This window comes from uncultured Marinococcus sp. (assembly GCF_947493875.1).
Classification (GTDB): Bacteria; Bacillota; Bacilli; order Bacillales; family Marinococcaceae; genus Marinococcus.
Window position 1 is genome coordinate 57,672 of the sequence record NZ_CANLSU010000008.1, and the last position, 44,958, is coordinate 102,629.

The window sequence follows — 44,958 nt, forward strand, 5'->3', positions numbered from 1 at the left end:
ACAGCGTAAACAAAGACCTTCTCCAGCTAATATGTTTTTTGACGACCAAGAAACATCGGATAAAGATGAAGCAAGCGGGGAGCAAAATGACACCTCTGGTGAGAAAGAAAATTCAGAGGAAACTTTCTGGTCTAACTTTGGTCAAAAAAAGGAAAAGGTTGAAGACACCCATAAACGGGGAACATTTTTAATTCGGAAAGATTTGCTTGAAGAATTTAATCGTCTTGCAGAAGGCCAAGGCAAAGGCTTTAAAACGCAAGCTATCAATTACGCTTTAGAAAACTTGATTAAAGAAATAAAACAAAACAGATAACATGTAAACAATAACGTAAACTGAAATGTTTCAGTTTACGTTATTGTTTTTTCAAGGATCCGTATTTAAGTATGAGAAAGGCGTTCAGCATATTAATATACCGAACGCCTTTCTTTATTATCTATTTTGTTAAATAAGGTAGCCAATGATTTTTTACAGTCTCGAGCTCCTCATTAGAATATCCTTCTTCATTTAACCGTCGTTCTAATTCATCTTCAACCATCCATTTTGGAATCGGGCCGGAATTATTTCCTGAGTACTTTTTAATAAGATCTTTTACAATTAGTTCCGCCATTTTAGGTTCTGGAAGACTCTTCTTTTCGTATTCAATATCAGCAATTGATGATTCGAAGGGAAGTGTTTGGCTGGCTGCATAATCTTTCCGTATGGCATCTATTAACGCTCCGGCTAAATTATGAAACTGGTTTTCATTTTGAGAAGCAATGTGTTCGATGTTTCGAATAACTTTGTCTTTTTCATGCTCGGTCAAAAGTTTTTTTGCTTGTTTTTCGTCAATTCCATACGTAATGAGCAACTGAATGATTTCATTGTTATCGTTCTCTTCGATTGCATTTTCGACGTATTTGTCATTAGGTTGGATGGCAAACGTTAAAGCTGCTACCTTTCTACCTTCTTTGATTTCAACATATGAAAACGTTAAATCTGTGTAATTTTCTAATTCCTCTTGAGCTTTTTTTAGAATACGATTTTTGAAATTGGCATAAGGTTCATATTTTCCTTCTTCGATATTTAATAGCTGTCGAAGTTCTGGAATGGAGTAACTCACCTGGTGGCGAAATTCGTCTTTTTTTAACAACTCGTACATACGCATAGAATATTCACTTCGCAATCGAAGGACGTTCCTTAATTTGAATGGCGTAAAGCGTTGTTTTAATTCTAACAAGTAAGGTTTCATTTTTTGAGAAAATTCGAGCTCCACGCATCCCTGACCATGAAAATATTCGCTTGACGCTACCCAATTTACGTATAATTCCGATTTTTCTTTCTGGATATATGCGCCTTTCTGTTGCAAACCGAGCACGATGTTCTGCACTTTTCGGTAATAGTTTTTGGTCTGAATACCCAGAATATCAGCAATATCTTTTACTTTTACTCTGTGTATTTTAAAATCGTTATCTTCTTTATGTATTAACGAAGCAAAGGCATAAATGATCCGACGTTCTTGAATAGTGAGATCCTGGCGGGACATGATGAGATCGTTGGACTGTGTGACTGTATGCTCAGGCGATATTTCAGAGACTCCAGGTAAATTCATCTGTTCGCTCACCATGCCGCTTCACTCCTCCCAGTTATTAGTAAGTTAATTATAATTACTGCTTCTCTCTTCTGTCTACTCCTCTTTTTGTAATAGTTATTCGATGAAACAACATTATTCAAATTTTCACCTTGTTGTTTACATCGTTTATTTATTTAACAACTAAATTACAATGATTAATAATTAGAGAGCTCTGCACGCCTCTCGTATTAAGGGTTTCAATTTTGAACTATTACACATTGAGGAGTAAACTATTACACATTGGGGAGTGAACTATTACAATTAAGGGAGTCTAACTATTACACATTGAGGAGTGAACTATTACAATTAGGGGAGTGAACTATTACACATCGAGGAGTAACTATTACACATTAGGGAGTCCAACTATTACAAAAAGAGGAGTGCAATTTTGTGAATTATATGTCTCTAACTATTACACATTGAGGAGTTTAAAAGTTATAAATGTTTAAATTTGTTATTACATTTATGTAAATGTTTCAGTTTTAATGAATTTTGCATAAGTATAATAATATTTTATTTTTTTTTCGAAGAACAAACTGAATTTAAACTTAAAGACCAATCGTAAAATGTATGTGATGCTAATAACTATTACACATTGAGGAGTCAATTTTAAGAAATAGTTTTCCAAAGAATTGATACACTTTAACTTTTGATATTAGATAACAATAATTAAAATATAAAAGTAAACTTAACAAATTAATAAAACTGTTATGTTTATGTTTACTTAAACATTTAATTATTGTGCCTTTTATTGTAGTCCTTTGAGCAGATCTAACGGGGGATTAGAAATTTAATGAGTTGTATTGGAGGTGACTTAAAATTATTGATTACTTAAATAGTAAGAACTTTTATTTAAACTATTACATAAACTAAAACGTTTTTGTAATAGTTTAAAGTATGAATAGTATGAGTAATTTATATGTTACTAGTAGTTGAAAAAAATATTACATGTGATATATTACATTATACATACACTTAAGTTATATCGATCAGGAGCGAATAACATGAAAAAAACGACCGAAGCGTATTCGTACGTAACAAATAAAAATGTTTCTTCCACTACACATGAAGACTCGGCTTATTTTTCTGCAGAGAAAATCGGCAAAGTCTGGCGATTCCAACAAACTCATAAAAAATATACAAACACTCCGCTTTATTCGTTACGCCATCTGGCAAACTATCTTGGTGTAAAAGATATCAAAGTGAAAGATGAATCGACACGTTTTGGCTTAAATGCTTTTAAAGTCATGGGAGGCATTTATGCCGTCGCTAAATATTTAGCTGAGCTTTTAGATAAAGATGTTGATAACCTTTCCTTTGAAGAGCTGCAATCAGCAGAAACAAGAAATGCCCTTGGAGACATTACATTTATTACGGCGACAGACGGGAATCACGGACGCGGATTAGCGTGGGCAGCTAGAGAATTAGGCCAGGAAGCTGCCATATATATGCCCAAAGGATCGCAGCCATCTCGATTGGAGGCTATTCAAAATGAAGGAGCATTTGCTGAAATAACAGAGTTAAATTACGATGCAACTGTACGAATGGCTGCAAGACTGGCGAAAGAAAACGATTGGGTAATGGTTCAAGATACGGCATGGGAAGGTTACGAGAAAATCCCTCTCTGGATCATGCAGGGCTACGCGTCGATAGCACATGAAATCGTCCAAGAAATGGATAAAACAGATGATCCAGCACCCACCCATGTTTTCCTTCAAGCAGGTGTGGGTTCATTTGCTGCAGGGATTGCAAGCTATTTGAAGCAACATTATCAAGGTCAAGCGCCTAAAATTATTGTGGTGGAACCGGACAAAGCAGAATGCTATTATCGTTCTTTTTTAAATACTCATAATGAAATGGAAATAGTAGAAGGAGAAATGGATACCATCATGGCTGGTTTGGCTTGCGGAGAGCCGAGCAGTATTGCGTTCCGGCTCTTGAGCCACTATGCTGCTGCTTCGTATTCATGTGGTGACAGCATCGCAGCTTTAGGGATGAGGATTTTAGGTAATCCCCTTCAGGGTGACCCACGAATTATTTCAGGAGAATCAGGGGCGGTACCACTTGGATTACTGTATCGCTTGCGCACGAAGGAACGAGATAAAACATGCGAAGCGATTAACCTGGATCAGAATGCCAGAGTGTTAATTATCAGCACCGAAGGTGATACAGATCAACAGCATTACAGGAACATCGTCTGGAATGGTTGTTTTCCAAATGAGTGCATCTAATAATTTTAAGACTACTTCTGCCATTATTAAAAATATTGATCGGTTTTGAGAAACAGCCAATAACTTTTTTTAAATATCGTCCTTTTATCCGGAAACATGGCCATTGTCTTTATACCTGAAAGGGCGTTTCTTTTTCATAATCACTTTGCGCCGTCAAATTGTTGAATGTCCTTATGATTTAAAGGAGGAGCCAGATGACCAGCGAGAAAATATTACGTTTATTGCAAGAATTAATACAAATTCCGTCTGTTAACCCCGGTTTATGCCCGCAGGAAGGTTATAATGAAGAAAAGATTGCAATATATATTGTAGATTGGTTGACCGCCAATGACATAAAAGCTCGCTTGGAATATATAGAAGGTTCACGTCCTAATGTTGTTGCAGAAGTGGGTGAAGATGATGGGCCTACATTGTGTTTGTGTGCCCACTTAGACACAGTTAGCGCTATGGGAATGGAAATCGATCCCTTTGTTCCAAGATTAGAGGCAGGACGTGTTTACGGGAGAGGGAGCTGTGATATGAAAGCTGGTATAGCGGCGATTATGGGCGCAGCTGTTGACATAGCCGAAGAAGGAAATATAAATGGTAAATTAATCGTGGCCTTAGTTTGTGATGAAGAGTACAAAAGCATCGGAGCAGAGCATTTTGTATCGAAATATAATGCTGATGCATGCATTATCACAGAACCTACGGATATGAAGCTGGTAGCTGCACACAAAGGCTTTTTGTGGGGGAAAGTTACTACACATGGAAAGAGTGCTCACGGAAGCAGGTGGGATTTAGGGCAAAGTGCTATCACGAAAATGGGGCCTATTATTACAGCCCTGGATCAATTTGATAAGAGTATATTACGCAATAAAACGCATGATTTATTAGGGCCGGCCTCTATGCATGTAAGCCTTATTGATGGAGGAACTGAAATATCCACCTATGCTGCCACTAGTGAGATGCATTTTGAACGAAGAACACTGCTATCGGAAGAATATCAACACACAACCAATGAAATAGAAAGCGTAATAAAAGACGTGGAGGAATGGGCTCATATCAATTGGGTATTTGAACGAAAACCATCTGTATGCTCTTTAGATGACTTCATTGTTCAAACAGCTTCTTCGTCTTTTCAAGAATTAATAGGAGAGAAACCAGAGGTAGTAGGATGGGATTTCTGGACAGACGCAGCTGTTTTTCAACAACGGGATATTCCTTCTATCAATTTGGGCCCTATTGGTTATGGTTTGCACGAACCCGTTGAATGGGTCGAATTTGATTCTATGCTTCAAATTCAACGAGTCTTGGTGGATACAGCTAAACGTTTTTTGAAATAAATCTAGTTGCTGAAGTTTTTAGTGAAGACTGGCTCATTCGTTGCGTAATCGCTCATACTACGTCATGTCTAATAATAGGAGTGCATTAAAAAATGGTGAAGAATGAAGGAATGAAGATAAAACGCACATTTATGCGAGATGAAGCATACAGTATTCTTCGTGAATGGATTATGATTGGAAAGCTTGAGCCTGGTTTTAAGCTTAGAGACCAGGAGCTTTCTGACATGTTAGGAATTAGTCGTACACCGGTCAGAGAGGCTTTACTGCGGTTAGAAGATGAGGGGTTGGTTGTTACTTATGCTAACCGTTGGACTTTAGTGGCCTCTATTAACCTTGAAGAAGCTGAGCACATTTATCCTATTGTCCAATCATTAGAAAACTTAGCCATTGAACAAGGGTTCAATTATTTCTCTGCCGAAACCATTGAAAAACTTAAAATGCAAAATGAAGATTTTAAAATAAAGATTAAAAGTGGAGATAAGTTTGCTGCCCTGCAAGCAGATAATGATTTCCACCATACCATTGTAGAGTTAGCAGCAAACCCGGAGCTGACTAAATTACTAACAAATTTAAAAACAAAAGTGCAACGCATGGAAATCCATTATTTTAGTGAGGTGGATAATAGTCTTGAATCTTATGACGAACATGAAAGAATAATTGAGGCCTTGAAAAGTCATGATAAAACTTCAATTAAAAAAACGGTGAGCGCTAATTGGGAAAATAGCTTACAAAGGATTCGCCAAACTCAAGGTTCTGAATAATCGAGTGATTGTTAAGGAAGGGAAGCATGGACTATATGGAGGAACTAAACTTTACAGAAACCGACATTCGTCAACGAGTACTCAATTGTCAAAAAAGGTTGAAACAAGAAGAATACACCGGTCTTATCCTTTCCGCAGAACCTAATATTAATTACTACTCTGACTTCCGAACTCATGCGCCCTGGAGTACTATGGCTAGGCCGATATTTCTATTTATAGGTCACACGGGTCTTCCAATTCTCTATGTTCATGTATTTCAATACCCAGAGGCGAAAATGATCGCCAAAGGATGCGAGGTCCGCTATTATGAAAATTTATTTAGTGCCATAGAATCGGAATTGGCAGGAATCATGCAGGAATTAGATATGGCAAAGGGGAAAGTTGGCGTTGAAAAAGGGAAGGAACAATTGATTGGTTTTAATGTAAATGTGTATGAAGCGTTAAAAAAGAATTTACCTCAAGCGACATTTTTTGATGCTTCTAAACTGATATGGAGTCAAAGAATGATAAAGTCAGAAAAAGAAATTAATTGCATAAAACGAGCCTGTGATGCCACAAGTTACGCCCATGAGCAAACCTTCGCTGCTATTCAACCAGGAATGACAGAATGGGAAATAGCTCGTTTGGCCCAACAATATATGTTAGATGGAGGAGCAGACTATCCAGGGTTTGTTCTGATCACTTCAGGTGCAGGTAATTACGATCGTTTAAGCAAAACAGCAACCGAACGTGCGCTTTCCAAGGGAGACTTTATTTTTTTAGATCTTGGAGCCAAATACAATGGGTACTGGTCAGATTTCAGCCGTACAGGTTTTTTGGGCAAGAAAGATGAGCAGCGCAATTTTTATCAAGACAAAATACATGAAGTAACCATGAATACCATAGAACATATAAGCCCGGGGGTGCCTGTGACGGAGGTAGTAGATATATGTACTGCTGAAATAAAAAAAGCAGGTATTTTCACCAATTTTGAGTGTGGCCGGCTGGGACATGGCATGGGTCTCATGAGTACTGAGCCTCCGTCTATGATGAAAGAGGACAACGCCATTTTAGAGGAAGGAATGATTATTAATTTAGAGCCAGGAATAGTCAATGAGCTTGGGGCTTTCATTCTGGAAGAAGACCTTGTGATTACGAAAAATGGTTGTGAAATTTTATCCGGGGCGAATAGAAATGTTCATTTTATTGTATAGTATAAAAATTATTATGACTTATCTGAGCAAATGTATAAGTTAATAATGACTATTCCTCAGTTTTTGAGTACTCATGGTAGGGGGAGGCAAGTCTCTACTAAATTTAAAGTGATCCCAACAAAGGAAAAAACGCCTATGCGGGCACGATACGAACTCTCGCTAGACTGTTGCCATGTCCTTTGGTAAATGGTCTTATGTTATTATAATGATATATGTACGAATCAACTTTTTCGACTTTAATAGAATAGGTAAGGGGCGTACATCAACGGATGCTAAATGCCTTTAAATTTAGCTAAGGATAGAAGGGTCCGATCTTGGCATTTTTTATGATGTTATGAAAAGCACCTAAAGTTGATCCTAAAAAATTTCAATAATCAAACTGGAAAGGCTCAAAACAATGAAAAAATATCTTTTTTTATTGGGCATTAGTCTCATGTGGGGTTCCCAATTTTATTTCGCCGAACAAGTATTAGACACGGTGGAGCCGATGGCCTTGGCGGCAATTCGTTCGACGATAGGAGCATGCACGTTAACGTTACTTGCGATACTTCTCCCTCATTCTTCAGCTCCAGTGAAAACAGGCTTTCGCTGGCGTCGTTATACTTTATATGTTGTTATCGCCTTGCTAGAAGCGGTATTACCTTTCTTTTTAGTTGCCTGGGGTCAAAACCAGGTGAATAGTAGCCTAGCCTCTATTCTTATTGGGACCACCCCTTTATGGACGGTGTTGATTGTATGGCTATTATTTCGAGAACGGTTACATCGAAATCAAGCGTTCGGCGTCATGCTTGGTTTTATTGGAGTCATGATTATTTTCATTCCCCGTATTAGTTATGCTGACGCCACAATCTTCTCTGGAGAAACCGCTGGACTGGTAGCTCTTTTGATGGCTGCTGTTAGTTATGCTAGCGCCCTTATTTTGATGCAATATCTTCCGACGGCCTCGGTTGTTCTGTCCATGCGAAATATTTTATGGTGCGCTGTCATTCTCTTATGGCCAGCGGTGTTGGTTATGGATAATTCTTGGCCAAGGCTCTATCCAGCGGATCTTCTCCCCTTATTCATTATAGGTATTTTTCAAACAGGGCTCGTGTATTGGTTGTATACGCTTCTAGTTCACAGAGAAGGACCGGTGTTTGCTTCTTTTTCGAACTATTTGGTGCCCTTAGTGGGGATAGTTCTCGGTTCGTTTTTTTTGAATGAAAGCATAACAATATCGATGATCATTGGTGTTATCGTTGTTATTGGTTCAATAATGTTAAGCCGCACACAACCTTACTATTCTTCATACAACGACAAGATTTAAAGTTCATTTTTCATGATGCTGACGGCAAAATTAAGCTAAAGAATAGGAAACTTATGCGCAAAATGAAATCTTAGTTTTCCGGGTAGTCCATAGTCAGTCTCGGAAACAGCCGCCCACGACTAAGGAAAAGCCTAAGAAGGCGCTGACGATACTCGTGCAAAACATTCGAGCTTGGAGTGGGGGTATAACTACTGGCGGAGGGGTCAACATCCAAGCCGTAAACTTGGCCGGTCGATCAACTAAAACGCCTGTACCGGCTTATGAAAATTTATGATTTTAGGCTGTTGTGGAAAGCTACGGCGTAAACAGCGGTTTATTCTTGTTCGGGGTATCCCGAGGTTTAAATAACGGTCCCCATGAAATTTTTTTAATTACTGAAATCCGAGGAATAATACCTGCCGGATTCGTTTTATATCATTTAGAACAACCTAGCGGAAGCGACTCATCGCTATATTGAATTTTGCGACTACTAGCAATACCAGGAATATTTAAACGGCTTATCCCTGTTGGATTACTGGAATAAGCCGCTTAAAAGTTTTACTTGCTCTCATTTCTATTTAAAAGGAGTCAGTTTAATAATAAGAAGGTCGTTGTTTTTATAATTTTAGAAGCCTAATGATGTGATCCGTTTACTGTTAATCGTTCCTTTAATCAATCAACTGTTGTTATAATTTCGATTTATTTAATAGCATTCATTAAATAGCATAAATTATAAAAGCAACCGATGGCTCGCAAGGATCCGCCGGTTGCTTTTAGTGCTTGCCACGTACTGACAAAAGAAAACATATGTTAACTCTAATATATTTAATGTAATTGGAACAGAATAAAGGGAATTATTGGGATGTGAAGCCGCCATCAATGACCAGTTCAGCCCCGGTAATAAAGCTAGCTTCCTCCGAAGCTAAGAACAAGACCGCTTGGCCGACTTCTCTTGGTTTGCCTAAACGTCCAAGGGGAGTTGCTCCCACCAGTCGTTGAAGCGTTTCTTGAGATTCCTGCAATCCTTTCGTCATCGGCGTTTCAATTACCCCGGGGAATACGGCATTGACACGAATACCACTGGGGCCATACTGCACACTGGCAGCCCGAGAGATGGCTCGTACCGCTCCTTTAGAAGCAGTGTAAACATTCAGTCCCATGCCGACCTGAGCGGTGTAACTAGAAATGTTCACGACGGCGCCTTCTTGATGTTTTTTCATATAAGGGACCACGTGTTTCATTCCGGCAAAAGCGCCGAAGCCATTGATGTTCATCATTGTTTCCCAATCAGCTGCTTCTATTTCTTCGATGGTTTTCTCACTAGAAATACCAGCGTTATTAACCAGGACATCAATGCGCTGATACTTTTGATAAACGTCATCAGCTAATTGCCGCCAGTGTTCTTCGTTGGAAACATCTACATATCTAGCGTCAATTCCTTCTTTGGATAAGTCGTTCAGCCTCTGCTCACTCACGTCTGCCGCGATGACTGTAGCTCCTTCGGCCTGAAACATGAAAGCCATTTCTTTTCCCATGCCCGAAGCTCCGCCTGTAATCATAACTACTTTATTAGCAAAACGTTCCATCGTACCTTCTCCTTCATGTATCATCGTTTTATGATAGTTTAAAAGCACCGTTAACCATTCTTTGGCTCGTCATTAGTTTTTCGGTTGATCCTTTCCCAATAGAATTCAGTATAACAAGATATGAACAAACGAAAAGGAGAGCAACATCAATGGCAATAAAAATTCTTATTTTGGGACTTTTAGAGAATAACCCCTCTCATCCCTATGAAATGAAACAACGGTTGCAACAACATGGATGGGACCAAATTTTCTCCCTCACAGATGGCAATCTTTATCATGCTACCCGGCAGCTACAAAAACACGAATACATTCAAGCCGTGAAAAACGAGAAAAACAACAAGCGGCCGAGCCGAACCATTTATCAAATAACTGCGGCTGGATTCGAACATCTGCAAAAGAGTATTCTCGAGGTGTTTCAGCAACGACGAGATGAGGCAAAGGCGTTATATCCAGCCTTATTGTATATTCATCTTGTTCCTATAGATCCGGTGAAACAAGCGATTCAAACGTGGATCGAAGAACTGGAAATGGTTGAGCGACAACACAACAAGTTAAAAGGTTCTATACCTGAACTAATAGCGGATCATTATATTTCTCACCACCAATTTCAAAAAAATTGGTTAGGAAGAGTACAGCAAGTACTTGAGGAGGGTAAGCTCTAATAGGCAGACCAGCCTCCATCCGCTGGAATAACTGCTCCATTAAGAAATGAAGCATGTTCCGATCCTAAAAATAAAGCAATATGAGCGATCTCCTCCGACGTGCCTGCTCGTGGCATTAGATTCAATCCTTTGGTAGCTGCTTTCATTCCGTAAGTATCTGGCGTTTTTCCGCTTTGGGTAATAGCTGTGGGCACTTGACTGGGAGCAATGGCATTTGCTCGTATATGTTGATCAGCATAATGGGCTGCTATATTTTTAGTCATGCCGACCACCGCATGCTTGGAAGCCGTGTAGGCTAAGCCGCCTCGACCTCCAGTAAGTCCTGTAATCGAAGCCATATTTACGATTACGCCTTGTTGCTGCTGTTGGAACAGCTCCAGCATTTTTCTGGTCACACGCATCGTGCCTGTTACGTTAACATTGAAGACGTGCTCCCATGTATCGTCGGGAACACGGTCTGCGGCCTCCATGTTATCCATAACGCCGGCATTATTAATCAGAATATCGATACCGCCAAAATGCTTATAAGCGTTAGTGACAGCGTGCTGCACATCGTTCTCGACGGTCGAATTCATTGGGAGAGTCTGAATCATCGATGGGCCGTATGTTTGGGCAAATGCTTCTTGTGTTTCTCGTAAGGCCTGCTCATTGATGTCGGCCAACACGATGTTAGCTTTTGCGTGTCCATAGGCTTCACCAATGGCTTTGCCAATGCCATTAGCTCCGCCGGTAATAAATACAACTTTTCCTTCAAGGTCGGGGTACATAGGACTTCTCCTTTCGTCTTGTTTCCATTAAAATTAACATATATTATATACTTTGCGCAAAGTATATAATATATTAGACTGAATATGAGCAATAGTTTGAGGTGTATGATGAAACAACAGAAATGGACCGTATGGACGGTTGTTAGTATTAATTTTCTTTTCTTGCTTAACCAATTTTTGCTGATCACAGCTTTCCCTACCATCATGCAGGAATTTCAGGTTAATGCTACCGAAGTTCAATGGTTAACCACTGCTTTTTTACTGACGGCGGCCATCATGATTCCTATTAATGGCTATTTCGTGGATCGCTTTACGCTCCGATTCTTGGTATTAGTGTCTCTTGCTTGTTTTTTGGTGGGAACGGTGGCTGGTATTTTGGCGCCGTCCTTTCTACTATTAGTCGTGGCACGGATTATTCAAGCAATTGGCGCTGGCATTATGCTCCCGCTGGCCCAAACGGTTCTTCTATTGGTTTATTCATCGGAGAAACGCGGCCAGGCCATGGGTATTTTAGGATTGGTCATGAACGTAGCGCCGGCGATAGGGCCGGCAATGTCCGGTTTGATCATTGATCTCTGGGACTGGCGCCTATTGTTTTGGATGATTTTGCTCCCGCTTGTAGGGTTAATAGTTATTACTTATTTGTTTATCCAAAATATAACAGAAACAAAAGCAGCTCAATTCGACGTGTTTTCGTTTATCCTATCAAGTATCGGTTTTATCGCCTTCTTGTTAGGTGTAAGTATGATTAATATGTATTCCTTCGAGGACTTGCGGGTCATAGGTACGATCGGTTTAGGTGCCGGGGCGTTTGTATGGTTCGGGTATCGCCAACTCCGTCTTTCCATTCCTTTGCTTAATATAAAGGTCTTTGCTTATGGTCCGTTTTTATTCGCTACTCTGTCGATATTTTTGATCTCGTTGTTATTACTCTCCGCAGAAACGTTAATCCCATTATTTGCCCAAAGTGTTCAGGGACTATCTGCTTTTACCTCGGGCATGATTCTGATGCCGGGGACGTTCCTGTTGGCTTTATTTTCTTGGATTAGTGGCCTGTTATATGATCGTTACGGCAGAAAGGTGATTGGCGTGGGTTTCGTTCCTCTTTTGATTTCGGTCGTGATGTTTAGTTTGTTTCAGCCAACGACCTCCTTTCTCACCGTCACTGTTGCATTCATGTTTTTCATGTTAGGTATCAGCATCACTATGATGCCTCAGGTGGCATTTGCGATGAACCATTTACCAGCTTCTATCATGCCTCATGGGACAGCGGTGATTAATGCTCTTCGTCAATTTGCCATGGCGATTGGGGTAACAGCGTTGACGACGATTGTAACGGTTTCCAGTCAGGGGCAGGATCATTTATACGAAGGCACGAGAAATGCGTTTTTGACCATGGCTGTATTAGGTGTAATATCATTGGCCTTTTTTGTAGTTAGTAATAAAGGGAATAACAAGAGGGGGACTAGCAAGAATCGTCAGAGCCATGATGTTTAAGATATTGTTAGCTTCCCTGATAGAAAACAATGCCTCTTAAAAGAGTCATTACAAGCATATTGCTAACGGGGGGGGGAGATGGCTTGCACGACGACGATACAGTACTCTTTATAAAGCGAAAAACGGTGTTTCTATAATATTTTGCTGCGAAGGAAGAAACGTATAATCACGTCCGGGTTTTAAAGGGCCCCCTAGATTACCAGCCGAAGGATCCTTATGAGGAGGGATAATGATGGAAGAGTACCTGGGGCAGTGCAGCGTTTGTGGTAAAGAGATCTACTGCAGGGATGGTTTCTTTGAAGGTGTACATGAAGGTGGGCGTCTGTATTGCTTTGAATGTTTTAAGCAATTACGACAGCACTCGGTTTAGAAAGTAACCAAGGGTCTACCAATCTTAAAATGTGCTTCTAAGCGGCTTCCTCTGCAATCAAAAAGTTAACTTCTCGGAGAAGTATTTGCGATTGTTTTCTATCAGAGGCGTAAATGAGAAGTCGACAGGGTATAAGAACTTGAGCTTTGAAAGGTTTTCATTTGATAAACAAAGGTGAGGAGCACCATGGATCCTATTCATCGAACAATCCAAGTAGCCGAACAAAATGTCGAACGCGGAGGCCGTCCTTTTGCTTGTGTCATTATGAAGGGTGACAAGCTTGTGGCTGAAAGTACTAATCAAGCGGCTCAAACGGATGATCCGACCGCCCATGCCGAAATATTGGCGATTCGGGAGGCCTGTCAAAAAGAACAGACCGAGCATTTAACAGATTGCACGATTTACATTTTGGCTAGCCCTTGTCCCATGTGTTTAGGGGCCATTTATTACTGTAGTCCCGAAAACGTTGTATACGTGGTCTCAAGAGAAGAATACGAACCTTTCTACCGGGACGATCGCAAATATTTTGAGTTAGACAATTTTTATGAAGAATACTGTAAATCCATGAATGAACGACGCCTTCCAGTCCAAAAACACTTTCTTCAAGCAGGTGTAGACGTCTACAAGCAATGGAATCAAAAACATGGCACCAAATACGCTACGTAATATCATCCTATGAATAACCAGGTCTTAAGAAATAACGATTAATGACGAAACCGAATGAGTATTAAATTAAGACGTTGATTAAGGATTACCCTTAGGGAGGTTTGACGCGTATGCGTTCCCGGACCAGCGAGGATATTATCTTTGAGGAGGCTATTTGACGATGAAACCCTATGTACGCGAATACACGAACGACGAACAAATTCAGCACGATGTGCAAACACTGGCGAATAAAGGCATTGATCGCAATGATATGTACGTTATGAGCCATGACGACGACCGGACGAATCGAATTGCGGGTAGTGTGCATGCTAACGAACCCACCGATGATGAGCTTAATGTTGATTCGGCAAATCGTTTCTCCAAAAAAGGAGACGAGTTGCGTTATAAACTGCAAGAACTTGGCTTCAGCAGTCAGGAAGCAGAAGATCTGGAAGACGAGCTCGATGAGGGCAAAGTATTGTTAATGGTTCAGGGTGATCGAAACCCAGACGAGCTCTTAAAATAGAACAATGCAATCCAGGCTGGCTTTTTGAAAGGAAGCTAGCCTATTTGTATGTACATTTGCATAAAGCTACTTGCCTATTAGAACGTTAGTTAAATATCTTCAACTGCCAGACTCTAATAGTGATTATTGCGGAAAATATTCTGTTGGAAACTCCGGATCGGGTCGCTTGTTTTTATAAGGAAATCTTTTCGGGTTTAAATAAACCCTCTCATACCTATTTGGAAACAAGCTTTACTGACGATCACGAAGAACTAGTGCTCGTGAAAGACATCTCTTTTTTTTCCGTATGTGAACACCATCTTGTTTCATTCTTTGGCCAAGCGCATGTGGCTTACATTCCGAAAGAGGGAGAGTTTACGGGGCTTAGCAAACTCGCAAGAACTGTTGAAGCGGTCGCTCAGAAGCCCCAGCTCCAAGAACGAATGACCTACACCATCGCTAACAATATCATGTCGGTACTCCAACCACACGGGGTCATGGTGATTTTAGAAGCGGAACACCTGTGTATGGCTATGAGAGGCGTTAAAAAACCGGGCGCTGTAACCGTCACTTCTGCCGTTCGAGGCCATTTTGCTCAGGAGCTGGCAGCACGACAAGAAGTTCTTGAGTTAATTAGACATCATAAATAGGGGGTGGTGCTACCTGGATGGAGAGCGCAGCGATGTAGGTTGCGCATATATGAAGATTACAATGAAACGAAGAATAGGAAGAATATCAACGTTAAGCTTGGAAGGCACGTTCAAGACAAAGCGGGTGATATCATTGCTATGGAACTTAGCATCGCCCGTCGTGAAAATTAGATCCTGTCTACTTTTTGGCCTTTTAACTGTGAAACTAAATCTGGCGGGGGGATTGTTAGAAGTAATGGATATGATGAAAAAACGCCAAGTCGGCACAGACTTGACGTTCTTTTTCCCCTTAATTTTACAAGGGTACATATGAGAACACGTTGATGATATTGTCGTTTGCTATAGAAAGCTATAGAAGACCAACAGTGTTATTTTCCTGCATTTACTATGAGAAGTTCGAAACGGGGGCTCGATTACTATCTTTCGTTTTTCTTACGAAAAGAATTAAGAGCTCCGGAAATCTTCAAGCATTCGTTCGATTTGTTCTTTATGGCCGGTTTCATCATCAATCAGATCATCCAATTGATTTTGGAGTTCGATCATTCCTAATTCTTTCGCCTGTTGTCGACGTTTCATATACCGATCAATGGTCGCTGCTTCGGCGTTTCGAGCGGTTTCCAACATCTCTTGAACGTTAAAAGTTTGTTGAACGGCTGCGGGTTCTGTTACCGGTGTTCCGCCGAGCGTTCGAATCTTGGCGGCTAGATATTGAGCGTGCCCTTGTTCATCCCCAATCTCGGCTTCGAAAAAACTCCGCAGCATTGGGGTATGAATCCCCGAAACTACCGCCGCGTAATTCGTGTACATGATGGCGGAGGCGTATTCGTTCGCCAAATCAACATTGAGCCCGTCAATCAGTTTTTGTACCTTTGGATCAAACTGTCGTACTTGTACCATTCGCTTTTCCTCCTTAATGTATTAATCATTCTTTTCTTTTATACCCGGAGAGTGGGCAAGGCTACACATAATTAATCCATAAAAGCTTTGCCCGAACAATTTTTCAAGAACCAAATATTTTTCGCGTGGGTGAAAATTTAAAGATCGCTGAGGCTCATGGTAAGAACTGCTTGGTCCTCAGCGACGTTGCTTCTCGTTGGGCCTGACGATAAAGCAATGGCTAATAGCTTCGTGGAGAAGGAAAACCATAACGACTGCCATCCGTATGCTGCACGTCGTTTTCCCATGGCAACCGATACGTACCGTTTTTTAAATCGTTCATGTACGTATAAGGGGCATCGGTTACTCCTTGCTCCACGGCCACGTACCCACGATGGCCTAATTGATAGATATTGTTTTCCACGCCCCAGTGGACACGAGCTTCTTGGGCTAAATCAGGACGAATCTCTCCGGTGATAATCTCATCTGCCCGATTTCCCCCCTGCGTGGTGACGGTGCCTTCGAAATCGACGATCATTGCGTCTCCCATTGAATCATTTACACCGTCCGTCCCGCACATAGCCACCGAGGCAGTAAAAGCCAAGTTAGTAAAGGCGTTAGCTCGATTCGTAATTTCCCAGGATTGTTGAATTGGAGGAGTGTAACCGGCTGTTCGTAAAATAACATTAGCGCCTTTATAGGCCAATTCTCGACTTACCTCTGGAAACATTCCATCATGGCAAATAGCGAGACCTAACACACTGCCATTGGGCCCCTGGCAAACAGGCAGACCGGTGTCTCCTGGTTCCCAAGGCTCTGCAGGTACCCAGGGGTGCAGCTTGCGATAGTGTAATTGAATGACACCATGATTATCAATAATAAGACCGGTGTTGTATGGATTTCCATCTGGATTCACTTCCATAATGGAAAAACAGGCCCATTGATTAGTTCGACGACAACTTTCCTGTAGTTGCTGAACTTCAGGGCCGTCAACGCTACACATTAATTCTTTGCTCGTATCCATAGAGAGTCCGTGAAGCATATATTCTGGAAAAACAACAAGATCAATGGGGGCAATAAATTGTTTTGCTTTTTCCATCATGTCACAAACTTTTTGTGTTTGTTGTTGAAGATCTTCTTTCGAATGGATCGTGGGGAGATCAAGTTGAACTAAGCCCACAACAACGCCATTTGGGGTTTTATTTAAGCCACCTAAACCATTCATGAAACTCCTCCTTATATTAGAATAATAAAAATATATGCTCTTGGCCAAAACTTCTTTGATTTTTGGACATGATCTTACACCCTGTATTTTTCCTTCCTATGGTTGATTCAAACCAATACTGTTCAAAGCAAAAGTGCATTGAGCAACAACAACTTTGTATTTATTTTTATCTTTAGCATTTATTCATTCTGTTTCTATAGAAAAGCGTACAAAATCAATGTTTTCGTTTGCATCTGCTTCATAAAGCAAACCTACAGTTCCATCAGCCAATTCTGTTAAGCTTGAATACCCATAATGTCCTTCTTTCACAAGTTGTTCATCGACCCAATTAATATCATAATCTTTTTTTCCATTATTATCGAAACCACGATCTTCAATCAACCCAACTTTGACTTTGCCGTTAACACGTTGAGTATGATCACTAGCGCTTGAATAAATGATCGCAGGTTTCCCTTGAACCGGTTGGGAGTAGTTGATTACAGACATTTGACTATAAGGCGCTGGTAGGTCCATGTCTGTTTGAATATGATTATCCCAAGAAACTCCTCCGTCGTAACTGGTAGCAATTTGGGCGTAACCAGAACGATTCCGGCTGAACATTTTTAGTTGGCCATTGGGCATCTCAACGACTTGCGATTCGGTCAATTCGTATTCACGATTTGAAAATGTGCGTTCATCCAGTTGCTTTCCATCTGGTGTGATTCGCCCCTCATTCGGAGACTCACCCCGGTGCCAGGTATCTCCTCCATCATCGCTATAAATAACGGCACTTGCCTGACGATTATTTTGATTAAAGAAGTACACGGGATAAACTAAACGTCCTTCATGGGGACCCTGCTGAATTTGAATGCCATTTCCAGGTCCCGTACCTAAAAACAACATCCATTCTTCTTTTACTTGAGCATTAAGGTCTTGAACAGAAGACCAAGTTTTCCCTTCATCTTGACTCGTATAAAGTTCTAAATAGGAAATTTGCTTTGCTTGAAGAGGAGACGCTGAACTGAAAACATGATCTACTTTCTTGTCATTTTTATATAGTATCCGGTGATCTTTAACTGTATATGGCGTTGGTTGATTATTTTTATCATAAACTATGCCATCATCCCGAACCGTATATGATTGATCCTCATTGTCGTAAAGAGTGAAATACAGTTGATTGGCTATCGTAGAAAAACCTGTGCCTCTGTCAATATTATTTCCGATGCCCCCCATGAGACCCGTGTCATGCGGAAAACCATCGACAAGGGCAAAAAGCTTTTGAGATGATTCTTCTTCGACAAAAGATAAATCAATATTTGAAGCATTTCCGGGATAATTGTTAATGAAAATGCTATCTGATTCCCATGTCTGGCCGTTTGTGAAACTTCGTCGTAGAATAGAATCAATATTATTCGGTGAGTCTGCTCCGCTGTTGACGCGTCGATCAACACCAGCGATCGTGGTCCCTTGGCTGGTTTGATATAAAGCCGGGATGCGAAAATTCGTAGCATCAGCATACTCTGAACAATAGACATTTTCAAGAATTGCCAATTCCGTAACCATATCCGTGTTTTGAGTGTTAGATGCCTAAAACTCATAGATTGAAGCTAAAAAACCAGCAATAACATCCAAGCAAATAATGCAGTACTTTATGAGATTATTTCCTTATGTTTATCCTCATAGATCTTTAGCCACTGCTATTCATTAAATGATTAATTTTTGTTTTTTCAACTACGCCTTGCTCACACGTTGATACTTCGTCTTGAGGGAATAAACCGTCAAGCCTTCAATATTCTTTCCATGGGAAGGAAAACATAGACTAAACAGATACCCCATTAACATCGATCCGAAGAATGAAAAAGTACTTACCATAAATGGGCTGAAAGCGGTTTGTTGAATCAGATACGAAAGAATAGCGCTTCCAAAAAGACCTAGAATAACGCCTGGCGTATTTGCGCGCTTGGTGAAGATTCCGAGAGCAAAAATACCAGCGGTGGGCACGCCAAATAATCCTGTTAAGCTTAAGAAAAGATTCCATGTTTCCGCCCGGTTGGTCGAAACAAGATAAAGAGCGGCTAACATGCCAAGTACTCCAGCAATAATAATTACGACCCGCGCAAACCACACCCCATTTTCTTTTGGTGAAGCATCGAAAAAGCGCTGTTTGACATCGACGGTGATACACGCAGAAATACTATTTAAACTAGAAGAGATTGTTGACTGCGCTGCTGCAAAAATGGCTGCGATGAGTAAACCGGCTATTCCGGCTGGAAGGCTGGTTACAATGAAAAATGGCACAATCGCTGAAGTGTTCACATTGTCCGGTAGAGTGCCCGCATGATTAAAATAACTATATAGCACCGTACCCATACCATAAAATAAAGGAATCGTCAGCAATGCAAGAAAGCCATTCGTAATGAGCGATTTTCTGGTCTCTTTCACAGAAGAGGTCGTTTGATACCGTTGCACGACGTCTTGACTAGCCGTGTATTGATGCAAGTTGTTGAAGATTGACCCAAGAAAAATAATGGGAATCGCTGCTGCTGCGGTACCTAATTGAAAGTTTTGACTGGTAATAAATTTGTCATCACTTGCCGCATCAGCAACGACCGTGCCAATCCCACCATCGATGGAAAAGATGCCCAACGTGATAATTAGAGCTGCTCCCCCAATTAAGATAATGCCTTGAAGCACATCACTCCAAATAACTCCTTCGATACCACCCAAAAACGTGTAAATAATACACAAAATTCCAACAATACTCGCAATAAGTATGGGATTAATATTTGAGACGGAGCCAATCGCTAATGTAGGTAAGTAGATGACAATGGCAATACGGCCAATATGAAACAATACGAAAAGTAAGCTACCAATTAATCGAATCGATGGTCCAAACCGTTCTTCCAAATATTCGTAAGCGGTAACAACATTTAATTTTCTGAAAAATGGAATATAGAAATAGACGAGCAGTGGAACAATAGCAAAAATAGCTATGTTCCCTGCCGAATACGACCAATCAGTCAAAAAAGCCTGTTCAGGGGTCGACATAAAGGTGATTGCACTAAGCGTTGTCGCATAGATGCTAAACCCTGCGGCCCAAGCAGGAATTTTTCCTTCAGCTTTAAAAAAGGAATCCGTATTCTTCCCAGCACGTTTGGTGAAATAAGCTCCCACAAGGAGCATTCCACCCAGATAGATAATGATAACAATCCAGTTGATGGCGCCCATATTAACATCCGTCATAAAAGCTGCCCCCTTAATTATAATTGATGTTTTTTAATTAGTTGTTGCATGGTCGTTGTATCAACGTTATGACGCGGAGTTAACGGTGCCTTGCACAACCCAGCTTGTACCCCTTGTTCACGTAAGATCCCTTTGATCGCTTGATAAATACCTATATCCAACAATGATTCGATCAGGTCATTGGTTTCGTGCTGCAACTGATAGGCTTCAGCCACATTTCCTTCTTGCGCCAATTCAAAAATACGACGGGCTTTGCGTCCATTAACATTATACGTACTGCCAATAGCCCCATCGACACCAGAAACCGTGCCGTGAATAAGCATTTCATCAAAACCAGAGAAAATCATCTTATTGGGGTACCGTTGACGCAAACGTTCTAAAAGAAAGAAATCACCTGCGGTATACTTCACGCCGATAATTTGTTCTTCTTGTAGAAGTTCATCAAATTGATTCATATTCATATGAACACCTGTCAATGCAGGGATAGAATAAATAATCATCTTGTGGTTGGTTTCTTTCACAAGCGTTAGATAATAGTTTTTTATTTCTTCAAAGGAAAACGGATAGTAGTAAGGTGTAACTGCAGACAAGCTGTCATAGCCTAGATCCCGGGCATAGATGCCAAGATCAATAGCTTCGTAAATGTCTAAGGAACCAATTTGAGCAATAAGAGTAATGGCCCCTTGGCTTTCCTCTTGCACGATGCGAAAGACTTGTTTTTTTTGTTCCGTGTTCATCAAAAAATTTTCTCCGGTACTTCCGTTGACGTATAAGCCATCTATTTGTTGCACATCGATATTGTGACGAACAACTTCACGCAGCCCCTTTTCGATGATTTCTCCATGCTCGTCAAATGGAACAACTAACGCTGAAAATATTCCGTTCATTTTTTTCCTCCTCCAATGTGAAATATGAGTTGCGCATTGGCTCATATTTTTGTATTATTTGGTCAGACCAATTTCAATACATCTTAATATGCTATATTTAATGAGTCAACCTTTTTTGATAACGATTCCAACAAATACAAAAGGAGACTTATTCATGACCGAAGCAAAAATTTCGTTAAAAAAGCAAGTTATTCATCAAATCAAGCAGTACATGATTGAGCAAAATTTATCGGCAGGTGATAAATTGCCCACAGAGCGCAAGTTTGTAGAAATATTAGGTGTTAGCCGTTCTGTGGTTCGAGAAGCGTTAAGCTTTTTAGAAAATACAGAAGTAATCAGTGTCCGGCATGGTAGTGGAGCTACGATCAATCACACAAATATTGAATCTTTATTAAGTAATTTTTTCTTCTTATGGCAGCTTAATAGTGGAAATCAAGAAGAAATTCAAAGCCTGCGTGTTTTAATCGAATGTAGTGCGATTGAGGAAATCATGAACCATCGTTCGGATCAAGATATTGAAGGTTTATATCAAATTGTACGAGATGGAGAACATGCTTGTACGCCAGAAGACTACCGGCAACAAGATATGCAATTTCATTTAAATTTATTACGAGCCACTCACAATGATTTATTTATTCAAATGACGCATATGATTACGACGTATTTTTTTGATGTTATCCAAATCGATATTACAGCTGAGCAATATCATAAAGTAACCATGGATCACTACGCTATTCTTCAGGCAATGGAACATTCGGACGGATTGGAAGCCAAAAGGCTTTTGACTCAACACATTCAGGATATCGATAGTTCATAAGGAGGGGGGAAATAAAGATGTACTACGCTGCTATTGATATTGGGGGGTCGTACATTAAATATGCTGTGCTTGATTATGGGGGGGCAATACAGACCAAGCACAAGCAGTTGACGCCTGAGAACACTGGGAACGGCATTCTTTTAACCATCCAAAGGATTATTGAGAAATTACAAGTTTCTTATGTGTTAAGTGGTATTGGAGTGAGCACAGCCGGTATTGTGGACCGTGCTCAAGGCAAAATAGTCTATGCCGGCCCAACCATCGCTCATTATCAGGGCACAGAAATTGCTTCTTTTTTACATCAAACATTTGCCGTTCCTGTCCATGTTGAAAACGATGTGAAAGCGGCTCTATTGGGAGAAATATGGGCAAGGGGGTTAGCGGATCCGGCAAACATTTATCTGCTGACCTTAGGTACGGGAATTGGAGGAGCCTATTACACAGATCAATTGATGGATGGACATTATGGCAATGGCAATTCGATCGGCTACATGCTCACAAATCCTACGGATCATTCGAACTATGAAACTCGAGCTTCGACAAATAGCTTGCAACGTCAATTGCAGCAATACCCCGAGCTGCCATCAACCATTGAAGCGTTATTTACGGAAGCAGAGAAAGGAAATAAAGAGGGCCAAGAGCTTTTACACCGCTGGGGAACAAATGTAGCTCAAGGGATTGCTGAGATCATGTTGATATTAAATCCTTCCATGATTTTATTGGGAGGAGGAATTTCTCAACAAGAGAGCCGGCTTCTTCGTTATATTGATCCGCATCTTGACTTATATTTGCCAGATAAACGTTTTCGGACACCTTTGCAAACCGCTAGATTACAAAATGATGCAGCCTTACTAGGTAGCATTTATCCATTTTTTCAGGAGGAGATCATATGATTCAAGATATTCAAGGCGGTCTCGTTGTTTCATGCCAAGCACTGGCCCATGAGCCTTTGCACAGCTCATCGATCATGGCGAAAATGGCAATAGCTGCTCAAGAAGGCGGTGCGAAAGGCATCCGAGCCAATACAAAAGCAGACATTCTCGCTATTCGACAGGAAGTTTCATTACCTATCATTGGCATTGTTAAACGTGATTACGCTGATAGCAGCGTTTTTATTACCGCTACGAAACAAGAGGTCGATGAACTATTAGATAGCGGCTGTGAAATGATTGCATTGGATGCTACCCATCGCTTCCGTCCTCATGGGGAAACGTTACGTGATTTAGTCAAATACATTCGAGCTCGAAACGAAAATGTACAAATCATGGCAGACATTTCTTCAAAACAAGAAGCTCTGGATGCGGAAGCCCTCGGGTGCGATTGTGTATCCACCACCTTATATGGTTACACCCAAGAGAGTGCTTCTCACAAATTATACGAAGACGACTTTGCTTTTCTGAAAACATTACAATCTTCTTTAAAGATACCAGTAATTGCGGAAGGAAATGTCTCGACACCTGAAAGGTACCACCGAGCATTAGAATTAGGTGCTCATGCGGTAGTAGTAGGAGGAGCTATCACAAGACCACAGCAAATCACTGCGAATTTTGTGAATCATAGAAAATAGTTACAGTTAAAGGGAGAGAAACGTTTAGTATGCATATACATGTTTTAAAAAATACGTCCGAGCTAGCTCAATATGTAGCACAACAAATGTATCAACATATTCTTGAGCGTTCGACAACAAGAATAGGCTTTGCCACCGGAGAAACGCCTAAGGAAACTTATAACTGTTTAGTGAACTATGTAAAACACGCTCCGATAAATTTAAATGGAGTTGAAACATTTAATCTTGATGAATATCTTGACTTATCTCCGGCGCACCCGAATAGTTATCACTATTATATGGATCAATATGTTTTTTCTCCATTGAAATTATCTTATGACCAAACTCATATTCCTCGTGGGAACACTAATAATTCCACTTATGAAGCTGAACATTATGAACATTTGATAAAAGAACATGGACCAATTCATTTGCAAGTTCTTGGTCTAGGCATAAACGGACATATTGGCTTTAATGAGCCTGGCACTGAATTTTCTTCCAGAACACGGGTAGTTGAACTAGCGCCTAGTACTCGCCAGGCCAACTCGAAACATTTTGCTTCTAATGAGAAGGTGCCTACTCATGCTATCACAATGGGACTGGGCACTATTATGGAGAGTGAAAAGATTTTTCTTTTAGTTCAAGGCGCAGACAAAACTCCTGCACTACACGAATTACTTCATTCTTCTCCAACGGAATGTTTTCCAGCCTCTATTTTACATAACCATTTAAATGTTCATGTTTTTACTACAGAGAGTACAATGTATGAATTATAAAAATGTATAATATAAGAAATGCAGAAATTCGTATATTGTTATTTATTAGAGGAAAAAGAAAAAAATAGGCTCTTCACCATAAGTTGGACTTGAGCCAATAGGGATACGAAAAAAGCGGCTCTTCCTTTATTTTGGTATTGGACTAGAACACCGAGAAGGGAAGAAGCCACTTGGTCATCTATTTTATCAAAGCACTGCTGCACCTTCCAGCCTATGGCTGGATGCATACATCCAAACCAAACGGCGCCGCCGAAGGAACCAATCATAAAATCAAGCTGATTCGGCGACGCGGTCACGGGTATCGGAATTTTGCCCATTTCAGCCTGCGGATTCGCCTGGAAATCGGAAACCGTCGAAGAAAACTCGTCAAGTCCATGTTTTGGTGAAGATCTATCGTTATTATAATTTAAGTACAAATCTCAAACAACTAAAATAGATACGAGAAGATTCGCTTATTTTAAGATTGAATAAATTTTGTCTGGATTTTCTTATGAAGAGACAAGTATATATTTTCTAAATCTTTAAATTCTGGTTCTTTTAAATTTGTTTTTATTCCATTTCCATCAAAAGCATTTTTTACGAGTGTGGGGATAGACTCATACAATTGATTTGGATCAATATACTGGCTTGCATTTTGCCATATGTCAAGTTTAACTAATAATCCATTCACCCTATTTTTGGCAGAATCAACTTTAAGGTCTTCTGTACTTGAAGCATAGCTTTGAGTTAAGTAATCACTGATCTGCACCAATTTGTCATCAGCGATGCCTTCATTAAATTCAAGCACATAAGGCAATAGGATAGAAACACTTAAACCATGGGGAATGTGGAACTCTGTTCCTAATGCTCGTCCGCCTGCATGAGCTAAATTAGTAGAAGAATTGGAAAAAGCTAACCCAGCAAAATAACTACCTATAAGCATTTGCTCTCTAGCATTTAAATTTTTCCCATCTGTGTAAGCTGTTTCAATGTTTTTTGCAATAATGTCGATAGCTTTGAATGCAAAATGGTCAGTAATAATATTAGCTTTTGTGGATAAAACAGCTTCTATAGCATGTGTCAAAGCATCCATACCAGTATAAGCTGTAAAATGAGAAGGTAAACTTTCAACTAATTTCCCATCTAATAGAGCTAAATCGGGTACTAATTTAAAATTTCCAGGATTAATTTTTTGATTGGTATTTGTATCCGTAATAACAGCTATTTTAGTAGCTTCAGATCCAGTACCAGCTGTTGTTGGAATTGCAACCATCGGAAGAGTGTGTGAAGGGAAGTGCTCGTATAGATCAAATAGAGTTAATGAATCATTTGGTATTAAAACTTTTAAAACTTTTCCGATATCTAAAGCGCTACCACCGCCAATAGCAATAATGCAATCAGCTTGATGTTGTTTAGCCATGTAAAGAGCTTTGTCAATGTGCTGGGTAGTGGGCTCTCCAGAGTAATCCGTAAAAAATTCAAAGGAAATATTAAGATCTTCACAATTTTTTAAGAGCTCGTTATTCAATTCCAATGGTGGCTTAGCTAAAAAATGATCCATTACAATAAATGGGCGTTGGGAATTTAGAGAATTTATTAATTGAGCTAATTTTGAAAATGAATTTATTCCAATTTCTGTTTGTTTTGGTGCAAGAAAAGTAGACATTATTATTCCTCCAATTTTTTAATAAAGTCCTCCAATAAGCCAAGTATATATGCCAGGAAGATATGTGAAGACGATTAAGAGTAATAGCATGGCGAATAAAAAGGGAAATATTTTTTTTATGATTCCTTCAATATTTGTTTTAGCTACACTTGAAGCAACAAATAAGTTAACACCAACAGGGGGGGAAATAAATCCTATAGCTAGGTTAAATACCATTATTATGCCAAAATGTATGGGATCGACTCCTATTGACTGCGCGATAGGTAAAAGTATAGGCGTTAATATAACAATAGCGGCCAATGCTTCTAAAAACAAACCAATAACAAGTAGAAACACATTAATCATTAATAGTAAAAGAATCGGGTTGGTAGTTATACTTGTTAAAGATAAGGCTACTGTTTCTGTAATTCCTTCTACGGATATGATTCTTCCAAAAATGTTAGCCATCGCTATTAATATGATAATAACTGAAGAAGTTACGCTTGATTGTACAAGTGCTTCATATAATTTTTGTTTATCTAAGTCCTTATAAACGAAAACTCCTACTATAATTCCATAAGCGACTGCTAATGCGGCAGCTTCCGTGGGAGTCATGAATCCTCCATAAATACCTCCTAATATAAGTACAGGTATTAAAAGTGCTAACTTAGCGTGCCATACAGAGAGTAAAGTATTTCTTGCATTGAATTTCTTTTGAGACCCTTTCCAACCATTTCTTTTGGATATGATGTAGGCTACCAAACACAGAGCAAAAGCACAGAGAATGCCAGGAACAACACCAGCTAAAAATAAATCTCCGATAGAAGCCTGTGCTACCACACCGTATATAATAAATGGCGTACTAGGAGGAATAATAACGCCAATAGCTCCAGCCGCAGCAATCAGAGCGGCTGAGAAACCAAGGGGATACCCTTGTCTAGTCATTGTTGGTATTAACAAAGTTCCTACTGCAGCAACTGTTGCGGGGCCAGATCCACTTATTGCTGAAAAGAACATGCTAGTTATAACCGCTACCAAAGCCAAGCCTCCTGGCAAAAACCCTACAAAATTGTCTGCCATTTCTAGTAACCTTTTTATCAAGCTTCCTTTCCCCATAATAATCCCCGTAGCTACAAAAAAAGGAATAGCTAGTATTGCGAAATCATCAATACTGGTAAATGCCGCTTGAGGCATGAAACTGATAGGCAGGGAAGTAGAATGTAGAGTGGTTGTTAGCGCTGAAAGACCTAAAGCAAATGCTATTGGAACGGCTAAGCTAATAAATAGTGCTAGATAAAAAAACAATAACAGTGTAGTGTTTCCGTCGGAGATTAGAATAAATGGACTCACCATTAATAAGATATAAGCGAATACATAAAATATATCTTTTTGGTTAATATTTTTTATATCGACAAAAGTTGTTTGAAAAAGCCTAATTCCGATTAGAAAAAACCCAAAAGGAATGATAGCGTAGGGAATGAACATTGGTATGCCTAAAGCAGGAGAGGATTGGCCAGTCATAGCCAAATCTAACACCATGCTACTTCCATAATAGATTAGGTAGAGGCAAAAGCCTAATATTAAGCCAGCATTTCCAATATTGATAATAGTTCTTTTTTTGAGTGATAGTTTATTAATTAAAGTTTCTACTTTAATAGACTCGTTGTATTTAATAGTCAAACTAACACCCAAATAAGTCACCCATATAAACAAATAGCGTGCAACTTCTTCTGTCCAAGTTGTGATATTAGCAATTTCAATGAAAGGCAAAAAATACCTGTTTATTACCTGAGCATTAATAAGCAGAATAAATAAGCTAAAGCCAATAATAATAAGTGTTTTTTCAAAATGTTCATCTAATTTTTTATACCAGTTTCTTTTCTTGGATGGGATAACGCTATTTGTTTCTAAAGGATTCGAATCTTTCGAGATAGTGGATAGTTTATTCTTCATAATTTACCTCCTTTCTCTACTCAAAAATTTCTTTTCTAGTTTTACCTAGCTCATCTAAAATCGAATTCAAATACTCTTCGTCTAAATTTCCTTGATCGACGTTTTTAACCCAAACTTCTTCAGATTGTTTTCTCCATTCGTCCATTTCGCTTTCTGTGGGCTCATAAATATCTATGCCGAATTCCTTAAATTTCTCTTTTGCTTCTTCTTCTCGTTCATTAGCCAAATTACGTTGCCATGTTTTTGCTTCTTGTCCGGCCTCCATAATAACGTCTTGATGTTCTGAAGATAAATTATCGAAACGTTCTTTATTCATAACTACAATATCTGAACTATAGTTGTAATTGATCTCAGTAGCATAATCTAATACTTCTTGATGGTTAGAATCCCACAATAAGGAATAACTGTTTCCTTCAGCTTCAATAGTGCCCTGCTGTAGCGCAGTGAATGTTTCCCCCCAAGCAATTGGAGTAGGATTTGCTCCCCAAGCCCGAAAGTCATCCATTTCTATTGAAGAATTCGTGGTTCTCACTCGCATGCCATTCATATCTCCGGGCACACGAACTTCTTTTTGGTTATTAACAAATTGTCTAAAACCATAATCAGGAAAAAAAATAACTTCAAATCCATTTTCTCTAAGCTCTTGTTTTGCTTGTTGACCTGGTTTTCCATCTACTGCTTGATATACTTCGTCTTTATTTTCAAATAAGTATGGGAGATCCCAAACTTGGAACAACTCTGTAAAGCTAACCATATTTGGTGTCGAAGAAGCAGCTAAATCCAATGTGCCTTGCTGAGCGCTTTCAATTACTTCTCTATCACTCCCTAATTCTGCATCATGAAAGGTTTTAATGTATATTTCTCCTTCTGATTTTTCATTTACTAATTCTGCAAAACGGTCAATTCCTTTAGAAACGGGATGTCCTGAAGCTTTAGATTGACCTATACGCATGACTATTTCTGCGTCATCTCCCCCTAGGCTCAACCCTTGAGCTTGATCCAGGTCTGCTTTTTGTAGAGGAGCACAACCTGCTATCAGAAAAATAAGGAAAAAAGATAAAATTTTTAATAATTTCAATTTTTTGAACCTCCCTTACTTTCACAATTGTAAACGCTAACATTTATTTGTATTAAGTTAATCATATTGATAAAACTTATCGCAATAAAAAAGAGAGAATACAATGATTTGAATAAGCTATAAAATGTATAAGATATTTCAATTAGTATTTTTAGTACGAATTTATATAAATGTAATTTAAATTTTAATAAAGAGTGAATAAATAAAGACGGTCAATAATTCTGTGTAAGCGCTCAATCATGAAAAAAGAAGTCTTCTTCTCGAAGAATGAAGTTAACTGAGCCCGTGTTTAGAAAAAGGGGGGATAGGCCTGATTTTTCGACAAATATCAAGGCCAAAAAAGCTCTCAACGGAATCTTTTGGGCTCAATTTGAACGACCAATGAATATGTTATTAGCGACAAAATTAAGTGTCGTTTTGGAGGATGGTTAGTGGAACCGCACTGGTTTTGGTTTCGGAACTTCCTGTACTAGCACGTTCGAACATATTTTGAAAATCGAATTTGAGGGACTCGATTTTTCGCGGCATGATTAACTTCATAGCTGGCAAAGGGTAGCCACGTACACAACATTATTAAGGTGTCTATGCTTTGGACTTCTTCGCTATATAAAGGTAATAGTCAATATAAATATTTATATTTGCTAACAGCTCTTCCAGCTCGAAATAAATTCTTTCAATTTCTTCTGTATGGTGTAAGCTATCAGGATAATATTCGAGAACAGTCAACGAAGTGTAAAGATGTATTAGAGGAAAAAAAAGTAAATCATAAGGGAACTGTTTTATATCCACGTCTTCTTTCATATATTTGATTTCAAGAATAATATGATGGAATGGATTTTGTTCAAACCTTTCATTATTTTTACAGGTTTTCATGTATTCTACCCATTTTTTTATTCTCGATTGATATTCTTTAAGTTGTTTTACTTTTGTAATCATTTTATCTCCCCGTTTCTTCTGAAGAAGATAGTATTAATTCTAAAAACTTTTCAGAAATTAAGGATAATTGTCTATTTTTTTTATATATAATCTTAAACGTTCTTGTGAATTTGCTATTTTTTATTGCTATGTTTTGAAATAATCCGAAATTTAATTCCTTACGTATGGCACTTTTAGATAAAATAGAAAAACCAAGATGAGCTTCTACAGCTGATTTAATCGATTCTGTACTATCTAATTCTAAAACAATATTTAATTTCTTTGGATCGATTTGATGGTGTTTTAAATACTTTTCAGCTACACTTCTCGTTCCTGAACCTTGCTCCCGTAAAATTAATGGAAGACGGGTAATTTCTTTTAAATCAATTGGTTCTTTCAAAAATGCACAATCCTCTTGATTCCCAAATAAGACAAGCTCATCTTCCATGAAAGACTGGGTAATAAAAGATGGCTCATCAAATTCTGCTTCGATTAATCCTAGTTCTATTTCATTTCTTTGGATCATTTCGATAACATGCTTACTGTTAGTAATAACGGTTTCCAACTTCACATTCGGATAGTGGGTTTTAAACATATTCAAGTAAGAAGGGAGTATACTTTCGCCAATAGTTAAACTGCTTGCTATTAATAATTTACCTTGTAACTTTTTAGCTAATTTACCGATCTCATTTTCGGCTTTCGTACTCATGTTTATAATGTCTTCGGCATAGGGATATAAAATTTCTCCTGCTAATGTTAATTCTACCGAATGGTGGGTTCTGGTGAACAATTTGGTACCCAAATATTGTTCTAAAGACTTGATTTGCGAGGTGACGGATGGTTGAGATAGATAAAGTGCTTTGGCAGTTTCTGAAAAGTTTCTACAATTTGCTAAAGTATAAAATGTTTTAATATATTCAAAGTTCATATTGTTCATACCGCCTTTATTAAACGAAGACCCCTTTTTAGATTAAGAGGTCTTCGATCACGTTATATTACCAATTTTCATGGTCGAGATGGATATATTTTTCAAGATAACGAGTTGGCATTTTCAAAGCATCTTTACGGAAAGGAGGGGCTAACTGGGTGCCATCTACTTTAATATTTAAGACAGTTGGCTTTTTAGCCTGCAAAGCTTCAGAAAATGCTCTTTGCAGATCCTCAGGGTTGTCAATTGTTTCCCCATCTGCTCCCATACTTTTAGCTACTTCTGCAAAATCAGGCCCTTGTATATCTGCCCCTACGAAACGATTATTATAATAGTCGACTTGATTTTTCTTTTCTGCACTCCAAGCTTCATTATTTATAACGCAAGCTACCACTGGAAGATTTTGTTCTACTGCTGTACTTACCTCGTGTAAACTCATTCCCCAGGCACCGTCCCCCACTATAGAGATGACTGGTGCATCAGGGTTCCCTTTCTTGGCTCCTAGAGCTGCGGGATAAGCAAATCCGCAATTTCCAAACGTAAGTGCTGCTAAATGTTTACGTGGTTTATTGAATCTTAAATAAGAATTTGAGGTCGAGGAAGTATTACCAATATCAGACGTAACAATTGTATCTTCTGTAATCAAATTAGAAATTTCTAAAAGTGCTCTCCGCGGGTTCATTGGTTGTCCAGGTTCCATTGCTTCGTTTTCAATTTCATGAATCCACTCGTTTTTACGTTCTTTTGTTTTTTCCCATCTCTCCTGATTCAATTTTCTTTCTGGATAGTGCTGCTGTATTCTTTTATTTAATTCTTGTGTGACATCTTTAGCATCGCCTAAAATTCCGCATTCAATAGGATGAGTTCTAGCGATGTTTCGATGGTTAATGTCAACCTGGATAATATCGGCTTTTTTAGGAAAATAATCAATATCATAGGCCGGTAAAGTGCCAAATACGGAAAGCCTCGTGCCGATAGCTAAAACGACATCAGCTTCTTCTAATGTATACATAGCTGATTTTGCTCCCATATAACCGATTGGGCCTACGGCTAAATCATGATCCCAAGGAAACGCATCATTATGCATGTATGAAGTAGCTACTGGAGCGGACAAATATTCAGCCATTTCTTGAACATCGTCGACGGCGTCGGCGTCAACAACACCACGGCCAGAAATTATTACGGGTTTTTGAGCTTGTTGAAGAAGGTTTACAGCTTTGTCTAAAGCTTCAGAATCTCCAAAACCTTTCTTTGTGACGCGATATTGATGAGGAGAAAGAATTTGTTCTTCAATCTCACCAAAAAATAAATCTCTAGGGATGTCAAAAAGTACAGGTCCTCTTTCAGCATAAGCAATGCGAAAAGCTGTACGTAAACACTCAGCTACACGACTTACGTGAGGAACTTGCACAGTCTCTTTAGTGATAGCTTCAAACATAGACACTTGATCTGCCTCTTGGAAGCCGTCCCAACCAATAGTAGGGGTACCTGCTGATGGAGAAATTACTACCATAGGTGTATGTGCCAGGTGGGCTGCGGCTACAGAAGTCACCATGTTTGAGATTCCTGGACCATTTTGTCCAATAACAACGCCTGCTTTTCCAGTAACACGGGTGTATCCATCCGCCATATGAGCTGCACTTTGCTCATGACGCACTGGAATAAATTCAATTCCGGCAGTAGGAAGCAAATCTAGCATATCCATAAAAGCAGAGCCTAATATACCATAAATTTGCTCGACATCCTCTGCAAGTAGTGTTTCGACGATAGCCTCACTAGGAGTCATCTTTGTTTTTTGATTGAAGTGTTCTTGTTTACGTAGCTCGCTTAGTTGACTTTTAGTTTCCATGTCCATTAATAAATCCTCCTTTTAGGTTAATAAATGTAAATTGTAAGCGATACCAAATTATAAACACATTCATTCTATAATTGAAATAAAATTGGCAAACCTTTTAAATCAAATATTTTAATAATGAACATTTAAAAAATTTATATAGAGTGACAAACATTTTAGCAAATCCTAATATACCAATGATAACGCTTACAAAAACTTCTTAATAACTTATTCCGTTAGAGAAACACTATTTGTGTTAGTAAGGTATCTGTGGTTTAAATAAGTCAAATTATTAAAAAAGGAGTGTTTGGTTAATGCGTATAGGAATACCTAGGGAAATAAAAAACAATGAAAAACGAGTTGCGATTATCCCATCAATGGTTGAAGAATTAGTTAGTAATGGAAATGAAGTTTTCGTAGAAACAAAAGCTGGTGAACAAAGTGGTTTTAATGACATTGAATTTGAAAGTGCTGGTGCGGAGATTATTAAAGATACAAAAAAAGTTTGGGACTGCGAAATGGTAATGAAAGTTAAAGAACCTCTTCCTGAAGAATATCAATATTTTAGAGAAAATCTTATTCTTTTTACGTATTTGCATTTAGCAGCGGAACCAAGCTTAACTGATGAACTTCAGAAAAACAAAGTTACGGCTATTGCTTATGAAACATTAGCATTAAAGGATGGTTCTTTGCCATTACTAACTCCTATGAGTGAAATAGCAGGTAGAATGTCAGTTCAGATTGGAGCTAGATTTTTAGAAGGCACATTTGACGGTAAAGGAGTATTGTTAGGAGGTATACCAGGAGTGGCGCCAGCTACAGTTACTATTATTGGTGGAGGCGTTGTTGGAGTAAATGCTGCAAAAATAGCTATTGGTCTTGGCGCTCATGTAAAAATCTTAGATGTTAGTGCTAAACGCTTACGCGAAATTGATGATCAGTTCAGTGGTAGAGTCGAAACACTTATGTCTAATCCTCAAAATTTAAGCAATGCTGTTGCTTCTGCAGATCTTTTAATAGGGGCTGTATTAATCGCCGGGGCAAAAGCACCACAAATTGTGAAAGAAAGTATGGTTAAAGCGATGAAAGCAAACTCTGTAATCGTGGATGTGGCTGTGGATCAAGGAGGGTGTATTGAAACAATCGATAAAATCACTACTCATGAGAATCCGGTTTATCTTAAACACGAGGTGGTTCACTATGCAGTAGCTAATATCCCTGGATCAGTTTCAAGAACCGCAACTTTAGCATTAACAAATGCCACTGCAATATACGCTAATTCACTTGCTACTTTAGGAATAGAGAAAGCATTAATAAAACACCCTGAACTACAATCAGCAATTAATATTCATGATGGTAATATTATTCACCCTGCAATAGCGGAAGCTCATAAAAAAGAATTTGTTAGTTTTAGTTAAACAAAAACCAGCAAGTATCATAAATAAGGAGTGAGTAAATAATGAAAACAAATGAAGAACAAGAATTAATTACAAAAGATAAAGAGCATCTTTGGCACGCCATGCACCGACATAATCCTGACGCTTCGCCAATGGTAGCTGATTATGGGGAAGGTTCATGGTTCACTGATAAAAGTGGAAATAAATATTTGGACGGGGTGTCAGGCCTATGGTGTTTGAATTTAGGTCATGGGCAACAAGAGATTGTAGATGCAGCCACTGAACAACTTTCAAAATTAGCTTATTTTCCATTAACCTTTGGCCATGAGCCGGCTATTGAGTTAGCTTCCAAAATTAGTGAGCTTTTAGGTGGTAATTATAGAACATTTTTCTCCAATGGTGGCTCTGATGCCAACGAAACAGCTTTTAAAATCGCCCGCCAGTATCATAGACAAACTGGGAATCCCGAAAAATATAAATTTATATCAAGATACCGAGCTTACCACGGTACAACAATGGGAGCCATGAGCGCTACGGCACAAGCGCAACGTAGGACTAAATACGATCCTTTAGTACCGGGTTTTTTACACATTCCGCCTCCTTATGCTTATAGAAGTACATTCGCTGATGCTGAGAGTGATGATGAACTAGCAGCTGACTTTTTAGAACAAACGATCATTTGGGAAGGTGAAGAGACAGTAGCAGGGTTTATCATGGAGCCTTTTATTTCGGGCGGTGGAGTGATCAAACCACAATCGGCGTCATATTTAAAAAGAATTCGAGAAATCTGTGACAAATATAACGTCTTATTAATTATGGATGAAGTAGTTTCAGGTTTTGGAAGAACTGGAGAAATGTTTGGTTTCATGCATAGCGAAAATGTAAAGCCAGATATGGTTTCGATGGCAAAGGGATTGACGAGTGGCTATATGCCCCTAGGAGCTACAGCTATTAAAAATGAAATTTACGAACCATTTAAAGAAGTCACTGGAAATAGTCATTTTCGCCACGTTTCTACGTACGGAGGCCATCCAACAGCTTGTGCTGTAGCATTAAAAAACATTGAAATTTTAGAAAGAGAAGGTATTACTAATCGAGTAAAAGAGTTAGGAACTAGCAAGTTAAGTAAATTGGAAGCCCTTTCTTCACATCCTAATGTAGGAGAGGTAAGAGGAGTAGGATTTTTATATGGCTTGGAAATGGTAAGTAATAAAGAAACCAAAGCTCCTCTACAAGATGAAGCAATGAACGAAATTTTGAGAGAGTGCAAAAATAAAGGGCTTATTATAGGAAAGAATGGGGATACTGTTCCTGAACTCGGGAACGTGTTAATTATAGCTCCTCCGTTAACTTCAACGGAAGAAGATTTAGATTTTCTATTAAATACTTTAGAGCAAGTTTTAGAAACGATAAAACATTAGAGCGGAATATATTTCCGCTCTAACTTTTAACTCGTCAGTGGATAAAAGAAATTAGGAGGCAATTTTAATGAAATTAAAAGATAATGTCTCTCCATTACCTCAAGAAAATTTAGAAGGAAAAAATTCAGAAAATAATCAATTGCAAAAAACATTAAAACCTAAATGGGTTTGGGCCATTGCACTAGGTTCAGCAGTTGGGTGGGGCGCTTTTGTTCAACCGGTTCAATGGCTAGGCACCGCTGGACCATTAGGGGTTATTTTAGGGATGACGCTCGGAGCGTTATTAATGATGGTTATAGGTTTTTGTTATGGTTATTTAATACAAACATTTCCTTTCACCGGGGGCGGATTTACTTATGCTTACTACGGTTTTGGAAAATATCATGCCTATGTATGCGGTTGGTTTCTTGCTTTAGCTTACGCCTGCATAATTGCATTAAATGCGTCAGCATTAGGGCTAATGTTTAGATTTTTACTACCCGAATTAGTGAGCTGGGGATACATGTATAGTGTAGCTGGTTGGGAAGTTTATGCCGGGGAAGTTTTAATATCATGTATAGCGATTATTGTTTTCGCTATATTTAATATACGAGGTGCCAGTTTTTCAGGCTCGATGCAATACTGGTTCGTAGTCGTATTAATACTAGGTGCTCTTGCAATTTCTATTGGTATATTTTTCTCTTCAAGTTCCTCGTTATCTTTTTCTCAGCCGCTGTTTAATACTAATATTACTTCATTTGAAGCGATTTTTTCTATTTTGGCAATAGCGCCTTGGGCATATATTGGTTTTGATAATGTTCCTCAAGCTGCTGAAGAATTTAATTTCAAACCCAAAAAAGCGTTTGCATTGATCGCTTTTTCACTCATTTGCGCATCTTTAGTATATTCGCTAATGGTATTTGCTACTACCATTGCTAGTCCTTGGCAAGACTTAGTAAATGCGCAACATCAATGGGGCACAGGCGAGGTCGTTCGAAACACTTTAGGTATTACAGGGGTATCTATACTAGCTATTGCTTTAAGCGCAGGAATTTTTACTGGCCTTAATGGATTTTATGTAGCTACCAGTCGTCTACTATTCGCCATGGGGAGGTCACAAATCTTTCCAAGTGCTTTTGGTAAACTGCATCATAAATATAAAACTCCAAATATTAGTATAATGTTTATATGCTTACTTTGTTTAATTTCTCCTTTTTTTGGAAGGGAAGCTTTAAATTGGATTGTAGATATGTCTTCAATAGGAGTTACAGTTGCTTTTCTTTACTGTTGTTTAGCTTCATATAAAATATTTGCTTGGAATAAAAAAGAATCACTTGCAAAAAATAAGTTTCAAATTTCTCCAAAGAAAAAAATTATTTCCGTATTAGGAGTATTCATTAGTGTGGGGTTTATTTTATTATTAATTGTTCCAGGTTCTCCTGGGGCTTTGGCTTTCCCATCATGGATTGCTATGATTGTTTGGATATTGATTGGCTTTACATTTTTTCAAGTAAATCGTAAAAAAATTAGCCAATTAACAAAAGAAGAACTAGACATGAGAATTATTGGTAAGGATTCGAAATAAGAAAATTTATTTCGTTTATTATTTGAATAATAAGAAAAATTAAAATTTTTTCTTTAAATCTTAAAGATTCTAAAGTGATCTTGAGTTAAGGCTGAGATCACTTTATTTAATTTGAACCATGACACTTATGGACGAGATTTCAATGAAAGAAAAAACAATTTTTTATTACATTAAATTATATCGTGTATTACATATCTTTATTTCTAATTTTAAAACAACATAGATAACATTAGGATAGGAGGTGGCTTGAATGAATTCAGAAACTACTACACATAGATATTCCTCAAACACAGGCATGAAATATCGAAATAAATGGTTGTTAGGTGTTTTATTCACTTTTGTAATCGCTTTCTTAGGGTTTTTATTAGCCCTTATTCCTGGTTTTAGCTATATTGGCCAATTAGCCTGTGCCATAATACTTGCTGTTTCTTACCGCCAGGTATTTGGATATCCCGAAAAATTAAGAGATGGTATAACTTTTTCGACGCAAAAACTTCTACGTTTAGCTATTATTTTATACGGTTTGCAACTAAATATTGCCGTTGTTTTAACTGATGGCGCGAGTTTATTAATTAGGGATGCAGTCATTATTACTTTTGCTATTTTATTTACTCTGTGGTTAGCCAAGATATTAAAAGCAGATTATTCCATCTCTATGCTATTGGGTGTAGGAACAGGAATTTGCGGAGCAGCAGCGATAGCTGCAGTAGCTCCTATACTTAAAGCAAAAAATGAAGACACTGCGATAAGCGTAGGGATTATTGCATTAATGGGAACTGTATTTTCTATTATTTATATTCTGTTACGCCCCATTATTCCTCTTGAATCGATGGAATATGGTATTTGGTCGGGTATGAGTCTTCATGAATTAGCGCATGTAGCTATAGCTGCAGAACCAGCAGGACAAGATGCCTTAGCTATTGCCCTTTTAGCAAAGCTTGGACGAGTGTTTTTACTAATTCCTGTTTGTTTCGTCTTAATCTTTTGTATGAAAAAAATTTCAAGAGAGAAAAACGCCCCCCAAGTAAAAATTCCGTTTCCATATTTTCTTTTAGGTTTTATTGGCATGAGTTTAATAAATACATTTGTTTTAAATGAAGTCATTGCTTTCCCTAAAGAAATAATGGTCGGAGTTGAAAATGCCACGACCTGGTTGCTTACTGCTGCTATGGTCGGTCTGGGATTAAATGTAATTTTTAAAGATTTACGTAATAAAGCGTTTAAACCTTTAATTGCTATGTGCATTACAACTGTTTTTGTTTCAATCATTTCGTTTTTGTTGCTATAAATATTAGTAAGAGGTGAAAACATGTGGGAAGAACTAATAGAAAAAGTGCGAAAAAAAAGACCTTCTATACTTTTTATGGAGGGAGAAGATAGTCGAGTTGTTGAAGCTGCGCTAAAGTTATCCCGAGAGAAAATTATTCACCCGATTTTGGTAGGAAATGAATACGAATTGTGGAGAAAAGTAAAAAATGTAAAAAATACAGATATTGAAATTGTGGATCCAAGTACTTTTTACTCAAACGAAAAAATTTGCAATTATCTGTTTCAAAAATTACTAACTAAATATTCTCAAGACCGCGCTAACCAACTAGTTCGAAGCACTAACTATTTTTCTATGGGTTTGTTACATTACAATATTGGAGAAGGTTTAATAGGCGGAGCAACTTTCAAAACTTCCGAGGTATTAAGGCCGGCTTTAGAAATCATTAAAACAAAAAAAGGTATTCAACGAATAAGTAGCTATTTTCTAATGAATAATCAAGAAAAAACATTTTTATTTGCAGATTGTGCTGTCAATCCCTCTCCAAATAGTTATGAATTGGCAGAAATAGCGTTTCTATCTGCAGAAGCTGCCGAACTTTATAATTTGAATCCAAAGGTGGCCTTTTTGAGCTATTCTACCAATGGCTCTGCAATTTCTAGTGATACCGAAAAAGTTAGTGAAGCCACAAAAATATTTATTAATAAGCATGACGAATATCCTGCTGAAGGAGAAATCCAATTTGATGCAGCTGTGACACCAGCAATAGCCGCGCGCAAAAATCAAAATTCGGTCATTCATGGGGAAGCGAATGTGCTGGTATTCCCAGATCTAAATTCAGCAAATATAGCTTACAAGATTACAGAAAGGTTGGCTGGTTATCAAGCTATTGGGCCAATTATTCAAGGACTTAATCGTCCAGTGAATGATTTGTCTAGAGGGTGCTCAATGGAAGATATTTATTACCTAGGGATCATTACTGGATGGCAAGCGATAAACAATAAGAGGTTTAGTTTTTCCTGAGACAATTAAATCTACAATGTATGAAGCTTTTAAGTAAAGGGATGATTTGCCGATGGTTTATTTACGACATATTTGTTTAGATCAAAAACTCATCTCTTTTCAAGAAGCTATATTAAAATTTCAAAAAAATTGTACGACGAGAACTTGGGAAGTAGTCATTGAAAACGGTAAGCATTTCTTTTTTGAAGAGCCAAATAACCATTTTTGTTTTATTTTAGAAGCTGTAGACATAAATGGGCGTGTTTACCGTGGTCCTTGTGTGATTGAATTTGTGGCTCAAATGCTTAATACCGTTCACCTTCAAGGTATCAGGCCATTACAAGTACTATCATAAATGTCTCTCTAAAAAGACAAAAAGAAAAGTAATTCATTGGCCATTAGGGGATTTAAACCAACACTCTTAAGAGCAAAAAAGAATCAAGAAGCAATGATTCTTTTTATCGTTTGAATGTTTCGGAAGGTGCGACGCCTTTGTATTTGTCTTGCCTTTTTTCTTGATTAATGCTGCAATAATCCTCTGACAGGGCTAACGAATAATGATAAAATGCGATAGAAAACGTTCGAACTAACGAAAGAGAAGACAAGAGGCTTAGCTGCCCCCGTGATCGTTGAGAAATATATTGGTAGTACTATGCCTCATCAGAAGGGAAAAACCTTGGCTACCTCCAGGGGTGTTATTAGGAAGGAGATTTTATGATGAAAATGAGCTGGCAATATTATTATACGGTGATGAAAAGAGCTCATATAGATCAATTAAAGCGGGAAGTATGGCCAGCAGAGCACATTAAAATCAAACGGAGGATGCAAGGTTTATCGCAACGAGAACTGGCTGAAGCGGTCGGGGCATCCACGCGTACGATCAGACGTATTGAAGCCGGTATGACGACCCCTCACGAAGAGCTTTTAAAAATCATTGCTTAAATTCTTTCCATCCATTTCCCGCAAAACAGAACCAATGAAGAGACTAGATGGTCCAAGTGAATATCCGAAACAGTTAAACAGGATGGTGGCCCTGAGGGATGCTTAATCCCTAATCGAAGCATGCCTTGGAACAATTAAAAGAAAACATAGAAGAATTTATAAAAAAAGTAATAATTGAAAATGAAATGAATAATAAGTCAAAATAACTGAGTGTAAAAAGCTAAGAAAAGCAGCAGTTCCCCTAGTAGAGTGAGGGTCTATTTATATGATTTATTGATACAAAAAGAAGAAATTGACTGTTTGTATAATTAAATAATTGGATTATTGTTTCATCTTAAGTAGTAAAAAAAGCATCTCAGCTTCGAAAAGAGTTGAGATGCTTGTTTGTTTTGTGAGGAGTTGCTAATAATCGCGATTATGTTAATGAAATTTTCGATGTAATATATAAAATAAACATGAACAGGGCCTCTCAAAGAAGAGGCCCCATTCATGTCATTCTCCTTCTAGTTCAACATGGTACTTGTACCGATCCGCACGATAATAGATTTCCGCAAATTCGATACCCTCGTGATGATCAAAAGAACACCGTTCGATATAAAGTAATGGCGCATGGTCTTCTAACTGCAATTGGTCCTGCAGCATGGAGGTGGCGCTCATGGCTTCAATGGTTTCATTGGCTGTGGTTAAGTGAATGTCATGCGCTCGGAGTACTTGATAAAGAGACGCTTGGGGTGACACCATATCGCTTTGATTAATCTCCACTTTATTAATCGGAATAAAGGAGCGATGGAAACCTACTTTTTCGCCGTTTATGATGCGTAAACGTTCAATTTTGTACACTTGAACATCTTCACGCAAGTGTAATTTCGTCACCACTTGGAGAGGCGCCTCCACAATATCGAAAGAGACTAATTCGGAAAGAGCGTCTCGATTCAAGTTGTCTTCACTAAAGCTCGAAATTCTCTTTAGCTGCAGTCCGTGTTTGGTGTTTATCACAATAGTTCCGATGCCCGAGTGTTTTTTAACATAGCCATTGGTTTGTAAAATATCCATCGCCCGACGAATCGTGATACGACTTACTCCGTACGTGTCTTGCAATGCTGGTTCGGAAGGCAAAATATCGCCCTCATGATATTCGTTACGAATGATTTTTTGAAGCAATTCATTGTAAATTTGCTTATACAGGGGCTCGTTCGTTTTCGTAGAGTCAATCATAGTAACCTCTTCCAGTCTTATGATATTCGAGAAGCGAGACGCTGAGCTAGGCTCGTGATGTCAAAATCATTTGCCTTCTCGATAAAGTCTATCATATCATAAAATTCCCTGTTTTTCTCACTCATAGCCCCGACGATGGCGCCGACAATGGTAGCTATCGTATCGGTGTCATACCCGATGTTCACCGCATCGATAACCGCTTGTTGAGCGTTTCCACGATTTGCTTTAATAATCCCAAACGCACATGGCACCGCTTCAGAGACATGTAAGCCGCTTCCGATGAGCTGATAGAGTTTTAACAGATTTTCTTCTTTGGAGCCAGGTTCCTCGACGATATCAAAAGCCAATTTCATTCGTTCCACGACGCTGGCCCCAGCTACCGTTCGGCTAATCTCTTGTCCCAAACGCTCGCCCTCGATAGCACCATATAACCCCGCTTCCAAAATCTCATCAAAGGTGATTTCTTCTTTTAAAGAAGCACTAACGGCTGAAGCAACAGCACTGGCACCAGATATGGCTAAATGATTGTCATGTGTCACTCTAGTGATCGTAATGGCATCTTGGATGGCCGCATCTTGATGGCCAGGATGAAATAAGCCCGCAGGGGAAATTTTCATGGCGGCCCCGTTGGTGGCTTTGGATGCATAATCAACGATAACCGCACCTTCGAGGGGCTGCATCTCCTGTTTTTCGCCTTTATACATGGCAATAGCGCTTCTCGTGGTCGGACCGGCAAAACGATTAAAGTAGACGGGCATGTTGGACCACTTGATCATGGCCTGTTTAACGATTTCAGTGGTGATGGTTTGTTCTTTCGTTTCCAAAACCTCTTGAAGAATCAGGTAAATTTGGGAAAAATCGTCCGTCACTTGACCTGGTTCATTTCCTAAAGCAAAGGCGGTGTCACCTGGCTTTTGAAATTCCGTGACCTGTCCATGAAATGTTTCTCGAATTTGATGAAACGTAAGGTTTTCGGTGGCGGCTCCCATCGCGTCTCCCATGGCTGCGAAAGCGAGACTCCCTAGAATGTTTTTTTCCATAATAATCTTCTCCTTTGTTATTCTTCTTCCATATTGTTGGCTTCTTTAAATCCAAGGATCAACGTCAAAACCATCGCGGAAACAAATGAAATAGTTAATCCAACGATATACGCCCACAAGGTAGGCCCGGCGAAAGCGGGAATGGTTGTCAGTCCCCCAAAAACAAAAGCATATCCGACTACGTTAAAGAATCCCATAAATGCGCCGCCAATAGCTGCGCCCACACATCCAGCAATCAATGGGGTTTTTAGTTTAACGCCCAGACCATAAATGGCTGGTTCCACGATACCGGATAAAAACACCGAGGTGATGGAGGTAATGGAAAATGATTGGAGCGTTTTGCTTTTGCTTCGTAAAAAGACGGCTAACGCTGCACCAGCCATACCGAAATTAGCATTGGCGGCATAGGCGATTATACTGGATTCTCCTGTGGAGGCAATGTTCGGGATCACTACGGTGGTATTTGGAGCCCAGTGAATGCCAAACATGATGAAGATGTTCCAGATCCCTCCAATGATCGCTCCGGCGATGACACTGTTCGACGAAATGACAAGATCAACACCTTGCGCCGATAAAATACTCAAGTAATTGCCGATAGGTCCAATGACGATCGCCACTAACGGGACCAACAAAAATAATAAGACCGTAGGAATAACCACCATGTGCAAACTTTGTACCAATTTTCCTTTCATGAAGTGCTCTAATTTCGATTGAACCCATACTGTTAAGATGGCTGGTATAACTTGGCCGCTGTAATCAAAAATGGGTACCGGAACACCCATATAACTAATGGAGTCCGTCTCGTTTTCTACTAGAGCTAAAAAATCGGGCATCAATAATGCTCCCATGATTGCTAACGCGATATAAGGGCTCGTTTTAAATCGTCTCGCGGCAGTAATCGCTACAAGCAACGGAAGGAACTGAAAGACGGAAGTAGCAGCTAGGGTCAGGATTAAGTTAGTATTACTATCTTCATTCAAAACACCAATCTGGGTGGCTAAAATCGTGAATCCTCGTAATAAACCGGCACCAGCGAACAAAGGTAATAATGGAGTGAAAATGCTTATAACAATTTCTAAAAAATGATTAAAATACCGTTTGAATGTATTTTGTTCTTTCTTTTCTTCTTTGACGTCTTCCTCATGACGTATATTTACTTTTTCTTTTTCTTGTAGTTCCGTTCTTTTAATAATTTCTTCGTAAACTTCATTAACATTCGTTCCGATGACAATTTGAAACGTAGACTCGCTATCAACAACACCCATAACGCCTTTGGTATCTCTTATCTTTTGAGTGTCTACTAAGCTTTTATCCTTTAATTCGGTTCTTAGTCTTGTTGCACAGTGCGTCACCGTTTTAATATTTTGTTCTCCACCCATGAATTTGATAAGGTCTTTCGCCAACTTTTCCATTTATTCTGCCCTCCTCGAAAAATATTGATAACTAATAAGCATGCACACCAATATTAAACATCATAACGTTATAATGTTTATCAATATAATATAGCGCTTTCATATCGTTGTCAACTAAGAAATGCTTTAAGTTTTTTGTAATCACCAATTGTGCAAATAAGCTAGACAACGAAAAAGATCATTCGGGACACACTCAAGATGAATTTCCGACTAAAGAAATCATAGAAATGAGCACGAATGACCTGTAACCATCTTCGCACGAATGAAGTTCTCGTCATGGAAGCGTCCGCTTTCCTGTTCTAGTCGCACGCTGTACCGTCTATTCGAGCGTCGGGCACTTAGAAGGAGAGGCTATTGTTGGGCGTCAACACCAAAGTGCCGTGATCACCTTGGTCGAGCTCTTCTCAAAAGTAATTATTACTCTTCAACCATGCGGACGCTTCTTGAAAAACCTCTTTAAATCTAACTCCTTTGACAGCGGCCAAGTTTTATCCAACTGGCGGTTGATTAGGAATAGACACGATCTTGCCCTTTATTTTGACGATCTAGGAACACCTTCTCAGCGCGGACTAAACGAATATTCGAATGGTTTGCTTCGAAAGGATAAATTGCCCAAACACATGGATTTTCAGGACGGGAAGCAGTGGTATGTTTCCGCTGTGGCCTTCAAAAGAAATCACCTCTCAAAAAAATTGTTAGACTATTGCATCCCGTTGGAGTTATTCATGAGCTACATGGAGCCTGGTATGTTGTCTAACTTAGTTTGACGATTTAAAACTCAATAAAAATTTATAAGTTGTATTAATAAATAAAAGTTATTTTTTGCATAGAAAGTTTTTCCTTTTTCTTTGTTTTGAGAGCGTAAAATATTTTGTGTAAACGAGCGAACACGAAAAAAGGAAGTCCTTTTCTAGTAGAATGAAGTTAGCC

Annotated in this window: 40 protein-coding genes and 1 pseudogene (1 of these 41 cut by a window edge); 24 read left to right on the forward strand and 17 right to left on the reverse strand. The window is 38.9% G+C overall.

Annotation, left to right across the window (positions count from 1 at the left end):
* A protein-coding gene (locus tag Q0757_RS14465; RefSeq protein WP_094908684.1) for a hypothetical protein crosses the window boundary here: on the forward strand, positions 1 to 313 show its 3' portion. Its footprint begins 59 nt before the window's first position; the window shows 313 of its 372 coding nt (coding positions 60–372); its start codon lies off the left edge, out of view; it ends in the stop codon at positions 311 to 313.
* A gap of 121 nt (positions 314 to 434) precedes the next feature.
* On the opposite strand, the gene Q0757_RS14470 is transcribed toward Q0757_RS14465, so the two are convergent.
* Positions 435 to 1,604 (reverse strand): replication initiation protein, encoded by a 1,170-nt coding sequence (locus tag Q0757_RS14470; protein ID WP_094908683.1) that lies wholly within the window; start codon positions 1,602 to 1,604, stop codon positions 435 to 437.
* A 1,010-nt stretch (positions 1,605 to 2,614) separates the two neighbouring features.
* Between Q0757_RS14470 and dpaL the strand changes: the two genes are divergently transcribed.
* The 5 genes from dpaL (at position 2,615) to Q0757_RS14495 (ending at position 8,426) form a co-directional block, all read left to right on the forward strand.
* On the forward strand, positions 2,615 to 3,841 hold the full coding sequence (gene dpaL, locus Q0757_RS14475; protein ID WP_094908682.1) for a diaminopropionate ammonia-lyase: 1,227 nt from the start codon (positions 2,615 to 2,617) through the stop codon (positions 3,839 to 3,841).
* Between the two features lie 194 nt (positions 3,842 to 4,035).
* On the forward strand, positions 4,036 to 5,166 hold the full coding sequence (locus Q0757_RS14480; RefSeq protein ID WP_298788598.1) for an ArgE/DapE family deacylase: 1,131 nt from the start codon (positions 4,036 to 4,038) through the stop codon (positions 5,164 to 5,166).
* Between the two features lie 92 nt (positions 5,167 to 5,258).
* Entirely contained in the window at positions 5,259 to 5,927 is a 669-nt protein-coding gene (locus Q0757_RS14485; RefSeq protein WP_233133392.1) for a GntR family transcriptional regulator, read from the forward strand.
* 26 nt (positions 5,928 to 5,953) lie between these two features.
* Positions 5,954 to 7,120 (forward strand): Xaa-Pro peptidase family protein, encoded by a 1,167-nt coding sequence (locus tag Q0757_RS14490; RefSeq protein ID WP_298788599.1) that lies wholly within the window; start codon positions 5,954 to 5,956, stop codon positions 7,118 to 7,120.
* A 397-nt stretch (positions 7,121 to 7,517) separates the two neighbouring features.
* A complete protein-coding gene (locus tag Q0757_RS14495; RefSeq protein WP_298788600.1) occupies positions 7,518 to 8,426 on the forward strand; it encodes a DMT family transporter in 909 nt (302 codons plus the stop codon).
* An 833-nt stretch (positions 8,427 to 9,259) separates the two neighbouring features.
* Here the strand turns inward: Q0757_RS14495 and Q0757_RS14500 are convergent.
* On the reverse strand, positions 9,260 to 9,991 hold the full coding sequence (locus Q0757_RS14500; protein ID WP_094908678.1) for an SDR family NAD(P)-dependent oxidoreductase: 732 nt from the start codon (positions 9,989 to 9,991) through the stop codon (positions 9,260 to 9,262).
* 149 nt (positions 9,992 to 10,140) lie between these two features.
* On the opposite strand from Q0757_RS14500, the gene Q0757_RS14505 reads away from it, so the two are divergent.
* On the forward strand, positions 10,141 to 10,653 hold the full coding sequence (locus Q0757_RS14505) for a PadR family transcriptional regulator (protein WP_298788601.1): 513 nt from the start codon (positions 10,141 to 10,143) through the stop codon (positions 10,651 to 10,653).
* Here Q0757_RS14505 and Q0757_RS14510 read toward each other — a convergent pair.
* Positions 10,650 to 11,420 (reverse strand): SDR family oxidoreductase, encoded by a 771-nt coding sequence (locus Q0757_RS14510; protein ID WP_298788602.1) that lies wholly within the window; start codon positions 11,418 to 11,420, stop codon positions 10,650 to 10,652. The genes Q0757_RS14505 and Q0757_RS14510 overlap by 4 nt on opposite strands.
* A gap of 108 nt (positions 11,421 to 11,528) precedes the next feature.
* Between Q0757_RS14510 and Q0757_RS14515 the strand changes: the two genes are divergently transcribed.
* The 4 genes from Q0757_RS14515 (at position 11,529) to folE (ending at position 15,087) form a co-directional block, all read left to right on the forward strand.
* Positions 11,529 to 12,917: a DHA2 family efflux MFS transporter permease subunit gene (locus Q0757_RS14515; RefSeq protein WP_298788603.1), complete on the forward strand. Its 1,389-nt coding sequence runs from the start codon at positions 11,529 to 11,531 to the stop codon at positions 12,915 to 12,917.
* A gap of 556 nt (positions 12,918 to 13,473) precedes the next feature.
* Positions 13,474 to 13,953 carry a nucleoside deaminase gene (locus Q0757_RS14520; protein WP_298788604.1) on the forward strand — a complete coding sequence of 160 codons (480 nt, stop codon included), beginning with the start codon at positions 13,474 to 13,476 and terminating at the stop codon, positions 13,951 to 13,953.
* A gap of 160 nt (positions 13,954 to 14,113) precedes the next feature.
* Positions 14,114 to 14,458: a general stress protein gene (locus Q0757_RS14525; RefSeq protein WP_298788605.1), complete on the forward strand. Its 345-nt coding sequence runs from the start codon at positions 14,114 to 14,116 to the stop codon at positions 14,456 to 14,458.
* Between the two features lie 119 nt (positions 14,459 to 14,577).
* Positions 14,578 to 15,087: a GTP cyclohydrolase I FolE gene (gene folE / locus Q0757_RS14530; protein ID WP_298788607.1), complete on the forward strand. Its 510-nt coding sequence runs from the start codon at positions 14,578 to 14,580 to the stop codon at positions 15,085 to 15,087.
* A gap of 444 nt (positions 15,088 to 15,531) precedes the next feature.
* Here the strand turns inward: folE and Q0757_RS14535 are convergent, their stop codons facing one another.
* The 5 genes from Q0757_RS14535 to Q0757_RS14555 form a co-directional block, all read right to left on the reverse strand.
* Positions 15,532 to 15,984 (reverse strand): ferritin-like domain-containing protein, encoded by a 453-nt coding sequence (locus Q0757_RS14535; protein WP_298788609.1) that lies wholly within the window; start codon positions 15,982 to 15,984, stop codon positions 15,532 to 15,534.
* Between the two features lie 220 nt (positions 15,985 to 16,204).
* Positions 16,205 to 17,188 carry a formamidase gene (locus Q0757_RS14540; protein ID WP_079474109.1) on the reverse strand — a complete coding sequence of 328 codons (984 nt, stop codon included), beginning with the start codon at positions 17,186 to 17,188 and terminating at the stop codon, positions 16,205 to 16,207.
* A 183-nt stretch (positions 17,189 to 17,371) separates the two neighbouring features.
* On the reverse strand, positions 17,372 to 18,730 hold the full coding sequence (locus Q0757_RS14545) for an exo-alpha-sialidase (RefSeq protein ID WP_298788615.1): 1,359 nt from the start codon (positions 18,728 to 18,730) through the stop codon (positions 17,372 to 17,374).
* A 168-nt stretch (positions 18,731 to 18,898) separates the two neighbouring features.
* The gene (locus Q0757_RS14550; protein ID WP_094908667.1) at positions 18,899 to 20,410 is read right to left on the reverse strand and encodes a sodium:solute symporter; all 1,512 of its coding nucleotides are present in this window, start codon (positions 20,408 to 20,410) and stop codon (positions 18,899 to 18,901) included.
* 17 nt (positions 20,411 to 20,427) lie between these two features.
* Complete coding sequence (locus Q0757_RS14555) at positions 20,428 to 21,297, reverse strand: N-acetylneuraminate lyase (protein WP_094908666.1); 870 nt, start codon at positions 21,295 to 21,297, stop codon at positions 20,428 to 20,430.
* A gap of 154 nt (positions 21,298 to 21,451) precedes the next feature.
* Between Q0757_RS14555 and Q0757_RS14560 the strand changes: the two genes are divergently transcribed.
* From Q0757_RS14560 to Q0757_RS14580, 5 genes are all read left to right on the forward strand, one after another.
* Positions 21,452 to 22,114: a FadR/GntR family transcriptional regulator gene (locus Q0757_RS14560; RefSeq protein ID WP_298788625.1), complete on the forward strand. Its 663-nt coding sequence runs from the start codon at positions 21,452 to 21,454 to the stop codon at positions 22,112 to 22,114.
* A 17-nt stretch (positions 22,115 to 22,131) separates the two neighbouring features.
* The gene (locus Q0757_RS14565; RefSeq protein WP_298788627.1) at positions 22,132 to 23,007 is read left to right on the forward strand and encodes an ROK family protein; all 876 of its coding nucleotides are present in this window, start codon (positions 22,132 to 22,134) and stop codon (positions 23,005 to 23,007) included.
* Positions 23,004 to 23,681 (forward strand): N-acetylmannosamine-6-phosphate 2-epimerase, encoded by a 678-nt coding sequence (locus Q0757_RS14570; RefSeq protein ID WP_298788629.1) that lies wholly within the window; start codon positions 23,004 to 23,006, stop codon positions 23,679 to 23,681. Before Q0757_RS14565 ends, Q0757_RS14570 begins: the two co-directional genes overlap by 4 nt.
* A gap of 29 nt (positions 23,682 to 23,710) precedes the next feature.
* Positions 23,711 to 24,436, forward strand: a complete 726-nt coding sequence (locus Q0757_RS14575) for a glucosamine-6-phosphate deaminase (protein ID WP_298788631.1) — start codon at positions 23,711 to 23,713, stop codon at positions 24,434 to 24,436.
* 170 nt (positions 24,437 to 24,606) lie between these two features.
* Positions 24,607 to 24,822: a transposase gene (locus Q0757_RS14580; protein ID WP_298788634.1), complete on the forward strand. Its 216-nt coding sequence runs from the start codon at positions 24,607 to 24,609 to the stop codon at positions 24,820 to 24,822.
* A 71-nt stretch (positions 24,823 to 24,893) separates the two neighbouring features.
* Here Q0757_RS14580 and Q0757_RS14585 read toward each other — a convergent pair whose 3' ends face one another.
* The 6 genes from Q0757_RS14585 to xsc all read right to left on the reverse strand — a co-directional run bounded on the left by Q0757_RS14585 (position 24,894) and on the right by xsc (position 32,783).
* A complete protein-coding gene (locus tag Q0757_RS14585) occupies positions 24,894 to 26,081 on the reverse strand; it encodes an iron-containing alcohol dehydrogenase family protein (protein ID WP_298788636.1) in 1,188 nt (395 codons plus the stop codon).
* Between the two features lie 18 nt (positions 26,082 to 26,099).
* Positions 26,100 to 28,013, reverse strand: coding sequence for a TRAP transporter large permease subunit (locus Q0757_RS14590; RefSeq protein ID WP_298788638.1), 1,914 nt, complete (start codon positions 28,011 to 28,013; stop codon positions 26,100 to 26,102).
* Between the two features lie 16 nt (positions 28,014 to 28,029).
* Positions 28,030 to 29,091: a TRAP transporter substrate-binding protein gene (locus Q0757_RS14595; protein ID WP_298788640.1), complete on the reverse strand. Its 1,062-nt coding sequence runs from the start codon at positions 29,089 to 29,091 to the stop codon at positions 28,030 to 28,032.
* Positions 29,092 to 29,673: 582 nt separating this feature from the next.
* Positions 29,674 to 30,027 (reverse strand): hypothetical protein, encoded by a 354-nt coding sequence (locus tag Q0757_RS14600; RefSeq protein WP_298788642.1) that lies wholly within the window; start codon positions 30,025 to 30,027, stop codon positions 29,674 to 29,676.
* Between the two features lies 1 nt (position 30,028).
* On the reverse strand, positions 30,029 to 30,934 hold the full coding sequence (locus Q0757_RS14605; RefSeq protein WP_298788644.1) for a selenium metabolism-associated LysR family transcriptional regulator: 906 nt from the start codon (positions 30,932 to 30,934) through the stop codon (positions 30,029 to 30,031).
* A 67-nt stretch (positions 30,935 to 31,001) separates the two neighbouring features.
* Positions 31,002 to 32,783, reverse strand: a complete 1,782-nt coding sequence (gene xsc / locus Q0757_RS14610; RefSeq protein ID WP_298788659.1) for a sulfoacetaldehyde acetyltransferase — start codon at positions 32,781 to 32,783, stop codon at positions 31,002 to 31,004.
* 299 nt (positions 32,784 to 33,082) lie between these two features.
* On the opposite strand from xsc, the gene ald reads away from it, so the two are divergent.
* The 7 genes from ald to Q0757_RS14645 all read left to right on the forward strand — a co-directional run bounded on the left by ald (position 33,083) and on the right by Q0757_RS14645 (position 40,361).
* Positions 33,083 to 34,186, forward strand: coding sequence for an alanine dehydrogenase (gene ald / locus Q0757_RS14615; RefSeq protein WP_298788646.1), 1,104 nt, complete (start codon positions 33,083 to 33,085; stop codon positions 34,184 to 34,186).
* A 41-nt stretch (positions 34,187 to 34,227) separates the two neighbouring features.
* Positions 34,228 to 35,586, forward strand: coding sequence for an aminotransferase (locus Q0757_RS14620; RefSeq protein ID WP_298788648.1), 1,359 nt, complete (start codon positions 34,228 to 34,230; stop codon positions 35,584 to 35,586).
* 67 nt (positions 35,587 to 35,653) lie between these two features.
* Positions 35,654 to 37,150 carry an APC family permease gene (locus Q0757_RS14625; protein ID WP_094908657.1) on the forward strand — a complete coding sequence of 499 codons (1,497 nt, stop codon included), beginning with the start codon at positions 35,654 to 35,656 and terminating at the stop codon, positions 37,148 to 37,150.
* A 295-nt stretch (positions 37,151 to 37,445) separates the two neighbouring features.
* Entirely contained in the window at positions 37,446 to 38,438 is a 993-nt protein-coding gene (locus Q0757_RS14630; protein ID WP_298788661.1) for a YeiH family protein, read from the forward strand.
* Between the two features lie 21 nt (positions 38,439 to 38,459).
* Complete coding sequence (pta, locus tag Q0757_RS14635; RefSeq protein WP_298788650.1) at positions 38,460 to 39,440, forward strand: phosphate acetyltransferase; 981 nt, start codon at positions 38,460 to 38,462, stop codon at positions 39,438 to 39,440.
* A 52-nt stretch (positions 39,441 to 39,492) separates the two neighbouring features.
* Positions 39,493 to 39,774, forward strand: coding sequence for a hypothetical protein (locus Q0757_RS14640; RefSeq protein WP_094908653.1), 282 nt, complete (start codon positions 39,493 to 39,495; stop codon positions 39,772 to 39,774).
* Between the two features lie 362 nt (positions 39,775 to 40,136).
* Positions 40,137 to 40,361 (forward strand): helix-turn-helix domain-containing protein, encoded by a 225-nt coding sequence (locus Q0757_RS14645; protein ID WP_298788652.1) that lies wholly within the window; start codon positions 40,137 to 40,139, stop codon positions 40,359 to 40,361.
* Positions 40,362 to 40,853: 492 nt separating this feature from the next.
* On the opposite strand, the gene Q0757_RS14650 is transcribed toward Q0757_RS14645, so the two are convergent.
* From Q0757_RS14650 to Q0757_RS14660, 3 genes are read right to left on the reverse strand one after another with little or no spacing between them, the layout of a single operon-like run.
* Positions 40,854 to 41,576: a GntR family transcriptional regulator gene (locus Q0757_RS14650; RefSeq protein WP_298788654.1), complete on the reverse strand. Its 723-nt coding sequence runs from the start codon at positions 41,574 to 41,576 to the stop codon at positions 40,854 to 40,856.
* A 17-nt stretch (positions 41,577 to 41,593) separates the two neighbouring features.
* Positions 41,594 to 42,616: an ADP-ribosylglycohydrolase family protein gene (locus tag Q0757_RS14655; RefSeq protein WP_298788656.1), complete on the reverse strand. Its 1,023-nt coding sequence runs from the start codon at positions 42,614 to 42,616 to the stop codon at positions 41,594 to 41,596.
* A gap of 17 nt (positions 42,617 to 42,633) precedes the next feature.
* Entirely contained in the window at positions 42,634 to 44,028 is a 1,395-nt protein-coding gene (locus Q0757_RS14660; protein WP_298788658.1) for a PTS transporter subunit EIIC, read from the reverse strand.
* 332 nt (positions 44,029 to 44,360) lie between these two features.
* Between Q0757_RS14660 and Q0757_RS14665 the strand changes: the two are divergent.
* Positions 44,361 to 44,795: pseudogene (locus Q0757_RS14665) on the forward strand (IS30 family transposase); the annotation flags it as partial.
* Positions 44,796 to 44,958: the final 163 nt, after the last annotated feature.

What these genes read in the sequence shown, in the direction of transcription:
- Q0757_RS14470 (WP_094908683.1), bottom strand. Translation starts at nt 1,604, where the DNA reads ATGGTGAGCGAACAGATGAATTTACCTGGAGTCTCTGAAATATCGCCT.
- dpaL (WP_094908682.1), top strand. Translation starts at nt 2,615, where the DNA reads ATGAAAAAAACGACCGAAGCGTATTCGTACGTAACAAATAAAAATGTT.
- Q0757_RS14480 (WP_298788598.1), top strand. Translation starts at nt 4,036, where the DNA reads ATGACCAGCGAGAAAATATTACGTTTATTGCAAGAATTAATACAAATT.
- Q0757_RS14485 (WP_233133392.1), top strand. Translation starts at nt 5,259, where the DNA reads ATGGTGAAGAATGAAGGAATGAAGATAAAACGCACATTTATGCGAGAT.
- Q0757_RS14490 (WP_298788599.1), top strand. Translation starts at nt 5,954, where the DNA reads ATGGACTATATGGAGGAACTAAACTTTACAGAAACCGACATTCGTCAA.
- Q0757_RS14495 (WP_298788600.1), top strand. Translation starts at nt 7,518, where the DNA reads ATGAAAAAATATCTTTTTTTATTGGGCATTAGTCTCATGTGGGGTTCC.
- Q0757_RS14500 (WP_094908678.1), bottom strand. Translation starts at nt 9,991, where the DNA reads ATGGAACGTTTTGCTAATAAAGTAGTTATGATTACAGGCGGAGCTTCG.
- Q0757_RS14505 (WP_298788601.1), top strand. Translation starts at nt 10,141, where the DNA reads ATGGCAATAAAAATTCTTATTTTGGGACTTTTAGAGAATAACCCCTCT.
- Q0757_RS14510 (WP_298788602.1), bottom strand. Translation starts at nt 11,420, where the DNA reads ATGTACCCCGACCTTGAAGGAAAAGTTGTATTTATTACCGGCGGAGCT.
- Q0757_RS14515 (WP_298788603.1), top strand. Translation starts at nt 11,529, where the DNA reads ATGAAACAACAGAAATGGACCGTATGGACGGTTGTTAGTATTAATTTT.
- Q0757_RS14520 (WP_298788604.1), top strand. Translation starts at nt 13,474, where the DNA reads ATGGATCCTATTCATCGAACAATCCAAGTAGCCGAACAAAATGTCGAA.
- Q0757_RS14525 (WP_298788605.1), top strand. Translation starts at nt 14,114, where the DNA reads ATGAAACCCTATGTACGCGAATACACGAACGACGAACAAATTCAGCAC.
- Q0757_RS14535 (WP_298788609.1), bottom strand. Translation starts at nt 15,984, where the DNA reads ATGGTACAAGTACGACAGTTTGATCCAAAGGTACAAAAACTGATTGAC.
- Q0757_RS14540 (WP_079474109.1), bottom strand. Translation starts at nt 17,188, where the DNA reads ATGAATGGTTTAGGTGGCTTAAATAAAACCCCAAATGGCGTTGTTGTG.
- Q0757_RS14545 (WP_298788615.1), bottom strand. Translation starts at nt 18,730, where the DNA reads ATGGTTACGGAATTGGCAATTCTTGAAAATGTCTATTGTTCAGAGTAT.
- Q0757_RS14550 (WP_094908667.1), bottom strand. Translation starts at nt 20,410, where the DNA reads ATGACGGATGTTAATATGGGCGCCATCAACTGGATTGTTATCATTATC.
- Q0757_RS14555 (WP_094908666.1), bottom strand. Translation starts at nt 21,297, where the DNA reads ATGAACGGAATATTTTCAGCGTTAGTTGTTCCATTTGACGAGCATGGA.
- Q0757_RS14560 (WP_298788625.1), top strand. Translation starts at nt 21,452, where the DNA reads ATGACCGAAGCAAAAATTTCGTTAAAAAAGCAAGTTATTCATCAAATC.
- Q0757_RS14565 (WP_298788627.1), top strand. Translation starts at nt 22,132, where the DNA reads ATGTACTACGCTGCTATTGATATTGGGGGGTCGTACATTAAATATGCT.
- Q0757_RS14570 (WP_298788629.1), top strand. Translation starts at nt 23,004, where the DNA reads ATGATTCAAGATATTCAAGGCGGTCTCGTTGTTTCATGCCAAGCACTG.
- Q0757_RS14575 (WP_298788631.1), top strand. Translation starts at nt 23,711, where the DNA reads ATGCATATACATGTTTTAAAAAATACGTCCGAGCTAGCTCAATATGTA.
- Q0757_RS14585 (WP_298788636.1), bottom strand. Translation starts at nt 26,081, where the DNA reads ATGTCTACTTTTCTTGCACCAAAACAAACAGAAATTGGAATAAATTCA.
- Q0757_RS14590 (WP_298788638.1), bottom strand. Translation starts at nt 28,013, where the DNA reads ATGAAGAATAAACTATCCACTATCTCGAAAGATTCGAATCCTTTAGAA.
- Q0757_RS14600 (WP_298788642.1), bottom strand. Translation starts at nt 30,027, where the DNA reads ATGATTACAAAAGTAAAACAACTTAAAGAATATCAATCGAGAATAAAA.
- Q0757_RS14605 (WP_298788644.1), bottom strand. Translation starts at nt 30,934, where the DNA reads ATGAACTTTGAATATATTAAAACATTTTATACTTTAGCAAATTGTAGA.
- xsc (WP_298788659.1), bottom strand. Translation starts at nt 32,783, where the DNA reads ATGGAAACTAAAAGTCAACTAAGCGAGCTACGTAAACAAGAACACTTC.
- ald (WP_298788646.1), top strand. Translation starts at nt 33,083, where the DNA reads ATGCGTATAGGAATACCTAGGGAAATAAAAAACAATGAAAAACGAGTT.
- Q0757_RS14620 (WP_298788648.1), top strand. Translation starts at nt 34,228, where the DNA reads ATGAAAACAAATGAAGAACAAGAATTAATTACAAAAGATAAAGAGCAT.
- Q0757_RS14625 (WP_094908657.1), top strand. Translation starts at nt 35,654, where the DNA reads ATGAAATTAAAAGATAATGTCTCTCCATTACCTCAAGAAAATTTAGAA.
- Q0757_RS14630 (WP_298788661.1), top strand. Translation starts at nt 37,446, where the DNA reads ATGAAATATCGAAATAAATGGTTGTTAGGTGTTTTATTCACTTTTGTA.
- pta (WP_298788650.1), top strand. Translation starts at nt 38,460, where the DNA reads ATGTGGGAAGAACTAATAGAAAAAGTGCGAAAAAAAAGACCTTCTATA.
- Q0757_RS14640 (WP_094908653.1), top strand. Translation starts at nt 39,493, where the DNA reads ATGGTTTATTTACGACATATTTGTTTAGATCAAAAACTCATCTCTTTT.
- Q0757_RS14645 (WP_298788652.1), top strand. Translation starts at nt 40,137, where the DNA reads ATGAAAATGAGCTGGCAATATTATTATACGGTGATGAAAAGAGCTCAT.
- Q0757_RS14650 (WP_298788654.1), bottom strand. Translation starts at nt 41,576, where the DNA reads ATGATTGACTCTACGAAAACGAACGAGCCCCTGTATAAGCAAATTTAC.
- Q0757_RS14655 (WP_298788656.1), bottom strand. Translation starts at nt 42,616, where the DNA reads ATGGAAAAAAACATTCTAGGGAGTCTCGCTTTCGCAGCCATGGGAGAC.
- Q0757_RS14660 (WP_298788658.1), bottom strand. Translation starts at nt 44,028, where the DNA reads ATGGAAAAGTTGGCGAAAGACCTTATCAAATTCATGGGTGGAGAACAA.